Origin of the sequence: Variovorax sp. OK212, assembly GCF_900112425.1 — a bacterium.
In the GTDB taxonomy this organism is placed as follows: Bacteria; Pseudomonadota; Gammaproteobacteria; order Burkholderiales; family Burkholderiaceae_C; genus Variovorax.
The window spans coordinates 279,863-337,533 of sequence record NZ_FOLP01000002.1; the positions used below are offsets into that span (position 1 = coordinate 279,863).

The window sequence follows — 57,671 nt, forward strand, 5'->3', positions numbered from 1 at the left end:
AAGCGCTGATGCTTGTGCAGCACAAAGGTGGTGATGTGTTCTTCCTCGACTAGCGGCAGCGTCACAACACCGCTGTGCCGCAGCGTCTGTGTGTGCCCCTCATCACCAAGGCCCACGCCGGCGCCAGTGGCGATGCGAGTCACGTAACCCGACAAGGTGCAGGCCTCGCCTGCGAGCATGGTTCGTTTGGTGTACTTGCGTACGATCGCGCGCATCTGCGCAAGCAGGCCGGGCAAGCACTCCTCATTGCAGGAAAGCAACGGATACGCCAACAAGTCTGACAGAGCGATGGCCGGCCGGCTCGCCAGTTCGTGGTTGCAAGGTAGCACAGCCATGAGCCGGTAGCGCCAAGCGGGAGTCTGAGCGATGGCCTCGTCATCCAGCACACCGAACGAGAAGCCAGCATCGACCTCTTCGTTCCTTAGCGCCGCGACCAGCTCCCGAGCTCGCAACTCCACCAATTCCAGCGGCACCTCCGGCGCAACGATACGCCAGCAATTGAGATTTTCAGCGAGTTTGGACTGCGCGATACCATCGGCTATGCCGACGCGCAGCGGCGCCTGGTACAGGACATGAGTCTGACGGGCCGCGCGCTTAATTCGCTCGAACCGGATGAGGAGCCTGCGCGCATCTTTCAGCAATCGCAGCCCGGCCGGCGTCAGGTGAAGATTGCGCGGATGACGGACAAACAGGGACGCGTCCAACTGTTCTTCCAGATCGCGAATCGCCCGCGACAGCGCGGTCTGATCAATATGGACGCGTTCGGCAGCGCGGCGAAAGCTAAGGTCCTCTGCGACAGCAATGAAGTAGCGGAAGTGGCGCAGTTCGATCATCAACGCCCCGAGGGAACTGACCTAAGCAGTCCAGGATGACAGCGAGGCGCGAAGGTTTATCACGAGCCTAGTCCGCCCATCGCGTTGGAATGGTCTTGTGCATCAAACACGCCGTCCCTCGCAGGAATGCCGATTCCGTTTGCCAATCTGGTCGTAGTGCCCATGAATGGGTTTCGCACCGCCTTCTTGGAAGAGTTGCAACAGGCCGTCGGCGGCGCTGATTTGTCGGCGGCCGCTATCAGCACATGCGATGTAAGGAGCTTTCATAGCTACAAATTGACCAGCTGCGCTGCGTTGGAACTTGCGACCGTAAAGGCCGTCATATTTACAAGCCGGCGCACCGTAGTGCTGGGCGTTAGGATGTGCACAGGTTTGGCTGCGCCGAGCAGAACCGGGCCGATCGCGATGTTGCCGCCCGCCGCCGTCTTGAGCAGGTTGTACGAAATATTGGCCGCGTCGATGTTCGGAAACACCAACAGATTGGCGTCCTCGGTCACCGCCGCATACGGCATGATGATCGCGCGCTGCGCGCTGTCGAGGGCAACATCGCCGTGCATCTCGCCGTCCACCTCCAGCCAGGGCGCCTGTACACGCAGCAGGTTGAGCGTCTCGCGCATCTTGATGGCGCTGGGCTCGTTGCTCGTGCCGAAATTGGAGTGCGAGAGCAGCGCCGCCTTCGGCTTAATACCAAACCGCATCATCTCCTCGGCGGCCATGACCGTGATCTCGGCCAGTTCCTCCGGCGTGGGATCGTAGTTGACGTGCGTATCCACCAGAAACACCTGCCGGTCGGGCAATAGCAGGCCGTTCATGCAGGCATATACCGGCGCGTCGTACAAGTCGCGCGCATCCTGCCCATGCGTACGCTTGCCGATCACTTGGTCGATGTAGTTCAGATGGATCAGCGTGGTACCCCAGGTGCCACAGATCAGGCCATCGACCTCGTCCTTTTGCAACAGCATCGCACCGATCAGCGTCAGGCGGCGGCGCATTTCGATCTTGGCCATTTGCACCGTGATGCCCTTGCGTTCGGTCATCCGATGGTAGGTCTGCCAGAAATCGCGGTAGCGGTGGTCCTGCTCGATATTGACGATGTCGTAGTCGAGTTCTTCCTTGAGCCGCAGGCCGAACTTCTTGATGCGCTGGGCGATGACGGCCGGACGGCCGATCAGCGTGGGCCGCGCCAGGCCTTCGTCGACCACGATCTGGGCCGCGCGCAGCACGCGCTCTTCCTCGCCCTCGGCGTAGGCCACGCGCTTCTTGGTCGCGCGCTTGGCGGCGTCGAAGATCGGCTTCATCATTGTGCCGGAGGCGTAGACGAAGCTCTGCAACTTGTCACGGTAGGCGTCGAAGTCGCCGATGGGCCGCATGGCGACGCCGCTATCCTCGGCGGCCTTGGCCACGGCCGACGCGATCTTGATCATCAGCCGAGGGTCGAAGGGCTTGGGAATCAGATACTCCGGCCCGAAGCTCAGCTTCTCGCCAACATATGCCGCCGCCACGCGCTCGCTCTGCTCGGCCTGCGCCAAGTCGGCAATAGCATGCACCGCCGCGATCTCCATCTCGTCGGTGATCGTGGTGGCGCCCGAATCGAGCGCGCCGCGGAAGATGTACGGGAAGCACAGGACGTTGTTGACCTGGTTCGGGTAGTCGGTGCGGCCGGTCGCCATGATCACGTCGCCGCGCACCGCATGCGCATCCTCGGGCGAGATCTCGGGGTTGGGATTGGCCAGCGCGAAGATCACCGGGTGGGCGGCCATCTTGGCGACCATCGCCGGCTTGAGCACGCCGCCGGCCGACAGGCCGAGGAACACGTCCGCGCCCTCGATCACCTCGGTCAGCGTGCGCGCGGTGGTCTGCTGCATGTACTGGCGCTTGTCCTCGTCCATGAGCTCGGTGCGGCCTTCATAGACCACGCCGGCCAGATCGGTCACGAACACGTTCTCGCGCTTGAGGCCGACCTTGAGCAGCAGGTTCAGGCAGGCCAGCGCCGCGGCGCCCGCGCCCGAGGTGACCAGCTTGACCTCGGCGATGTTCTTGCCCGCGACCTTCAGCCCGTTGAGCAGTGCCGCCGCGACCGTGATGGCGGTGCCGTGCTGGTCGTCGTGGAACACCGGGATCTTCATGCGCTTGCGCAGTTCGCGCTCGATGTAGAAGCAGTCCGGGGCCTTGATGTCCTCGAGATTGATGGCGCCGAAGGTCGGCTCCAGCGACGCGATGATGTCGACCAGCTTGACGGGGTCCTTCTCGTCGATCTCGATGTCGAACACGTCGACGCCGGCGAACTTCTTGAACAGCACGCCCTTGCCTTCCATCACCGGCTTGGAGGCCAGCGGGCCGATGTTGCCCAGGCCCAGCACGGCGGTTCCGTTGGTGATGACGCCGACCAAGTTGCCCCGGCTGGTGTACTTGAAGGCGTTGTTCGGGTCCTTGACGATCTCCTCGCAGGGTGCCGCTACACCGGGCGAATAGGCCAGTGCCAGATCGCGCGGGTTGAGCATCTGCTTAGTGGCGGCGATCGAGATCTTTCCAGGAACTGGCAACTCGTGGTACTCGAGGGCGGCGCGCCGCAGTTGGAGATGCGCTTCATTTGTATGTGTCATTCAGCCCTCCATGGAAACTGATTTCTGCGTATCGATTCACACGCGTGATGTAGTTGGAAAGTCACGAACGATCAAACCGTCCAGCAGCCTCGCGACATGAACGGCTTCGCGTTGCGCACCGTCCATGATCTGGTGGCGACAGCTCGTCCCGTCCGCAACCAGGATCGCATTGCCCGCTGACCGAATGGCCGGAAGCAAACTGGCCTCGGCCATCTGCATGGAGACCTCGTAATGGCTGGCTTCGTAGCCAAAGCTACCCGCCATGCCGCAGCAGGAGCTCTCGATCAACCTGGGATTCGCTCCGGGGATCAGCTTCAAGACCTCCATGATCGGACTCACGGCGTCGAAGGCTTTCTGGTGGCAGTGGCCATGAAGCAGGATCTCGCGTTCCGTGGTATTCAGATCCAAGGCAAAGCGACCCTGCTTGACTTCGCGCGCGACGAACTCCTCGAACAGCAACGCCCTGCTCCCTACGGTCTCAGCCTTCTTGCCCAAACCCATGGAAAGCGCCTCATCCCGCAATGTCAGCAGACAGGACGGCTCCAGGCCAACGATAGCGATGCCCGCGTCTGCGAACGGCACGAGCGCATCGATCAAGGCGCCCACGCGGATCTTGGCCTCCGCGACCATGCCCACAGAAAGGAAGGTTCGGCCACAGCAATGGTGGCCGCCTGACTTGGTCACGGTATGCAGGGCGTACCCGGCCGCATGCAGAACCCGCGCCGCTGCCAGCGCATTCTCACTCTCGAACGTTCCGTTAAACGTATCCACGAACAGTACGGCAGCCCTGCCGCCATCGGCCACCACCCGCAGCACCTCCTCGCGCGTGGAGAACAGCCTGCTGTCCATCACCCGCCAGAACGTATCCTTGCGCCATTTGGGAAGCGTACGCTTGGCAGAGAAGTCCAACAGCTTCTCGCTCAGCCACGCGCCTCCCGGCAAGATGTCTCGCAGATTCATGAGCCACGGCACGCTGCTGGCAACGTGTGCATAGTCGGGCAGCCTCCCAACAATCAGGTCCTTGAGGGTGTGGCCGTGACGCCCTTTGTAGTGCGCCAGGAACTCCACCTTCATTTTCGCCATATCGACGCCAGTGGGGCAATCGCGCTTACAGCCTTTGCAGCCGACGCACAGGTCCATCGTTTCGTACATCGCCTCGCTGGTGAAGGCGTCGGGGCCGAGTTGGCCCGAGACGGCCAGGCGCAGCGTGTTGGCTCGGCCGCGCGTCAGGTGCTGCTCGTCGCGCGTGACGCGATAGCTCGGGCACATGGTGCCGGCATCAAAATTGCGGCAGTGCCCGTTGTTGTTGCACATCTCGACGGCTTTTGCGAAGCCCCCTGTCGTGTCGCCACCGGTGCCCGGCGCCGTCGTCTCTTCGGTCACCGGATCCGCATTGACATTCCACTTCGACCAATCGAGCACGGTGTTGATGGCGATGCGCTTGTATGGCCGTGGCGCCGAAGGCGGCGGAAAGCGCATCAGGGAGACGTCGTCCATCTTTGGCGGATCGATGATCTTCGAAGGGTTGAAGAGCCCCTCTGGATCGATCTCATTCTTGATCTTGCGCAATGCCTCGTTGATGCGGGGACCGAACTGCCACTGGATCCACTCGCCGCGACAAATTCCGTCACCGTGCTCGCCGCTGAAAGCGCCCTTGTACTTGCGAACTAGAAGTGATGCCTCTTCGGCAATGGCCCGCATGCGCTGCGCCCCATCCTTGCGCATGTCGAGGATCGGGCGTACGTGCAAGGTGCCGACCGAGGCGTGGGCATACCAGGTGCCGCGCGTTCCGTACTTCGCAAAAACCTCCGTCAAACCGTCCGTGTAGTCAGCCAGGCTTTCCAGCGGCACCGCGCAGTCCTCGATGAAGGACACCGGCTTGCCGTCGCCCTTAAGGCTCATCATGATGTTGAGGCCGGCCTTGCGCACTTCCCACAGATTTTTCTGCGGCGCTTCATCTGGCATCTCGACCACGCTGCCGGGCAGTCCGAGGTCGCCCATCAGCTCGACAAGTTGCCGCAGCTTCGGCAGCAGCAAGTTCTTTTCCGCACCGGAGAACTCCACTAGCAAGATGGCCGCGGGCATCCCGATCAACGCCTTTTCGATCGTCGGGCGGAAGGCCGGATTGGCCAGGCTCAACTCGATCATCGTGCGGTCGACCAGCTCCACCGCCGTGGGGCCGAGCTTCACGATGTACTGCGCTGAATCCATGGCTGCTCGGAAGGTCGGGAAGTTGATGACCCCCAGGACCTTGTGACGCGGCAGTTCCGAGAGTTGCAGCTTCAGCGAGCGCGAGTAGGCGAGCGTCCCTTCCGACCCGATGAGCAGATGCGCAAGGTTGACGCTGCCGTCGCGCGTGTAGGGTCGCTCGCTCTGATTGCGGAAGATGTCGAGGTTGTAGCCAGCCACGCGTCGCATGACCTTGGGCCAGCGCGCATCGATCTCGTCGGCGTGCTCCAGGGCGAGCGCCTCGACGAAGTTGCCGATCTGCGCCGCACGGCCGGTGAGTCCGGAGACAGGGCCGAAATCCACCGACTCGCCATCCGAAAGCCACGCGGTGACGCCCATGACGTTGTGGACCATGTTCCCGTAGGCAATGGAGCGCGATCCGCAGGAGTTGTTGCCCGCCATGCCGCCGATGGTCGCCTGCGCGCTTGTCGACACATCGACTGGGAACCACAGCCCGTGTGGCTTCAGATGCGCGTTCAGATGGTCGAGCACGATGCCTGGCTGCACGGTCGCCGTGCGGCCAGACACGTCGGTCTCGAGCACTCTGCGCTGGTACTTCGTGTTGTCCAGGACTAGCGCAGCACCCACGGTCTGCCCGCACTGGCTCGTTCCGCCGCCGCGGGGAAGCACGGGCACGTGGAGTTCCCGCGCGATCTGCAGCGCCGTCGCCACATCGTCGTCCGTGGACGGCACGAACACTCCCACGGGAGTGATCTGGTAGATCGATGCGTCGGTGGAGTACCTGCCACGGGTCGCGCCATCAAAATAGACCTCGCCCTGGGTCTCTTTCTTCAGACGCCGCTGCAATGCTTCATGGACATCGTTGAGCGGCGGAAATATGCCCGTGGGCGGGCTGTCGTGGGGTTCTATGAACTTACGCATCGCAGTGGTCAACCCGCTGTGCTGATCTTGGCTGCTGGGTTGCCCGCGAAGTAGTCCATGGAGCCTTGAATCCCGCTCTTTGCAAGCTTGACACCGGCAAGCTTGAGCCCCATTTCCACACCCGACACCATGGCCAACAGGGTCAGGTCATTGCTGTCGCCCAGATGCCCCATGCGGAACATGCGGCCCTTGAGCTTGCCCAGCCCCGCGCCCAGCGAGAGATCGAAGCGCTCATAGATCAGGCGACGCACCGCATCGGCATCCACGCCCGTTGGCATGATGACGCCTGTGAGCACGGGCGAGTAGACGCTCGCATCAGCGCACTGAATCGGCAGGCCCCATGCATCGACTGCAGCGCGGACGCCGGCAGCCCAGCGCAAGTGCCGGGCAAACACACGGTCCAGCCCCTCCCCCAACAGCATGTCGATCGCCTCTGAGAGTGCATAGAGCAGATTGGTGTTGGGTGTATACGGCCAGTAGCCGTTCGCGTTCATTTCGATGATCTCGTCCCATGCAAAGAACGAGCGCGGCAGCTTCGCTGTCTTTGCCGCTTCGAGGGCCCGCGGGGACACTGCGTTGAAGCTAATCCCCGGCGGCAGCATGAGTCCCTTCTGGGATCCGCTGATCGTCACGTCCACGCCCCATTGATCGTGGCGATAGTCGACGCATGCAAGACCGGAGATGGTGTCGACCAACAGCAGCGCGGGATGTCCCGCGGCATCGATGGCCTTTCGCACAGCCGCGATGTCAGACGTCACGCCGGTGGAGGTCTCGTTGTGCACCACACACACGGCGCGGATCTTCTTTTCGACATCCTTGCGAAGACGGGCTTCGATCAGGTCGGCCTGAACCCCGCGGCGCCAGCTCGGCGCGTTCGGAATATGTTCGTCGGCGTCCTGGTAGGCCAGGAACTCAGGAACCAAGCCGAGCCGGATGGCCATCTTGTTCCACAGCGTGGCGAAGTGGCCGGTCTCGTACATCAGCACGTGATCCCCGGGGCTCAGAGTGTTGCTGAGCGCAGCTTCCCAGGCTCCTGTGCCGGTCGCCGGGAAAATGACCACGGGCTGCTCGGTCTTGAAGATCTTCTTGATCCCCTGGAGCACCTCCAGGCCAAGCGCGCCGAACTCGGGCCCGCGGTGATCGATCGTCGGCAAGCTCATGGCTCGCAACAGGCGGTCCGGCACCGGGCTCGGACCAGGAATTTGAAGAAAATGTCGGCCGGTAGGGTGAAAATCGAGGTTCAACATGGCTATCGCTCCTTGTTTGGTCAAACTGGGAAAGTGAATCGAGGACGTCGCAAAGGCAGGTCAATGCACGACCATGAGGGTGAACGGCCAGACGTAGGCCTGAAGCGTCACGTACAAGCCCACCAAGCAGGCCAGCGCGATCGAGTGGAAGAACACGTAGCGCAGGATGTCGCCTTCGTGGTTGAACCAGCGCGTGGCGGTGGAGGCGACCACGATCGACTGGGCGTCGATCATCTTGCCCATCACGCCACCAGAGCTGTTGGCCGCGCCCATCAGGTTGGGTGACAGGCCGAGCTGGTCGGCCGCGACCTTCTGCATACCGCCGAACAGCACGTTGGAGGCCGTGTCCGAGCCTGTGAGCGCCACCCCCATCCAGCCCATGAGCGTCCCGAAGAACGGATAGAGCACACCCGTGTTGGCGAAGGCTAGGCCCAGCGTGGTGTCGGTGCCCGAGTAGCGTGTGAGCGTACCCAGCGCCAGCATCAACACAATGGTCAGCAACGAGTACCTCACCAGCCACAGAGTCTTGAAGAAGGTCCGAACAATGGCGATCGGGTTGTACTTCATGACCAACGCACTGATGATCGCGGCGGCGAGGATGGCGGTACCGGTGGCCGAGAGCAGGCTCAATGTGTAGATGGCCGATTCGGGATGCGGCGTGGTCACGACCGGCGGCACCTTCATGATCATGTTGTGTAGGCCAGCCATCGGGAACTTCGGCGCGAAGATGCCGTTGAGCCACATCTTGACCGGCGGCAGGCCCCAGATGAACACAGACACTGACAGGATGGCCCATGGCGTCCACGCGGCGATCAGCGCCGCACGGCTGTGACGCACCACAGGTTGCGGCGGCTTGGCCTCCCGGGCGCTGAGGTCCTTGCCTCGCAGCGAGGGCGAGGTCCAAACGTTCTTGGGCTTCCAAACCTTCAGGAACCCGACCAGGCAGACCATGGAGACGATGGCGGCGATGATGTCCACCAGCTCGGGCCCGATGAAGTTGGACACCAGGAACTGCGGGATCGCGAAAGCCAGACCAGTCACCAGAATGGCTGGCCAGATTTCCATCATGCCCTTGCGCCCAGCGAAAGCCCAGACTAGCCAGAACGGAACCAGCAGTGAAAAGACCGGCAACTGGCGACCGATCATGGCCGAGACCTCATGCAGGTCGTAGCCGTGCACCTGGGCCAGCGTGATCACCGGCGTGCCCAGCGCGCCGAAGGCCACAGGCGCCGTGTTCGCAATCAGTGACAGTCCAGAGGCAGCCAGCGGTGAGAATCCCAGTCCAATCAGAATCGCGGCCGTCACCGCCACAGGGGTGCCGAAGCCGGCAGCACCCTCGAAGAACGCGCCGAAACAAAAGGCGATCAGCAGAAGCTGGATGCGCCGGTCCTCGGTGATGCCTGACAGCGAATCCTGGAGCACTTTGAAACTGCCGTTCTGCTCGGTCAGTTGGTGCAGGAAGATGATGTTCAGCACGATCCAGCCAATTGGCAGGAGGCCAGTGAAGCCGCCGAAGATCGCCGCGCGGCCGGCCATCTCAGCCGGCATCCCATAGGCGAACACCGCCACGAGAAGCGCGGCGAGGAGGCCCATGCCGGCGGCTATGTGCGCCTTGATGTGAAATATGCCGAGCGCGGCAAGCATGATGACCACCGGGATCGCCGCCAACGCGGTCGAGATGATCATGTTTCCGAAGGGATCGTAGATTTGTTGCCAGGTCATTATTTGTCTCCATCTATTTATTTCTTGATGCGTGGGCGTCATCTGTGGACGCGACCTTTTAGAACCGATACTTGTCTACGCACTCCTCTCGCCAATCCATGCCGTTGCCAGGTCGCTCGGGCGGCTGGACCACACCAGCCTCCACCCGCAGAGGGTCCTGCAGCAATGCGTCAACCATAGGGAAGTACTCGAGATAGTCCGCCGTGGGTGTCACGGCCAGCATGTGCACGCTGATCTCCTGAAAGAAGTGGTTCGAGACTGGCATCGAGGCCGCCGCGCAGATGGCCGCCGCGTCGATCCAGCCACTCACACCGCCGACTTTCATGAGGTCGGGCATCATGAAATCGGACGCTTGGTCGCGAATGCTGCGTGCCACTTGCCGCGCACCGAACAGGTTCTCTCCGAGTTGAAGGGGGGTTGCGATTTCCGAGGCGACATGCGCATGGCCGAGGTTGTCGTCGAAGGCAACCGGCTCCTCGATCCAGATCAGGTCCTCCTGCTCCAGCGCGCGACATCGACGGACTGCCTCGGGCACGCTCAACGCCTGGTTGTAGTCCACCATGAGGCGCGCCCGGTCGCCACCGGCCTTTCGAGCGGTCCGCACTGCAGCCAAATCCTCGGCCAGCGTGGGATAGCCAATCTTGATCTTGACGGCATGGAAGCCCGCGTCAACTGCCTTCCCGACGTCTGTCGCCGCTTGCTCGGAGCCGTCCATGCCGTAGCTGGCATACGCTTTCACGGTGGTGTCGGTTCGGCCGCCCAACACACGCACCAGCGGCTGGTCCAGGAAGCGTGCCCATGCGTCCCACACCGCCATGTCAAGGCCCGCAAGCACCATGTCGAGCAAGCCCGGCGTGCCGATCAGGCGGAAGCGAGCACGCAGCGCCGTCATGATCTCGCGCGGTGCCAGTTGCTGACCCAAAGTGAGCGCACCAACGTCTTCAGCCAGTCGGCGCGCCGCTGCCAGTGCCGTCGGCGTGTAGGTGAAGATATAGCCACGGCCTACTGCTCGATCGGATGTTGTGACATCGAAGAGAAGAATCGGCGCGACGGCCATGGTTCCACTGGCTGTTCGCAAAGGCGTCTGCAGAGGAACAGCGACGGCGCGCACCGTGATCGCGGTGATCGTGGGCAGGTCGCGAATGGGAATGTTCTGTTCGTTCATAGATCGACAGGTCGAAGGTGTGGGGCCACGCAACTACGAGCGTCAGGCGTCGATGTCCGAAGACTCGGCGAAGGGCAATCCACTCCAGCCGGGCTCGCCATATTCGGCGGTGGAAGCCTGTTCGTCGTGGAACCTGGCAGGCGCATGTGCATGACGATTGATCCGCACGCTGAAGACGTCGAACCGGTTGTAGTACCCCACAACATCCTGGAACTGCTTCGGCACCACGCATTTGGCGAGGTCGATCTCTGCGTATGCGATGCCCTCGCCATCCCGGATCACCTCGCTGATCGGCATGCCGCTGGGGCCAAGAATCATGGAGACGCTCTTCGAGGCTTCCTCCATGAGCTGCCGTGCGCGCAGGTTGTCGCGAGCGACCATGTCGATCGCCGCAGGCGGAAGAAAGCCAGAGGCGACGATGTTGAAAAGCTTGCCTTCGAAGGCATGGGCGCCGGCGCGCAGCTTGATCGAAGCTTCCAGGTCATAGGCCGCCTCGCCTGGCGGATGCGTAGGCCAACGGGGGGAGAACGACGAGATGTGGACGTTCTCTCCTTGAGCCAGCAGCGAATAGCGCGCAAGCGCGTTTGTGTTCTCGCCGCACACGAGCGCGCCGATCCGGCCGATGCGGGTGTCCACCACTCGCAGTCCGCTGCCGTCACCGGATGCCCACGCCATCTTTTCCCAGTAGGTGGGGACCAGCTTGCGGTGACGGTTGAGGATGCTGCCGTCATCGCCGATCAACACGTTCGTGTCGTACACGCAGGCGAGGCTCGCCGAGGTTACTTCGTTGATCCCGATCGATACGAAGACGCCGTGCTTCTTGGCCGTCTCGCGCAGGCGTGCGATCTCCGGGCCATTGACCTGGATCGCTGAGGCCGCGAACTTCTCGAAGAATTCGTGGGTGTCCACTGGCGCCCAGACGCCACACCAAATGGGGAACGACGAGATGAAGGATTCCGGAAACGCCACCAGCTGCGCGCCATTTGCGGCAGCCTCTGCGATCAGCGCGCAGGCCTTGTCCGTGGTAGCAGGAGTGTCGAAGTAGATGGGGGCCGCATGGCAGGCAGCCGCTTTGAACTTGGGATAGGTTCTCATGATTCGCTTGTCTCTTTCTGAGGTGGATGGGCGCCGCAGCCGCGATGTCCGAGGGCGGTCAGCGAAACAAATGTTAGAACGATGCAGCGAGACTTTGTTATAAGATTCACGTCAAATAATTTCCTGTGGGTTAACAAAGTGACCGACCGTCCCCTGCAAATGGAAATCCGGCATCTGCGATGCTTCGCGGCAGTTGCAACCCAACTGCACTTCACGAGGGCCGCCGAGAATCTGGGTATTTCCACACCGGCGATTTCCAAGCAGATTCAGGAGATCGAACAGACGTTGGGAACCCGCCTGTTCGAGCGCACGAAGCGATCAGTGAAGCTCACTTCGGCCGGCCACCTCTACCTCGCAGAGGTCAAGCAGACGCTCGTTCAGTTTGCTCGCGCGAATGAGACCGCTCGGCGTGCGGGGCGCGGCGAAGTCGGGAGGATCGAGATCGGCTATGTCGCGTCCGCAGCCTTCTCGGGAATCCTGCAGCGCAACCTCTCACACTTTCGCCGTGAAAGGCCTGAGGTGCAGATCAACTCTTGGGAAGTCTCCATGGAGCGACTTCCCAAGCTTCTGGAGGAAGGCGACTTGGATATCGCCTTTCTTCGGCCGCCAATGGCATACCCTTCCAGCATCGAGGAGTTGACGCTGCACCGAGAACGTTTCGTGCTAGCGGTGCCGGCCGATTCGCAGTGGGCTGCCGGAAAGACAATTTCCGCCTCGCAGCTTCGCGTCCATTCGTTCGTGGTTCCAGAGCAGGAGTCGGGAACGATGGAAGTCGCTCGCAGAGGGAAGTTCTCTCCGAAGGTTGCCGGCCGGCCCGGGAGCCTCGTCGCGGTGCTCGCATCCGTCGCCATGGGACAAGGCGTCGCCGTTGTGCCTTTGACGGCGAGCGAGCACATCGACGTTCCGGGCGTGCGCTATTGCGAGCTTGCAGGAGATCCCGTGCTGTCGTCAATCGCCATGGCCTACCGCCAACATGAGCGCGCTCCGGCCGTCAAGGCCTTCCTGGACCAAGTGCGCGAGCAAACGCTAGTGTCGGGGGCGGCGAAGCGTCGCTGACCCAACGCGGGACTTCGACTGTCGTCCCACGCCATGCGCACGGGTCCCGACCATTGACCCCGCCTTCCCACGTTTGCGGATTGGCATTCGACAGACCATCACATCGATAGTCGCGCGCGGACCTCGCGTGCCGCCAGCCCGAGGCTGCACCGCGGTTGGGCGGGATCTGACCGCGCTTGCGTGTAGCCACGAAACAGTCGAGACAGGTCGGGTGCGCGTTCTCGGCAGGTCGTGCACGATCCGAAACAGATCGCTTCCCTCGATCTTGACTCAGCGGAGTCGTCCACGCACTCGCTTCCCATCAAGCTCGCCTGGATCAGGAACACCGGCGGGAGTGACTTCACGAACTCCGAGGACATGGTTCCCTGGAAGGGGCGCTTCGTCGCCAGCAAGCAGGTCGCCGACGTCCTTATGCCACCAGTTCTCCGTGAAGCGGCCCTTGAGCCACCCCACGAGTTCCTGCACCTTCGCAGGAACCATGCGCGGAGAGGGATACACCGCGTGAACCTCCTGCGCCGGAAGCGTCCAGGCGCTCAGAATGGGCACGATCTCGCCGCTGCGCAGCCCGTCGCTCGCCACATAGTGCGGCAGCACGGCTACACCAAACCCGTCTCTCGCCGCGGACAGCAGAACAGTCAGATTGTTCGAACGGAGGCGGCCGTTGACAGGCACGGCCGTCGAGTTCTTGCCGGACCCGGTGAAGTGCCAGATGGCATCGCCCTGCGCGGTGCTGTACACCAAAGCGTGGTGGGCAGGAAGGTCGTCTGGCTTCGCGGGCACACCATGCCTTTGCAAGTAGGCCGGAGAGGCCACGGCGACCCAGGGGCTGACGCCAAGATAAGTTGCACCCAGCGTCGAGTCCGCGAGCCGTCCCATGCGAATGGCGACGTCGACGCCTTGTTCGACCAAATTCACATAGCGATCTTCGAAGCTTAGGTCGATTAGCAATCGAGGATGCGTTCGCAAGAACTCCAGCACCATCGGTGCCAGCACTCTTCGCCCGAATGCGATTGATGCACTAATACGCAAAACACCTTGAACCTGGGATTGCATAAGCGTAGCGACCGACCGCGCTTCCTCATCGTGATGAACGATGAGCTTGCACTTCTCATAGTAGAGATTGCCCACCTCCGTGGGAGTCACGCCATGTGTCGAGCGGTGCAATAGCCGAGCCCCAAGTTCCCCTTCCATTCTGGCCACCTGCTTGGTCGCAGAAGGCTGGCCGATGCCCAGCTCAGCGGCCGCTCGGCTAAACGAGCCAAGGTCCACGACACGCGTGAACAGGCGAAGCGATTGAATGCGATCCATGGTGCATTAAAGAGGCATTGAGTGCTAAGTAGGTATTCCACCCCGGAATAAGCAATATGCAGAGCACCTGCCTTCCAAGACTAGAGCGAAGTGGGGACTATCGAGTCGATTCTCGAACACTTAATTAGAAGGAGATGGATATGGCAAAGATGAGAGCGGCTTTGGCCGCCGTTTTGGTTCTCGAAAAAGAAGGCGTCACGCAGGCGTTCGGCGTGCCCGGCGCCGCAATCAACCCGTTCTATGCGGCACTGCGCGAGCGCCAGTCGATCGCCCATGTGCTCGCGCGCCACGTCGAAGGCGCGTCGCATATGGCCGAGGGCTACACGCGCGCCAAGGCCGGCAACATCGGCGTGTGCATCGGCACGAGCGGTCCGGCGGGCACGGACATGATCACCGGCCTGTACTCGGCCGGTGCCGACAGCATCCCCATCCTGTGCATCACCGGCCAGGCGCCGCGCGCACGTCTCTACAAGGAAGACTTTCAGGCAGTGGACATCGAATCCATCGCCAAGCCCGTGACCAAGTGGGCCGTGACGGTGCGCGAACCCGCGTTGGTACCTCGCGCCTTCCAGCAGGCCTTTCATCTGATGCGGTCGGGCCGCCCCGGCCCGGTCTTGATCGACCTGCCGTTCGATGTGCAGATGGCCGAGATCGAGTTCGACATCGATACCTACGAGCCGCTGCCTGCGTACAAGCCGGCGGCCACGCGTAAGCAGGTCGAGAAGGCACTCGACATGCTGGCAGAGTCGTCCAAGCCCCTGATCGTGGCCGGCGGCGGGATCATCAATGCCGATGCCGCGCCGCTGCTGGTCGAGTTGGCCGAGTTGACCGGCGTGCCGGTGATCCCGACACTAATGGGCTGGGGCACGATCCCCGACGATCACCCGCTGATGGCCGGCATGTGCGGCCTGCAGACCAGCCACCGCTATGGCAATGCCACGCTGCTCGCCAGCGACTTCGTGCTGGGCATCGGCAACCGCTGGGCGAACCGTCACACCGGCTCCGTGGAGACCTACACGAAGGGCCGCAAGTTCGTGCACGTCGACATCGAGCCGACCCAGATCGGACGCGTCTTCAACCCCGACCTGGGCATCGTGTCCGACGCCAAGGCAGCGCTGGAGCTGTTCGTCGAAGTCGCCCGCGAGCGCAAGGCTGCCGGGCAGCTCAAGGAGTATGGCGAGTGGGCCAGCCGCTGCGCCGAGCGCAAGAAACTGATGCAGCGCAAGAGCTCGTTTGACAATGTGCCGATCAAGCCGCAGCGCGTGTACGAGGAAATGAACCGGGCCTTTGGCCGCGACGCTATCTATGTCTCGACCATCGGCTTGTCGCAGATCGCCGGTGCGCAGTTCCTGCATGTCTACGAGCCGCGCCACTGGATCAACTGCGGCCAGGCCGGCCCGCTCGGCTGGACCGTCCCGGCAGCCCTGGGCGTGGCAGCCGCCGATCCGAGCAAGACGGTTGTGGGCCTGTCGGGCGACTACGACTTCCAGTTCATGATCGAGGAGTTGGCTGTGGGCGCGCAGTTCAACCTGCCCTACGTGCAGGTCGTGGTCAACAACAGCTATCTCGGTCTGATCCGCCAAGCGCAGCGCGGCTTCGAGATGGACTACTGCGTGCAGTTGGCGTTCGAGAACCAGAACGTCACCGATCCGGCGCTGCAGGGTTATGGCGTCGACCATGTACAGGTCGTCCTTGGGCTGGGCTGCAGGGCGATCCGGGTGACGGACCCCGCCAAGCTGCAGGACGCGCTGCGCGGCGCGCAGGCGCAGGCGCGCCAGTACCGGGTACCGGTCGTTGTGGAAGTGATCCTGGAGCGGATCACCAACATCGCCATGGGCACCGAGATCGACAACGTCATCGAGTTCGAGGAGATCGACTGCCGTCACCCCGAAGGCGTCAAGGGTCTCGCGGAAGCCGGCCTGCTCAAGTGAGCCTGCTATTCGACGGCAGTTCCACCGCGGCCGTAGCGGCCGTGGCGGAACCTCGCCTCTGATTCATACAAACAAGGAGTCCCTACCATGCCTCGTTTCGCGGCGAACCTCACCATGCTCTTCACGGAGGTTCCTTTCCTCGATCGCTTTTTCTTCGCAGCCAAGGCTGGCTTCGACGCTGTCGAGTTCCTTTTTCCGTATGCCTGGCCAGCCCAGGAGATCCGCAACCGGCTCGATGCCAACGGCCTTGAGCTGGTCTTGCACAACCTGCCCGCGGGCGACTGGGAGGCCGGCGAGCGCGGCATCGCCTGCTTGCCCGACCGGGTCAACGAGTTCCGAACTGGCGTCGCACGCGCCATCGAATATGCAGGCGTTCTCGGCGTGAAGCAGATCAACTGCCTTGCAGGCAAGGCCCCCGCCGGGGTGCCGGAAGATGTGCTGCGCCAGACCTTTGTCGAGAACCTGCGCTTTGCCGCGCGGGAGCTCAAGAAGGCCGACCTGAACTTGTTGATCGAGCCGGTCAACACGTTCGACATTCCGGGCTTCTACCTGCACCACACGGCGCAAGCGGCCAGCATCCTGGCCGAAGTAGACGAGGACAACGCGTTCCTGCAATACGACATCTACCACGCCCAGCGCATGGAGGGCGAGCTGGCTGCCACGCTGCAGAAGTACTTTCCGCTCATCCGCCACGTGCAGCTCGCCGACAACCCCGGGCGCAACGAGCCCGGCACCGGCGAGATCAACTACCCCTTCCTCTTCGCCCTGCTGGACCGCCTGGGTTACACCGGCTGCATCGGCTGCGAATACAAGCCGGCGACCACGACCGAAGGCGGTCTGGATTGGCGCCAGCAACTCGCGCAGTAAGCGACCTCAATCAACACCAAGGAGATATTCATGACTTCCACTTCCACCAAGCTCAAGATCGGCTTTGTCGGCCTCGGCATCATGGGCGCGCCCATGGCAGGCCATCTCATCAAGGCGGGCCATCAGCTGTTCGTCTACACACTGGGAAAGATGCCCCAGGAGATCGGCGACTCCGGCGCGACGCAATGCCTGAACGGGCGCGGCGTCGCTGAGCGCGCCGACATCATCTTCACGATGGTGCCGGACACGCCCGACGTCGAGGCGGCCCTGTTCTCGGAGAACGGTATCGCCGCCGGCCTGACCAAAGGCAAGACGGTGGTCGACATGAGCTCGATCTCGCCGATCGCGACCAAGACCTTCGCCGAGAAGATCAAAACGCTGGGCTGCGACTACCTCGATGCCCCGGTCTCCGGCGGCGAGGTCGGCGCCAAGAACGCGACGCTGTCCATCATGGTCGGCGGCGACGAGGCCGTGTTCGGGCGCATCAAGCCCCTGTTCGACCTCATGGGCAAGAACATCACGCTCGTGGGCGGCAACGGCGACGGTCAGACCGCCAAGGTGGCGAACCAGATCATCGTCGCGCTGAACATCGAGGCGGTGGGCGAGGCGCTGCTGTTCGCCGCGCGCGCAGGTGCCGACCCGGCGCGCGTGCGCCAGGCGCTGATGGGCGGTTTCGCCTCCAGCAAGATCCTCGAAGTGCACGGCGAGCGCATGATCAACCGCACTTTCGACCCGGGCTTCCGCATCGAGCTGCACCAGAAGGACTTGAACCTGGCGCTGGCGAGCGCCCGTGCGCTTGGCGTCTCGCTGCCCAACACGGCCATGGCGCAGGAGCTCTTCAATTCCTGCGCCGCGCACGGCGGCAAGGCCTGGGACCACTCGGCCATGGTGCGTGCGCTGGAGAAGCTCGCGAACTTCGAGATCGGCCAAAAAGCATGACGCCACATGCGCCCGCAGCCTTGCTGCGCCGCATGTTCGATGCGGCGGTCGCCTCCGCCCAGCCGGCGCTGTGCGTACCACCGCATCTGCCTAAACCCGAGGAGTTACCCCGGGGCGGCCGTTTGGTCGTGATCGGCGCCGGCAAGGCCTCGGCCGCGATGGCCCAAGCGGTCGAAGCCCATTGGAGCGGGCCCCTCTCCGGTCTAGTGGTCACGCGCTACGGCTACGGCGCGCCTTGCTCCCGCATCGAGATCGTCGAGGCGGCCCATCCGGTGCCCGACGCCGCTGGGCTGCGCGCCGCGCAGCGCATGCTCGAGCTGGTGGAGGGCCTGCGGCCCGAGGACATCGTGCTGTGCCTGATCTCGGGCGGCGGGTCGGCGCTGTTGCCCCTGCCCATCGACGGTCTGACGCTCGAAGACAAGCAAGCCGTGAACCGCGCGCTGCTGGTCAGCGGCGCGACCATCAGCGAGATGAATTGCGTGCGCCGACACCTGTCTGCGATCAAGGGCGGCAGGCTGGCCGCAGCCTGCCATCCAGCACGTGTCATCGCCCTGCTGCTTTCGGACGTCCCAGGCGACCGTCCGATGGACATCGCCTCGGGACCGACAGCGGCCGATCCCACCACCTGTGCGGATGCGCTCGCCATCGTGCGGCGCTACGGCATCGCCCTGCCCACCGCTGCGCAGGCCGCCCTGGAAAGCGGTCGCGCCGAATCGGTCAAGCCGGGCGACCCGCGCCTGACGCGCAGCGAGATCCGAATGGTGGCCACGCCGCAGCTGGCGCTGGAAGCCGCCGCCTCGGTGGGCCGGGAGGCCGGTCTTAAAGTCTTCATACTCGGCGACGCCCTGGAAGGTGAAGCGCGCGACGTGGGCAAGGTGCTCGCAGGGATCGCGCTGCACACGGCCGAGCGCGCGCAGCCCTTCAGCCCGCCCTGCGTGCTGCTGTCCGGCGGCGAGACGACTGTCACTTTGCGCGGCAAGGGCCGGGGTGGACGCAATGTGGAGTGCCTGCTGTCGCTAGCCATCGCGCTTGACGGCCATCCCCGCATCCACGCCCTGATGGGCGACACCGACGGCGTCGACGGCTCCGAAGACATCGCCGGCGCACAGGTCGGACCTCAAACGCTGCAGCGCGCATGGGATCTGGGCCTCAAGCCGGTCGACGCCCTGGCCGACAACGACGGGCACGGCTTCTTCCAGGCGCTGGACGCCTCGGTGCTCACCGGGCCCACGCACACCAACGTGAACGACTTCCGCGCGATCTTCATCGGTGCCGGGACGAGTTCACAGCACTCAGCCGGCGCCGATGCGACGCGCTGACCACCAAGAGAGCTCCTAATGCCGATACACCGCAACCGCCGCGCCAAGATCGTCGCTACGCTGGGCCCCGCCAGCAGCGACCGCGAGACCATCCGCAACCTGTTCCACGCCGGCGTGGACGTCTTTCGGCTCAACTTCAGTCACGGGCTCGCCGCGGACCACGCGGCGCGCATGGTGATCCTCAGGGAACTCGAGACAGAGACGGGGCGCCCCATCGGCGTGCTGGCCGACCTGCAGGGACCCAAGCTGCGGGTCGGTACGTTCACCGACGGGCCGGTCCAATTGGCGGAGGGTCAGTCCTTCCGCCTGGACCTCGATCCCCAACCCGGTACCGCCGAGCGCGTCAACCTGCCCCACCCCGAGATCTTCGCGGCGCTCGTGCCTGGTGCCGAGTTGCTGCTGGACGATGGGCGCATGCGTCTGAAGGTGGAACAGTGCGATCGGGAAAGCGCGGTCACTCGCGTGATCGTGGGCGGCCGCCTGTCCGAGCGCAAGGGCGTCAACGTTCCCGGCGTGGTGCTGCCGATCTCGGCGCTGACGCCCAAGGACCTGCGGGACCTGCAGACCGCACTCGATCTTGGCGCGGACTGGATCGCGTTGTCCTTCGTCCAGCGGCCCGAAGACGTCACCGAGGCACGGGCACTGATCGGCGACCGGGCGCGCATCATGGTCAAGCTCGAGAAGCCGTCTGCCATCGACTGCCTGGACGAGATCATCGCGCAGACCGACGCCGTGATGGTGGCCCGAGGTGACCTCGGCGTGGAACTGCCGGCCGAGCAGGTCCCCGCCATCCAGAAGCGCGTGGTGCGGGCATGCCGCGCCGCCGGCAAACCGGTGATCGTGGCCACACAGATGCTGGAGTCCATGATCGAAAGCCCGGTCCCCACGCGGGCGGAAGCCTCGGACGTCGCCACCGCGATCTACGACGGGGCGGACGCGGTCATGCTGTCGGCGGAATCGGCCGCCGGTAAGTACCCCGTCCCCGCGGTCGCCATGATGAACCGCATCATCGAGGGCACGGAAGCCGATCCGCTGTACCGGCAACTGATCGATGCCTCGCACACGCCCGCCGTGCCTGGGAAGTCGGACACCGCGCAGGCAGTGTGCTGCGCGATGCGGCACGCCGCTTCGCTGCTCAAGGCCGCCGCCATCGTCTGCTTCACCAGCTCCGGTCCGACCAGCCTGCGCGCGGCACGCGAGCGCCCCGAGGCGCCGGTGCTCAGCCTCACGCCCAGCGTGGCGGCAGCACGCCAGCTGACCCTGGTCTGGGGCGTGCACTCGGTGCACATCGCGGATGTGGCAGATGTTGCGCAGTCGACCAGCACCGCCTGCGCGGTTGCCCAGCAGGAGCAGTTCGCCAGTCCCGGCCAGACGCTCGTCATCATCGCCGGCATGCCTTTCGGCAAGGCCGGTACCACCAACCTGTTGCGCATCGCCACCGTTTGACGCTGGGTGCGCAAGCGACAAGGCTTTTAAATGGCTGAGACCATCATCGAAGACATTCGCGCGCTGGAAGTCCTGGACTCCCGCGGCAATCCCACCGTCGCCGCGGAGGTGCAACTGAGCGGCGGCGCTATTGGCTACGCGGCCGTGCCCTCCGGTGCATCGACCGGCTCACGGGAAGCGGTCGAGCTGCGCGACGGGGACCCTTCGCGATACGGCGGCAAGGGCGTCCGACAGGCCGTGGCCAACGTCAACGGCCAAATCGGCATGGCGCTGCGCGGCACGGACGCGGCCGATCAGGCCGGGCTCGATCGCCAGCTGATCGCACTGGACTGCACCTCGAACAAGGCCCGCCTCGGCGCCAACGCGCTGCTGGCCGTGTCCCTGGCCGCCGCACGCGCGGCTTCGGTCGCCCGGGGGCTGCCGCTCTACAATTGCTTCGGATCGGATCTTGCGCCGGTGCTTCCGGTGCCGATGATGAACATCCTGAACGGCGGCGCGCACGCCGACAACAACGTCGACGTGCAGGAGTTCATGGTGCTGCCCGTGGGCGCCCCGAGCTTCAGTGAGGCGCTACGCTGGGGAACCGAGATCTTCCATGCGCTCAAAGGCTTGCTGAAGGCGCGCGGGCTCAGCACGGCCGTCGGCGACGAGGGCGGCTTCGCACCGGACCTCCCATCGAACGCGGCAGCCCTGGACTTGGTGATGAATGCCGTGCAGGCGGCGGGGTTCCGCCCTGGCCAGGACGTCTGGCTCGGACTCGACGTCGCCAGTTCGGAATTCTTCTCCAACGGGCGCTACACGCTGGCATCCGAGAACAGGGCCCTGGACCGCGCACAGTTCGCCGAATGGCTGGTCAGCCTGGTGGATCAGTTTCCGATCCTGTCGATCGAGGACGGCATGGCAGAAGACGACTGGGACGGTTGGCGTCTGCTGACGGACAGGCTCGGTGATCGCGTGCAACTGGTGGGCGACGATGTCTTCGTCACCAACGTCGAGATCCTTGGCCAGGGCATCCAGGCCAAGGTGGCCAACTCCATTCTCATCAAGCCCAACCAGATCGGCACACTCACCGAAACCCTGGCGGCCATCGACCTCGCCGTCAAGAGCGGCTACACCGCAGTCGTTTCCCACCGCTCCGGCGAAACGGAAGACACCACCATCGCCGACATCGCAGTCGGCACGGCGGCCACGCAGATCAAGACCGGCTCGCTGAGCCGGTCCGACCGCACGGCCAAGTACAACCGCCTGCTCAAGATCGAGAGCGAGCTCGGCGCGCACGCGAAGTACGCAGGCGCATCGGCGTTCGCGGCACGCCTGCTGTCGGGGAGCAACCGCTAGGCGCAGGTCTCGAAAAAAATCCCACCATGGCCTCGACGGGTGCCGGCAAATTCGGCTTCGATCCTGCCCGTTGGCGTGCGATGTGCTCCACGACGGCGGTGCAGGCCAGACAAGACCTGGCTCGGCAGATTCTATTCAGCTTTACGCTCTTAGAAGAAGGAACAATCCATGTCAGCCAGACGCCTTGAAGGCAAGATTGCATTCATTACTGGAGCAGCACGCGGGATCGGACGTGCCACCGCCATCGCTTTCGCCCGCGAGGGCGCAGCCGTAGTGGGCATTGATATCGCGGGATCGGTCAGCACGACGCTGAAAATAGAGCCCGCCACGCGCGATGAGTTGGATGAAACAGGGCGACTCGTAGCGGCAGCAGGCGGCAGTTGGGTGGCGCGGCAGCTCGACCAGCGTGACCTGCCCGCCTTGCGGGAAGCCGCAGCGTGGGCAGCGGAAACGTTCGGCAAAATCGACATCCTCTTCGCCAATGCGGGCATCCAGGCGTTCAAGCCGATCCTGGAAATGGACGATGCGGACTGGCAAGACCAAATCGACGTCAACCTCACCGGCACCTGCAATGCGATCCGCGCCATCGCTCCCTATCTCATCAAGAATAGGAGTGGGCGCATCATCGTGACGTCTTCGACGCAAGGACGGCACGGCACAAAGTATGGTGCTGCCTACTCGGCCTCCAAATGGGGGATCATCGGCTTGATGAAGTCGGCCGCGCTGGAGCTGGGGCAGTATGGCGTCACGGTCAACGCCGTCATTCCCGGGTTGATCGATACGCCTCTCACGCGGCACAGGCAGCGATACGCTCAGGCCCTCGACGATTTGACCAATGCCGAACCGCTGCACAAGCTCGAAGCTGAAGTGAGACAGAAGCTCAGTGACAAGTCTCCGCTGGGCGTTCCCTGGCTCCCGCCAGAAGCGATTGCTCCCGTGGTTGTTTTTCTCGCCAGTGACGACGCGTATATGGTTTCGGGCGCGACCTATGACGTGACCGGGGGCGACAGCGCCAACAATTCCGCATGAAGTAAACACCCCGGAAAAACCGGGGTTGGTAGCTAGGCGCTGCGCCGCGGTCGGGCGATCTGCGTCTCGACAGGCCCCCCTCGCCGCTCCGATCCCAATAGGCCGGCTTGCCCAAATCGGCCCCGGAAGAAATCGAGGAAAGCCGTAACCTTCGGCGACACGACCTTCTTGGCGGATAGATGCCCCAGATGGCCCATTCGGCGCCCGCCGCGACGAATCAGTCCCACTCCGGCAACAACTGCATCAGGGTGCCGTCTCGCAACTCTTCCCAAACCTGCCAGATCGACAGCAAGGCGATGCCATGCCTGCGACGGCCGCGCCGTGGAGCGCGTCCGAGTCATTGGCCCGCAGGTGTCCGGCGACTGCCACGCCTCGGGCGCGCTCTCGAGCAATGCGTGCGGGCGGCAGTACCAGGTTCCGGAGGGCTGCAGCGCGAAGGCGAGGCAGGCATGCGAGACCAGGTCTGCCGGCGGCAAGGACATGGACTGCAATGCAAGAAGTAGCTCGGGCCGGCCACGAGCACGCGGCGCTGCGGTGCCAACCTCCGTCGCGATCAAGCCGGCAATCCGAGAGCGCCCAGATCCGCACAGCCACATCGGTACCGGTCTCAATGAGGTCCGCCTACAGGTCGGTGAGCGTCACGTCCAGCTTGGCCCTATCTAGAAATCGGTGCCCGCCGCAGGCACGGGCCTAGGCACGGTGAGCCGCATCTGTTCGATGAGGTGTTGCACTGTCGGCGACTTCTCGTGTCGGCGAAACACGGCGGCCACCTCGGACGCGATGCGCAGGCCGGCGATTTCCAGGAAGATGACGTTCGGAAAGCCGGCGAACTGCATGAGCACGCTCGGCACAATGGCAATGCCCACGCCTAGCGATACATGCGTGAGCACAGCGAGCAGCCCACCCGGCGCGGAGCTCACTTGTGGGTTGAACCGGCCCCGGCGCGCGACCTCCAGGAGGCCCCAGTCCTGCTCGGGCACCACGAAGGTCTCGTGCGCCATCGCCTTCGCGGGCAAGGGATTCATTGCCCGAGCCAGCGGATGATCGGCGGGTAAGGCCACACAGAAGCGGTCACGCACCAGCACGTGGCTGGCCAGCGATGGCGATAATACGACGGGCATCCGCACGAAAGCCATGTCGATGCGCCCATCTTCCAACAACGCCGGCAAATCGTCCATGGGCAGTTCCTTCACTTTCACCATGACGTCTGGCCGCGCAGCTCGATAGGCGCGCACCTGATCCTGCAGCAATGCCGAGAATACGGCCGAGCCGACGTAGCCGATTTCGATGCGGCCGATTTCGCCGCGCCCGGCCCGCCGGCCGACGTTGAGCGTACGGTCCGCCTGCGCCAGCAGGGCGCGGCTTTCGACAAGGAAGGCTTCGCCCGCCGACGTCAGTGCAACGGAGCGATTCGTTCGGCTGAACAGGCGCGCTTGCAAGTTCTCCTCCAGTTCCTTGATTTGCACCGTCAAGGTCGGCGGCGATATGCCCAGTGCCTCGGCCGCGCGCGAAAAGTGCAACTGTTCGGCAACAGCGACGAAATAGCGGATGTGCCTCAGTTCCATGTGCGGTCCTTCGTTTCAATATTTGAGTATTAGTCTTTGCCTAATAATATGCTCGCTCCTCTCCATTGACTTCAATTGTTCGGCACCGCCCAATCGGACGCATAAACCACTCGTCCCGAAGGAATCCCAACATGACACTCGTGCACCGTATCGCTATCGTGGCCGCCCTCGCATCGGGTCTTTCGACCGGCACGATCTCCTCCGCCGCGGAGTTGCCCACCCAGCCGGTGCTGACGCTTGCCGCAGCTCGGCAGGTAGCCAATGCCGCGGAAGCCAAGGCGAAGGCTGCGGGCTGGCCTTGCGTGATCTCTGTGGTAGATAGTGCAGGCCTGCCGCTCTTGCTTGTGCGCATGGATAACGCAGCCGTGCCCGCGGGCGTCGAGTTGGCGCCCGGCAAGGCCAGGACCGCCGCGCTGTTCCGCCGCCCCAGTGGCGTACTCGAAGACGCCATCAACGGCAACCGACCCGCCGCGGCGACTGCGCGCGGCTTCGTCCTGATGCGCGGGGGCTTGCCCATCGTGGCCGACGGGCAGATCGTCGGGGCCATCGGCGTGTCGGCGGACACCCCTCAGCACGACGAAGAGATCGCGCAAGCTGGCGTGGCTGGACTCAAGTAAGAGGTCTGCAAGTCAATCACCACGAGCACATCTCCCCTGCCTCATGCAAGTGCGTGGCCACGCAGCTAGTTGGCACACCCGAGTCCGCTACGACAACGGTGGACAGACCCGTGGTTGCCATCGTGTTGCAAGCCGTGGCGCGCGACATTCAAACCTCGTTCGCCGGCTTCCAGTGGTCCGGCTGAGGCACACGACGCTGCATTCAAAATGGCGCTGTAGCTTGCGAACTTCGAGAAACAGTAAACGTGATCTCCTGTTTATCGCTTAACAGGGCGAGGCGCGGCGAGACTAGCGCCTCCCTTCAAGAGCGCAAGCGCACGCGGACAGATCTTGCTACAGCGCTAAGCTAATCTCATGTCCGCGATCTCAACCCGCCTTCCTCCGATTCATTGCCTGCTGGCGTTCGAGGCTCGGGCCCGGCTCAAGAGTGGTGTGCTGGTGGCCAAGGAACTGAATATCACACCCAGCGCCGTCACCCATCGCATTCGCCAGCTGGAAGGGTTCACCAGTTTGACACTGTTCACCAAGGTTGGCGGCAATGTCGTTCTGACACCAGACGGGCAGTCCTACCTGGAGACCGTGCGTGGGGCGCTCTACGCCTTGAGCTATTTCTCCGCGCGCGCGCGGCCGGAAAAGCTCAGATTACGTCTGAGCTCACCGCCCACGTTTGCCGCACGCATCCTGATTCCGCGGCTGGAAAAGATCCGCATCCAGTTTCCGGCGCTCCAGATCGATATCCAGCTGTCGGTCCCTCTCATTGGGGCGAAGGCCGAGCCTGCTGATATCGACTTCCGATTTGGCGACGGCAACTACCCGGGGCGCACGGTGATTAAGGTGCTGGACGAGAAGGTGGTCGCGGTCTGCCATCCGGAGTTCGCACAGAAGCACGGCCCGTTCAAGAGGTCCTCGGATCTGCGCAGCGAACACCTGCTGCGGTGCTCGATCGATCCGTGGCGACCCTGGTTTCTGGCGGCAGGGTTGGACTGGTCCGAGCCTGATAGCACCTTTGCCTTCTCAGATGTCGGCCTCTTCGCCGATGCCGCTGCTCATCAAGCTGGAATCGGCTTGGTGCGCCCAAGCCTGGTCCAGGAGTACTTCGACAGCGGTCGGCTGTGCGTACTGCTTCCCAGCATCATGGCAGCACCTTACTACGCGTACTACGCCACTTGTACCCCCGAGTCCCACCAGCGACCCGATGTCGAGCAGTTCATCCAGTGGCTGGCGCAGGACCTCTATGACCCAGGCAGTCGCTACCGCATGCCGAAGAAGCCTCTGCGCAAGGCCTCTGTCGGGTAAATGTTCTCGAAGCCCGCGAGGCCGAAGGTATTGAGGTACTCCATCCCGTTTCGAGCGCGCCTCGCGCAACGGCAGCTTCTCTGTAAGCGTCCGGCGATCCCATCTTGAATTCGTGGTAGGAGCAAAGGATGCTCGTATCCACTAACTCTTGTTGGATACGTGCACACTACAACGCGACCATCGCGAAGGGCGTGACGGCTGCCAATTGCATGGCTCACGCGCGCCGTAAATTCCACGAGCTGTGGGCCAACCATGACAGCAAGGTCGGCGAAAGGCGCTGCGGTACTTCCAGTTGCTGTTCAAGATCGAGGCGAAGCTCGGCCAACTTCCGCCAGACGAGCGGCGACGAATTCGCAAGCGCAAGTCGCGTCGAGTGGCCGCGTTGCTCTACAAATGGCTTCTCCTGCAGAGGGCAGCAGGTTCCGCCAGGTTTGGCCACGATCAAGGCGATCGACTACAGCCTGAAGCGCTGGCCAGCATTGACGCGGTACATCGAGGACGGTCACGTGCCGATCTCGAACAATTGGGTTGAGAGCCAGCCCCGACCTATCGCTCTGGCGAGGGGCAACTGGTTGTTCTCCGGTAGCCTGCGAGCGGGCAAGCGCGCAGCGGCGGTCATGAGCCTAGTCCACTCGGCACGCATCAACGGGCATGATCCCTATGCGTACCTGAAGGATGTCCTCGAGCGACTGCCGACCCACTCGGCAAGCCGGATCGATGACTTGCTGCCACATCGCTGGCAGACCGCATCCACCACTCACTGACCTCTGTGCCCGTCGTCAAGACGGGATCACCGAACGCTTACGCTTCTCTTGCAACTCGGGCGCGAGCATCACGTTCTGCAGCACGGTGCGCCACGGAAAAGCATGTCGAGCCGGGGTCGCTTGTGCTTTGCGCCATGGTGTCCTGCAGTGTCGGCAGGGTCTGTTGGGACCGCGCTGGCGGCAGCAGTATCGAGTAAAGAGAAGAAGAGTCCTGATAAATGGCCAATGTTGTGTCGCTTATTCGACTCACTGCGGCAGTCTTCTCAGGCCGTGCAGACGACGGTTGCAGGCCAGCTACGCCAACCTGTGCAGGTCGTCGGTCGCTCGTATGAAGGCCAGAGCCGGCGTTGAAGAGTGGAACGGCCAGCTCTTGGCAAACCGTGGGACGCTGGCCAGCACCGTCGACGCATTGCTCGGGCGCGAGCTTTACAACACATTCGAAGCCTGAAAGAGCGTGACGCGGCCAGCGCCTGAAAACCCCGAGCTCTTAGCGGCCCCAGCAAAGGGCCTTTACACTTGAAAACAACTAGGCTAGACGACGATCTTTCGGATAGGTTGCGAACCATCCCAGTCTCTTGCCGCGGCTCGAATCTGCTTGAACCTGTCGCCTTTGGCTCCAGAGGTCTCGGAAATTTCGATAACCGTTCCCGGGAAGACGCGATTTATATAGTGGGCGAATCGGCCCTGGCTACCGATGCGCCCCGCATGACCTTCCTCAAACCCTTCGCTGACCAACTGCGCCTTCCATTCATCGAACTTGTCCTCCGTCCAATACGCGAGGTGCTGAATGCCCTGTGCGCCTGTTTGCAGGAAGTCCCTATATAAGGATGGGGCGTCGTTTAGCGGCTGAATCAATTCGAGTTGCATATCACCCGAATTGGCCAGGGCGATTGACATTCTTGGCAAATCAGACTTCGCACCGTAGTACGAAAACTCGGTGACTGGACTCTCCTGTTCGCGCCGAAGTAGAACTGAGCCACCGGGGGTGCGGCGGATTTCTTGGACTGGTTATGCCATGAGCCCAAGGCTCTTGCGATATTCAACAGGGCTGAGAGCGCCCAGAGAGATCTTGATCCGTTTCTCGTTGTACCAGCGGATGTATGCGTCCAGGGACTGGGTGAACTGCTCGATGCTCACGGCTTTCCAGTCCCGAGGGTAGAACATTTCCGTCTTCAGCCTGCCGAAGAAGCCCTCGCAGGCGGCGTTGTCAGGCGAGCACCCTTTGCGTGACATCGAACGAATCAGTTTGGCATCAGCGATTCGCGAGAGCCAGCCCGGCCAGCGATAGTGGGCGCCGCGATCGGAGTGAACCACAGGCCGCTGGGTGTTGTCGGGAATCGACTCGATGGCGGCATCGAGCATCGTGTTCACCAGTTCAGCGTCCGGCCTCGTGCCGATCGACCAACTGACGACTTGACCGTCGAAGCAGTCGATCATGGGCGACAGGTACACCTTGCCGGCGGCAATCTGGAACTCCGAGATGTCGGTGAGCCATTTCTCATTGGGGGCGGCAGCCGTGAAGTCACGCTCGAGGAGGTTTTCCGGCGCCGGACTGATCTCCCCCAGGTAGGAGCCGTACCGGCGGCGCTTGGGTTTGGCCACGACCAGTCCCTCCTGCTTCATCAGGCGCCTGACCACCTTCTCCGACAGGCGCAGGCACTGCCTGCTCAGCGCCGCGCGCATCCGGCGGTACCCATAGCAGCCGTGATTGCACTCGAAGATCTCTGCCATGGCATGCCGCACCTTGACGTATTTCTCCGCGCCCTGCAGTTGCGCTCGCTGGTAGAAGTAGGAACTTCTTGCCAAGTCCAGCGCTACGAGCAACTCCGGCAAGGGGTATTGCTGTCTCAGGGCATCAACCAGCATCGTCTTTTCCCGATTGCTCAGGACTTGCCGGTCGATGCCCGTGTCTTTTTTTATGAGTTCATTCGCCTTCTTCAACAGGTCGTGCTCAAGCTGTAGACGGTGGACGTCGCGTCGAAGAGATTCGAGCTGGCGCTCCAGTTCCTCTCGCTCAGGTGACGTTGGGGGTTTGTGCCGGCGTTTCATGGATGAGGGCTTCTCGGAACCGAGCAGTTGATTCTTCCAGTGGTACAGGGTCGGCCTGCACACCCCGAGCTCTTGCGCCACGGCTTGGGCGCTGTCCTGGCGCATGCACAGTGCGATGACCGCAGCCTTCTTCAACGCCGGTGGCCGCGCTGATCCGGCCGATCGATTGACGGCACGTGCGTGCAATTCGGGGCGGGATTCGCGGATCCAGGTCCGCAGCGAATCCCGGCCCGGATAGCCCATCGCCTTGATGGTGAAGGCAATGCAGCGCCCGTGCTCGAGGTAGTGTTCGACGGCCCGTTCCTTCTGGGCATGAGAGTACTTCGGCTTGGAGCGCACGTAGCCGCGCGACAGATCGTGGCTTCGCTCGTACTCCTCATGCCAGTTCTTCAAGGAATTCTTCGTCGGGTAGCCCAACTGGCGAATGGTCGCCCCAGGACGCTTGCCCAACTTGATGTACAGCTGCACTGCGCGAACTCGATCTTCGTATGAATACATGAACTACCTCCAACGGTAGTCCAAGAAATCCGCCGCACCCCCAGTGGCTCAGTTTCCGGTCGGCGTCAACACTCTCCTCACGATAGAACCAAGGACCGACGCCAATGGCGATCCACTTCCTCATCGCGGCTTCTATGTCTTGCACGATGTACCCGACCTGTCGAACGTCACCCAAGATCAGACTCATGGTTTTACTCCCCCCAATTTAGCTTGAAAGCGATCAGCGCCGAGTGAAGCCTGCCGCCCCGCTGGGCCGGATGTAGCGAGGTGGCGGCAGGCCCATCTTCTTGACACCTCGAGGATCTCATCGAGTGCTAGTCGGCGTAGCCGGGCATGACGCGATCCAGGACCCGCATCATGGCCGCGAAGTACAGGCGCTCCCGTTCGGCGGGGGAATGACTGGTCTGAGGATTCGGCTCACTGACGTCCTCGACCATTGTGTCGGCCAGGAGCTTGATCGGTTGGCCTGTCGACATGGCCAGAACCTGTGCCTTGCAGACCTTCTCCAGCTTGTACAGGAGACGATATGCCTGAGCGACGGTGTCGCCAACTACCACCACGCCGTGGTTTCTCATGAAGAGAACCTTCTTGCCGCCAAGGATCGATGCCAAGCGTTCGCCTTCGCTCAGGGCGCGGGCCGGACCGCTATAGCCGTTATCGTAGGCAATGTTGCGCGAGAAGTGAAAGGCAGCGGTTTGGGACGCTGCCAACAGCCGGTTGTCTTCCAACATGTTCAACGCGAGAGCCCAAGTCTGGTGGGTGTGCAGTACTACCTTAGCACCGGTCAGCCGGTGCATCGGTGCGTGGATGCAGAAGGCGCTCAATTCAAGGTCGCCCACGCCTTGCAGGACTTGACCTGACTCATCGAAGACGATCATGTCGTTTGCCCGCGCTTCTGACCAGTGTCGTCCGAAGGGCAGTACAAAATATCGGTCCGAGTGGCCGGGGACCATCATGGTGAAGTGATTGTCAATGCCATCTTCGAGTCCGTCATGCACGGCCAGGCGATTCGCCGCCGCCAGATGGACACGGGCAAGCCAAGCTTCTTCGGTTCTGTCGCTCGCATCCGAGGGAGCTGACTTAGGCGACGCGGCGTTGCTTAGTGGCTGGTTCATATCAATGCTTTCGGTAAGTAAAACTTTAGGGAGCCCCCGACAAGGATGGTCGACACAGCAAGGGTTGAGTAGCTGGCGTCGGCCTCCGCCAGGGCGATGTGCGAGGCAAGTGAGCAGATTCCAGGAGCGTAGTAGAGCTTGAGCAAGAGGGAGATCCTATTTACTGAAGACCGCGAGCCCTCTGACGGAGCCCGTAGCCAATGTTGAGATTCACTCGATGTCAGCGATGCTCTCGCCGCCTGCATCCGAGACCTCAAAACTCTAGATCTCAGATTTCTCTGTTCAACGCATGCCACGACATGGCGACGGTGAATCGCAAGGCCCGACGCAGTTCATCCTCGCGAACCACGCCCGGTTGGTCGTCGGCCGACAAGATGTGCCGAACCCTTGACTCCGGCCGCTCGAAGCCAGCCACCAGTCGCAAGGCCGGAATGCCGTGGTGGGCAAAGCTCGCGTGGTCGGAATTCGGCATGAGTGGCAGATGGCAGTCGACTGGCACACCGGAATAGGCACTGGCCTCGGCAATGAGGGCGGCTAGCTCGGGATAGTCGCTGATCAGGGCCGTTAAGCGATCGTCACCGGCAACGGTATCCAAGTTGATGTTCAGGGCCAGCGTTGCCCGCTCCGAAGGATCCATGCCTCCCAGGTATCGAGCCGAGCCAGCCAGCGCCCATTCTTCAGCCGAAAATAGGCAGACACGCAGGCCGTGATCGGCCTGTGAGATTCTTGGCGTCAACGCGCGCGCGGCCGCCAGAACTACAGCGACACCGCTCGCATTGTCGAGAGCGCTGGCGCCTAGGTCGTGGCCGTCGAGGTGCGCACTGAGCACAACGCGTTGACCGCTACGGCCTGGGATATCCAGGACCGTTATCGCGGCGCGGCTATCGAGCCGCTCTTCGCCTTTGATTCGAATGCGCACGTGCACCGGGCCGTATGCACCGGCTTGGGCAATCGCGTTGCGGTCTGCGTCTCCGATGTACGCGGCGGGTATGCCAAAGCCGTTGACCGGTCGCCCGGAAGAACCCGACAACGGGCCGCCCCCCGGTAGCGGATTGGCAATGAGAAAGCCTATGGCTCCCGCCTGCACAGCCATGTCGTATTTGCGACGGCGATGCAGGTGGCCTGAAGAGAAGGGATACTCATGGCGGACCAAGGCGATGCGCCCGTGCAGCCGCTCGCCGGCACGGGCAAAGTCCTCACTCCGACCCTCGCCGAGATCCAGTACCTCTCCCTCGAGTCCCCCGTCAGGGCTGTTCGCGGAACGCAGCAGGGCCTGACATCGCAAGACGGCGGAAACTTGGCCCGACCCGTCCAGCAGTTCGAGCGCGCTGAGCTCGCAGCTCCACCCGTCGTACGGGACTTCGACGCGCGTCGCTCGTCCGTCCGTGGCGCGCATGCGCTCTAGGGCCCAGTCCTGAGCCCTGGCTTCGGCGGGTGTACCTGCAAGACGACCACCAAAGCCGCATATTGCTTGAAAGTCCTCCATGAGTGTTGGATCAGCTTCTGCGTGGGACAGCCAGGTTTGCAGATCGCTTGGCGATTCAATCATGATCAATCCAACTTGATGTCGGCGCGGCGGATTACCTCTCGCCAGCGTGCCGAGTCGGCCTCAATGACCTTTTGCAGGGTAGCAGGGCCCCCGTTCGCTGGCGCGCTCACCCCGACCCCGGCCATGCGAGCCTTCATCGTGGGGTCCTGCATCACCTTGCTCACTGCACCGATGAGCGTGTCGCGCACTTGCTGATTCACCCCCGCTGGAGCTAACAGACCCCACCAACTGTCGGCCTCCATGTTGGAGATACCTTGCTCCTTGAACGTTGGTACGCTGGGAGTGTCCGTGTTGCGCTGAGCACTGCCTAGCGCGATGGGAACGATCTTGTCGGTTTTGGACAGCGAGTACGCAGTGGCCATGGATGTGAAGCTCGCGTTGATTTGACCGGCTGCAAGGTCAGCTAACGCGCCTGCCCCACCCTTGTAGGGAACGTGGACCACCTTGGTGCCCGTGTTGATCATGAAAAGCTCAGCCATCAAATGGGTCAACGAACCATTGCCCCCCGATCCGACGGTGATCGTCCCAGGAGCCGCCTTTGCGTGACGCGCGAGATCGGAAGCGCTCTTCGCCGGGAACGATGAATTAACGAACAAGTAAATGGGCGCCACACCCAAGAGCGAGATGGGCGCAAAATCGCGCACGATGTCGTAGTGCGCGCGGTCTCGGTAAATCGCCGGAACGATGGTGAACGGGACGTCGGCCAGTAGCAAGGTATAGCCGTCTGCCGCCGCGCTTGCCACGAACTGGGTGCCTACCATCGAACCTGCACCAGGGCGGTTATCAACGACGACTGGCTGGCCAAGAGTCTTGCTCAATCCATCCCCGATCGCTCGTGCGATCACGTCAGAGCTGCCACCGGGGGTGTAGGGCACGATGATCCGGATCGGCTTGCTGGGATAGTGCTCCTGTGCCCATGAGGATCCCAGCGAGCAAAACAGCAGCAAAGCCGACGCCCAAATATTCTTCCAAGAATTCACAAGGTTCACCTCAACAAAGTTGCACTGTGGCTGATTCTCGAAGTTGCTCTCGATCAGAGGAAGCGACGTATGGGCATACGGTATTCCGTTCCAGAATGGTGAACAGCTCAAGCAGGCGGCCTGAAACGCACCGCCACCGTTTCCAGCCAAGCGCAAAGCAACTCCAAGATCGGGGCCGCCATGATTCGGACGTGGCAGCATCAGGTGATAGGCATATCGTCCGCTCACGAACTCACCGAACGGACGTCTCAGCGTGCCACGCTCCAGTTGCATCTAGGCCAAGCCGAAGCGCGACTACCAGGATCTGAAGCAGGACTTTGGTCTAGGCCACTATGAGGAACGAGGTTGGCGGGGATTCAACCACCATGCCGCCTTGAGCATCGCGGCCTACGGGTTCCTCATGGCTGAACGCCTCGTCGCCGACAAGCCTGTCGGCGGAAAAAAAACTTCATCGAACGCCCAGTGCCCGCTCTTCCCGAGGATTACGTCCCCCGCGGCAGTCCTGCGTGCGCAGCACCACGTGGCAACATCGATCACGACACTGCGCTATCGATTGAGCTACCAGCTGATTGCTCGTCTCCGCCATTGCCCCTGCTGCGGAAGGGAAGACTGAAAGCTACTCGTGCGACACAGCAAGACTAGACGCTTGGTGGAATCCGCAATCCGGCCGCCATGTCGATAAGCCAATTGCAAAATTCCTCAAGCTGCGGGCCGCTTTGGCTCGGGCGCGGCTGCATAAGGTAGTAGGCGTAGCGACCCTCCACCACTTCGCCCAAAGGTCGCCGCAGCGCACCGCTGGACAGTTGCAATTTCACAAGGCACAGCGGCACGATGGCCACGCCCAGGCCGTGCAACACGGAGGGCAGAAGGAGGGAGAAACCCTCATATTCCGGAGCATGCGCCCCAGGCGGCGGGTGGCCCGGCGCGACCTCGGCAAGCCATTCGTCCCAACTGTAGCCGCGCTGGGCGCGCTTAAGCATGCGCACGCTGTCAAGATCTTCCACCCGATTTACGCGGTGCCGCCTGAGCAAACTAGGTGCAGCGACCAAGCCCATTTCGCGCCCGCAGAGATACTGTGCCGTCATGCCTGCGGCGTGGCCGGTGTTGAGCTGGATCTCCGCGTCGAAGCGCTCGGAGCGGTCGCGTCCGGTTACCAAGCGCGGGCGGACGTTGATGCGGATTCCCGGATGCTGGTCCAGAAACTCCGGCAGCCTGGGGATCAGACAATACTGTGCAAAGGAAGGCGATACTGCAATATTGAGGTTGACACGGGCATCTGGGTGGGCCACTAGCGCGTCGGCCTCGTCGATCAGTCGTAGGGCTGCCGTGATCTTCTCCATGTACAGCGCGCCGGCATATGTAGTCCGCAGGCCGGTAGGTGTCCGCTTAAACAGCACAATGCCCAGGCGCTCCTCGATCCCCTGCACCTGCTTGCTCACAGCGCTTTGCGTCATGTGTAGTTCCTCAGCCGTGCGGCTGAAGTTCAGCGTGCGGCCGGCCCCCAGCAGCACGCGAAGCGATGACAAAGAGTTGCGTGAGCCCTTCATACTGGAATTGTGTTTCGAATGATTGCGTCGATGCTCGGGCTACCCGGGCCAAAATTCTAATTTTAGCGAGGAGGTTCGCGTCGATCGATTCACGGATGGATCGCCCGAGCGAAGCTGGTGGGGACGTGTCGTCTACCCCTGAACCCGGCGACGAAAGTGCGGGAGCATGAGGGCTCACCTGCATCTGCGTGCGCCCCCGATCACAGTAGATACGCCGCCCGTCTGCCCCTTTCGGAAGTCGCGTGTTGGTTTGCGTGTTCGAGCATCGATCTTGAGCAGTCAATAAGCAATGCCCTTGCGCTTGGTGCCGGAATCGATGTGCGCGGGGCGGTCTAGAGTCCGCCGAGATTGATATTCAGGGGCAGCAGAGCCTCGTAGGCGTCAACGGTCTGCGTCAGAGGCACCTCCTTGAACAGCGCGACGAGGTAGCGGTAGGGTTCGATGTTGTTCGCCTTGACCGTCTCGATGAACGAATAAAGATTGGCGCTGTCATTCCCGCCCCCGGCAGTGTCGGCGAACAACCAGCTGGGCCTTCCCACAAATAACGGCCGGATCGCGTTCTCCACCGGGTTGGAGTTCAGCGGCCAAGGCCGCTTTCCAAGAACCGCACGAGCTTGAGCCACTGCCCGCGCAGGTAGTGCAGTGCGTCGCCCAGCAGGCTCGGCGGCGCAATGGTGTGCAGGTGAGGGTGTGGCCGCGGCGCGCCTTGTAATGTGCAAAGAACTCGACCTTCATCTTCGCCATATCGATTCCGGTCGGACAGTCGCGCTTGCAACCTCTGCGTCCGACGCAAAGATCCATCGCTTCGTACACCTCCTTACCGGTGAAGGCATCACGGCCCAGTTGTCCCGAAACCGCGAGCTGCAGCGTGTTGGCGCGTCAGCAAGTGAGGTGCTTCTCATCCCGCATGGCTCGGTAGCTAGGTGGCTCAATTCCCTCTCGGGTGTCAGCTTTCCCTTCGCGCGCAATGCTGAGCCAGCACTCCGCGCACCATTAGCTGCATCTGGTGGAACAACATCACCGGCGGCAGGATCGCTCCCACTGCACTTGCGGAGAACAGCACGTTGGCCCTGGGCGCGCCACCTGCCACACTTGGGGCATGCCAATCTTCCGGGGCTCCGCGGGCATGTCTGACCTTGTCTTCGAAGAGACATGATGGCTCATGGCTTTTCACCCAGTGCCGCACGGATGTAGCGGCGCGAGACGATCTTGTCGTAGGCGGGCATGGCATTGAGGTTACCCAGTTCGACCTGCGTTGCCATCGAGTTCTCGAAGGCCTGCGCCGAGATGTCGACCGAGGTCGAGTAGATACGCTCCTGCACCATGCGCTTGACCGCCGCTTCCACCACGGTGGGCTCCAGCGACGGGAACTCTTGCTTTGCGATCGCGATGGTGCCGGGCAAGTCGCGTTGCATGAAAGCGAGCGCGTTCTGCAAGCCCTTCACGAAGCGGGTCGCGGTGTCGGGGTCCACGTTCGGCCGCGTGCTGATTGCGGCCACCGTGTAGGCGTCGGCCATGCTGGAGAAGCCGTAGACCACCTTCATGCCGCGCGCGGCGACCTGGTCGAGTCCGGGCTGATACAGCACGGCAAACTTGGCCTGGCCGGCGAGCAGCGGACCGGGCTCGGCACCGATCTGGACCTGCGTGACCTTCACGTCGCTGCCCGGCGTGAGTCCGTTCTGCTTGAGCAGCTTCAGGAACATGGAGGTACTGGTGGTAGGCATCATGCCCGTCACCACGGTTTGGCCCTTGAGGTCGGTGATGGACTCGAACTTGGCCTCCGGCGCTGCGGCGATCCAGAAAGACGGGCGGCTAACGACGCTCGCGATGACCTGCACGGCCGCGCCCTTCTCGGCGGCGATGGCGCTCCATTCCGGGCCGTGCAGCGAGAAGTCCGCCGTGCCAGACAGCAGCGCCGACAACGCCGCGTTGGCCGAGCCCGCGGTCTGCTTGGAGACCTCGAGCCCTTCTTTCTCGAAGAAGCCGCCGTCGATGGCGACGTACACCGGCAGCAATTGGATGGATTGGAAAAGCTGGGACAACACCACCTTCTTGCCTTGGGCCATGGCGGCCTGGGCACTGGTGGCGATCAGCAGGATGGATGCCCACCGGTAAAGGTGGCGCAGCAACAGGGATTTCATTGGAGGGGTCCTCTCATCAAAGGGTAAAAAAAGATGTGCGCGCCCTCCACGCCTAACGGGCGTGTGCGATCGCCAGGGCGGCCCCGGCGGCTTGGCCCTGCACTCAGACGCGGGGAATGCGGAAGCGGAAAGGATCAGCCGGCGGCTTCGAGCTCGGGGACGCCCTTCCACTGCGGCTCACCGTATTCCTGCTCGACCGGGCCGTTGCTGAAGGTGGCCGGAGCGTGGGTGTTGCGGTTCACGCTCAGCGAGAAGACATCGAAGCGGTTGTAGTAACCCACGACGTCCTGGAACTGCTTGGGCACGACGCACTTGGCGATGTCGATCGTCGCGTAGGCGATGCCCTCCTCGTCGCGGATCACCTCGCTGATGGGCGCGCCGTCCGGCCCCAGGATCATCGACACGCTGCGCGAGGCCTCGTCGATGTTGCGGTGCACCTGCGGGTTGCCGCGCGCGATCATGTCGATCACGGCGGGCTGCAGGTAGCTCGACGAGACGATGTTGAAGAGCTTGCCCTCGAAGGCGTGCGCGCCGGCGCGCAGGCGGATCGAGGCCTCAAGGTCATAGGAGGGCGTGCCCGCCGGGTGGGTCGGGAAGCGCGGCGAGAAGCTGGAGATGTGCACATTCTCGCCTTGAGACATCAAGGCGAAGCGCGCCAGCGCGTTGGTGTTCTCGCCGCAGATCAAGGCGCCGATCCGACCCAGGCGGGTATCGACCACGCGCAGGCCGCTGCCGTCGCCCATGGCCCAAACCAGCTTCTCGAAGTGCGTAGGCATGAGCTTGCGGTGGCGGTTGAGGATGCTGCCGTCATCGCCGATCAGCACGTTCGTGTCCCACACGCAGCCCACGCTGTTGGGGGTGGCTTCGTTGATGCCTATCGACACGAAGATGCCATGCTTCTTGGCCGCGCGGCGGATGCGCGACATCTCCGGGCCGTCAATGGTGACGGCGGAGGCCGCGAATCTGGCGAAGAACTCGTGCGTGTCGACCGGGGCCCACACGCCGGCCCAGACCGGGAAGGCAGAAATGAAGGCTTCGGGAAACACGATCAGTTCTGCGCCGTTGCGCGCGGCTTCGGCGATCCATTCGCAGGCCTTGTCGGTGCAGGCGTCCTGATCGAAGAAGACGGATGAGATGTGGCAGGCAGCGGCCTTGAACGAAGGATAGTTTTTCATGAAATTCTTACTTTGGACAGGGGAAGGGAATGAGGTGTCATGCTTCGTCGCAGTGGTCCGGCCGTGTCAACGTGCGGCCGCGCGGACGAGGGACCGGTCAATGATCGGCTTGGCAATGAGCTGCTCGTAGACCGGTTGGCTCTTGAGGTTGCCTAGCGCGATCTGCGTTTCCATGGCCACGCGCAGGGCATCTGGCGAAATCGCGACCGAGGTGGCATAGACCTTCTCGTCGAGCATGCGCTTGACCGCCGCCTCGACCACCTGGGGCTCGACGGAGGGGAACTCCTTCTTGGCGATAGCCACGGTTTCCGAGGGATGCGTCTGCATGAATCGCATGGACTGCTCCAGCGCGGCGACGAAGCGCTCGGCGGTATCGGGGTCAACGGACTTGCGCGCGGAGATACCCGAGAGCAGGTAGGGGCCGTACTGCTGCGGGAAGCTATGGATGACCTTGAAGCCCCTGGCGACGGCCTGTTCGAGTGCGGGCTGGTAGAAGACGCCCACACTCGCCTGGCCCGCCAGCAGCGGTCCCAGCTCCGCACCAGCCTGTACCTGCTTGATGCTGATCTTCGTGGTGGCCGGGTCGATCTTGCTGTCACTGAGCAGCTTGTTCAATAGCGAGGTGCTGGCGATCGGCATCATGCCGGTGGAGACGGTCTGTCCTGCGAAGTCCGCTGGACCGCTGTACTTGAGATCGGGAGCTGCGGCGATCCAGACCGCGGCGCGGTTGACGATGCCCGCGACCACCTGCACGTCCGCACCCTTGGAGGCCGCGATTGCGGTCCATTCCGGCCCGTGCAGCGAGAAGTCGGCGCTGCCGGAAATGACAGCCGACAGCGCCGCATTCGGCGAACCCGCGGTCTGCTTCGTGACGACGAGGCCCTGCTTGTCGAACAGACCCTGGTCCATTGCCACGTACAGCGGCAGGAACATCACGGACTGGAACAGCTGGGAGATCACCACCTTCTTAGGGGCCTGCGCGGTGGCGGGAACGGCCAGGGCCAGCGCCATGGCGCAACCCAGGGCGACGCTAATTTGCTTGAGGGAGAGTTTCATGAGTGCACCTTGATGAAAAAAGGGACGGAGAGTGATCAGACGTTCAGGTTGCTGTGGTGCGTGTCTTCCTTCCACGGCAGCAGCTTGCGTTCCGCGTAGTCGACGACGAAGTAGAGGCTGAAGCCGATGACCATCAGCATGAATAGCCCCGCCCACACGGTGTTGAGGTCGTACAGGCCGGAGGCGGTGAAGATCATGTGACCCAGGCCGTGCTCGGAGGAGATGAACTCGCCGACCACGGCGCCCACCAGGCCGAAGCCGATGTTGATGTGGAAGGTCGCGATGATGGCCGGCAGCGAGGACGGAACGATCACCTTGAAGAAGATCTCCCGCTTGCCCGCGCCCAGAGTGACCAGCAGCGTCTGGAAGTCCAGGTCGGCATTCTTGGCCGCCTGGTAGGCTGCGATCAGCGCGACGATCGAGGTCAACGACACGGCCAGCGCCACCTTGGAGATCAGGCCGGTGCCGAACCACAGGATCACGATCGGGCCGAAGGCGATCTTCGGAATACTGTTGATGGCGATGATGAAGGGCTCGGTCAGCCGCGCGATGAAAGGCGAGTACCACAGCGCCAGCCCGAGCACCGAACCCATCACGGTCCCGATGGCGAAGCCCAAAATGGCTTCGAGCACGGTGTAGCCGCTGTCGGTCCAGAGCTGGCCGCTCGTGGCGCCGCGCAACAGGGACTTCCAGATCTCCGCGGGAGATCCGACCATGAAGGACGAGATCCAGCCCGCATCGACGCCCAATTGCCAGGCCCACAGGACGACGCTCGCGGCCAGGAGCTGCAGCAGCGAGCGTCCCCAGGGGTTGTCGAAGCGGTTGCGGACTTTGGTGTTTTTGCGGGGCGCGGCGGTGGCGGCGGGCGGCATTGTGCTGGTCATGACGTGGCTCATGGTGAGTTCCTGGATTGCTTGTGATCAGTGCTTGCGCGTCTGGATGTCCAGCTCCGCGCAAAGTTGGTGGAAGTAGCCCGAGAAGTTGGCGTGACTGCGCGCGCCGATGGGCGACTTCTCACCGATGTCGATGTCGTAGACCTGTTTGACGTGCGAGGGTTTGCCGGCCAGCACCACCACGCGCTTGGACAGGGCGACGGCCTCGTCGATGTCATGGGTGACCAGGATCACTGTCTTCTTGAAGGTATCGACCGCGTCGAGCAGCACGCCTTCCAGGTACAAGCGGGTCTGGTAGTCAAGCGCCGAGAAGGGCTCGTCCAGCAGCAGCACGTCAGGGTCAGAGATCAGCGTGCGGATGAGTGCCACGCGCTGGCGCATGCCACCCGACAGGGTCTTGGGGTACGCGTTCTCGAAGCCTGCGAGGCCGAAGGTGTTGAGGTACTCCATCGCGTTGGCGCGCGCCTCGCGCAACGGCAGCTTCTGCAACTCGGGCGCCAGCATCACGTTCTGAAGCACGGTGCGCCAGGGGAACAGCAGGTCGCGCTGCATCATGTAGCCGACCTTTCCGCGCAGACCGGTCACCTGTTGACCGCGGTAGGTGATTTCGCCCGTGTCGGGATCGGTCAGCCCGGCGATGATGTTGAAGACCGTGGTTTTGCCACAGCCGCTGGGGCCGATGATGCTGACGAAGTCCTGTTCGTTGACGTCGAAGGTCAGGCCGCCGAGCACGTCGACGGATCCGCCCTTGGTCTGGAAGGATTTCTTGATGCCCTTGAGGCTGAGAAGCTTGTTCATGGAGGGTCCCTTTCGTGGACGGAATGCGCCTTGGGCGACCGGGGATGTCGGATGGCGATGTCGTCATGATTGCGAAGACATGGCTTGATGAAAATTGAAAGAGATGAGCGTCCGAATTGAATTTCATTCAATCCCAAGGCGTGGAGTTGAAATTGCATCAATTTGGTGAGCCATAGATGCGCTATTTCGACCGCGTGATGGTGCCGTGAAAGGGCGACGCCAACGCACGGTGCCGCTTTGGGCGGTGAAGGGTGGTCGCGATGTACTGGCGCTGAGGCGACGCAGAGGCGACGCACAAAAAAGCGACCGACGAGCCGCTTTATTTGCACTATTCCGGTGCGTGCAAGGAGGTCAAAATAGGAGGTTTCGTTGACGCCTCAGAACCGTCCATTGACTTTGCAGCCGCACTACGGTACCGCGGAGTTCGTTGTCATGTTCGATCGGAACACACAGCATCAGCTCTGCGAAAAGCCAGCCGGTATCTCAGGACTGAGTTTCTCGGGAGGGTCGGGCCGCGAGAAGGCTCGCACCCAAGATCATGCGCCCTCCTCCATGCGCGAGTAGCTGACGGTTTCGTGTTGCCTAGTTTAGGTAATCGATGGTCCGCGCTGACGCCCTAGTTCCCACGACACGCGGATACCTCGCACCGTTGCAGCCAACTGTCGGCCCAACTGTGACTCAATCACAGGTCTCCACGGCACAAGGCTGAATCCCAGGCCGTCGTCGAGCATCGCAAAGCGACCACTGGCGAGTTGGACGCTGCGCCTATAGGTCCCGACTAAGCGCTGGCCATCAGATACAGGCCGATGCACCAGACCGGTTTCGACGGCAATGCCTTGGGCTGCCACTACGATTTCACGCGCGCGCAGTGTGGATAAAAGGTTGCGCGCCAAGATCACACGCTGACCGCGCCGCTCGGCCAGCCCCTGTTCGGCGAGGAAGTCGGCCCGCTGCCGTAGCGCGCCTTTTACCTGATTGCCGAAGCCCAAATCACCCAGTCCCTTGCCACCGCCGATCAACTGCAGGTCGAGCCACGTTGCCCCGATGACCCGAGCCTGCCGCTCGATGGACAGATGCGATTTCAACTCCACCGCCACACCACCGCCTAGGCGCCGCGCGTCATACTGGCGGCCCTGCTCTGCCAAGTCGCAGGGTACGTGCCAGACACCTCCGGCCACGCGCTCCACAATGCCGGCACGACGAAGGGCTTCTAGCCGGCGCACATGGGCGGCTACCGCCTCGCGCGGGTCGCGGTCAGGCGCACCCTGACCCTGCGCGACAGCCAAGTGATGATCAGTGCGATACACGCCATCAACGGCGAGCGCGGCGATATTGCGGTCGGTGGCGCGCACGTCGACGGAGCCCTTCACTTCCACCACCGCGCCGGCGGGATACTGCTCCAGTTCCGGCCGCGGCGGCAACGCGACGTAATACGCCTTGCCGTCGATTCCGTCGATGATTAGATAGCCCTTGTCGTAGAGTTCGTCGGTCAGCCCCTTGCCGACGACAACTCCCACGATAGCGCGGCCGTCCTCGCCGGGCTGGAACACGGCCAACTCGCGTTGCCGGCCGCTCATGGCGCGCTGCATGGTGCGGATGATGTCGTCACGCTCACCCATTGCCCGGAGCGTGGACTCGGCGTCAGCGTGGATGGCCCATGTGCCGGGCTTCTGTTCGCTCGCCAGGCCCATGCGCTGCAAGCGTTGCAGGCGTCCGATCAGCATTTGCCGTTGACGTTGCAGCCTGGGCTCAGCCAGCATCTCCGGCCGCACCAGACTGTCCACGGCCTCGCGCTGCAAGGTGCGATCCAGGCCCGTCCATCGGTCTTGATCGACTTCGCGCAACATCGCGCGCTGGATCTCCAGCTCGGTACGCGGCCCCAGCCATTCGGTCGCCAATTCCGATGCCCGGTGACGCATCCCCTCGCCGATGTAGTCGCGGGCGATGATGAGGTCCTTGCCGATGTCGTCCTTGCCGCGCAGGACTACGTGCGTGTGCGGGTTGTCGGTGTTCCAGTGATCGACCGCCACCCACTCCAGTCGCGTGCCGAGGTCGCCCTCCATCCTCGCCATCAAGTGCCGGGTATAGGAGCGCAGGTCGTCTAGCTGTTCGGCGTCTTCGGGCGAGACGATGAAGCGGAACTGGTGCCGATCCACAGCGCTGCCTTCCTTGAACGCATCAAGGTCGGCGGCATCGGCCATGGGGCCGTAAGCATTGCCCGGACCGCCATGGCGATCGACACCCTCGCGCTCGATGTAGCGCAGGTGCGTGGCGGTCGAGCGAGGCCCAGCCCGTGCCAGATTGACGAGGTTTGCCTTGATCGTCACACGCCGCGCATTCGCTCCCAACCCTTGGCCAGCGAAACGGGCTGCGGCATGCCCTCGCCCCAGGCGGGCACCCGGCTGCGAACCCGCTTTCGCCATGACCCTGCCCGCCTTCCCACCGGCCTGACCAGCATGGCTGGTCTGGCGCAGCACCTTGTTGATGAACGCGTCGCCGCGCTGCCGGGGCGCGCCAGGGCGAACTCGGAAACGGTCGTCGTCGCGACTACTCACCGTGCGGCTCCATCCAAGGGGAGCGCAGCCGGGCGTGCGAAGCACCAAGTTTCGCCAATGTTGGTGCGTCCTTGCGCACCTTCGCGGCACGCCGCACCTTTTGGCGTGTGCCGCGCCACCCCCACGTGCAGACTGGCCTTGCGCGGACCGAAGTGCCGCGACCTTTTATCTTGCCCTCCGTCTTTGCCGATCGCTGGCGCGACCGGCCCCGACGGTCGGGCCAGCGATCGTCTGCACGGACGAAGCGCGATGACCGCAGGCGGCGCGGCGCAGCGCGCGCATGCCGCCTGCACGTGGATCGGCAGCGCCGATGCACGGCGGACGGCACTCATCGCGCGCCCCATGCCCACATCGGCTGCGCGCGGCCGAGCACGGCCACCGCGTCGACGGGACCGAAATAACGGCTGTCGAACGACGCCGGATTCGTCGCGCTGAGCAGGAACAGCTCGCCGGCGCGCAGCGCGCGGCAATGCGACCACAACGGCAGGCCGCGGCCCTGGCCGTCGGCGCTGCGCCAGAGGGCCACCGGCACGTCATCGACGTAGACGGTGCGCCGGACCATGCACACCCGTTGCGGCGCCATCGCCCCGATGCGCTTGAGCAGCGGGATGCGCTCGGGCAGGTAGCCGCGCTGCGCAGCGAGCGCGGCGGCCTCGGCAGGCAGGCGGGCCAGCACGATGTCGCCAACGTTCAGCGCATCGCGCGATGGCTCGAACGGCTCGATGCGATACCAGCCGCGCGGCACGCTGTCGCTCGGGTTGTAGACCCAGCGGGCTGCTGGTACGTGCAGCGCCGGCGCTACGAGCGCAGCGATGCCGACGCCCGCGCACAGCGCGAGCAGGAGGCGAGGCGCGCGCGGGCTCACCGCAGTTCCTCCCCGCACAGCCAGGCCGCATGCCGCTCGGCGCCGTAGGCCGGCAGCGGCTGGCGTGCAGCGAGGCGGTTGCCGAGCGTGCGCCAGTACGCGGGCGCAGTCTGCGACGGGTCGATGCCGAGTGCTTCGATCGCGTCGATCCGCTGCAGCACGGCCTGCACTGCGTTTTCGCCTTCGGCGCGCAACAGCAGCTGCGCGCCGGGACGAACGCCGGCGATGCGCTGCATGCGCTCGCCCGGTGTGCAGGCCTGCAGCACCATGAGCTGCCAGCGCGTCGTGCCGTAGTCGTTGGACTCCCAGCGCACACGGCAGAAGACCGCGCCAGGCGCGAAGCTCGCGCAGCGCCGCCAGCGGTCCAAGCGCAGCTCGCGCAGCGGCCGACCGAAGCGCAGGTAGAGGTTGATGCGGCGCTCGACGTAGGCGAACGAGACGCGCGTGAGCGGCGGATCGCCCGGCTTGGCGGCCGGTGCCACCGATAGGTGCGGCGGCGGGTGCATCGACGTGTCCGAAGACACGTCCGATGGCACGAACGCCGACGAGGCATCGGCCGGTCGAATGGTCGATGGCGACGCGTTCATGGCCGTTGCTCCGAGAACTCGCGCTCCAACAGCGCGCGCAGCATGTCGGCTACCGTGATGCCGCACGTGAACGCCGCGACCTTGATGCGACCTCGCAGCGCAGGCGTCACGTCCAGCGTCAGGCGCGCCGTGTAGACCTCGCCACGCACCAGCGCTGCGAGGTCGTCGCCGTTGCGCACCCAGACCTCTGCCTGCGGATCGGCCGGTGGACGGGCGCCGATGGGCACACGCTTGCCGTTCTTCATGGCGAGCCACTCCGCAGCACTTCGGCGGCCAGCGCCGCGATCTCGCGCGCTGCTAGACCGTCCTCGTCCAGTTCGCGCACGAGCCGTCCAGCGGCCACGCTGTCCGCGAAGGCGATGCGCTGGCGTACCTCGGACGACAGCGCCGGCAACGGCTGGTCGGCCAGCGCGCCGCGCGCTTCTCGGCCGATCACCGTCGTGCTGACACGCCGGTTGATGACGAAGACCGCGCGCAGCGCAGGCCGGAATACCTGCGCCTCGCGGATCAATGCGACCATCTCCGCGCTGGCCCAGACATCGTAGGGGCTGGGCTGTACGGGAATCAGCACGAGGTCGGCGGCGAGCAACGCGGAGCGCGCGAGCGCCGCGATGCGCGGCGGCCCATCGATGACGACATGATCGGCGCGGCGCGCGAGTTCGGGCGCCTCCTGGTGCAGCGTCTCGCGCGCCAGGCCGACGGCGCCGAACAGGCGCGGCAGGCCGCTCTGGCTGCGCCGCTGCGTCCAATCCAGTGTCGAGCCCTGCGGGTCGGCATCGAGCAGCAGCACGTTCTTGCCATGCAAGGCCAATTCGCCCGCAAGGTGCGTGGCGAGCGTCGTCTTGCCGACGCCGCCTTTCTGGTTGAGCAGCGCGATGATCATGGCGCGCTCCCGGCAGACCTGTCTTCTGCGTTCCTCTTGGCGAGCCTCGCGTTTTCCTTCGCGCCGTGCGTGCCGGATGCGTGCCGTGCGCCGCCGCGGCTTATCCACAGCGCGCCGCCCTCTCCTATCGTTAGGTTTTTATGAAATACGTTAGGGATTAAGTTACGGCGTGCGCAAGCTACTGTTGCGCATGGGTTTTCTGGCAATCGGCACGCCTGATAGCACGAGCGCTGCACGCCCGATAGCACGAGTGCAGGCACGCCTGATAGCACGAGCCCGTTCACCGACTGTCCACAGGCCACGCACCGTCGCCGAAGCTGCCGCCGGGGCGCAGGGGTGCCGTGGACGGCACGGGACGGAAGGCCAGCACTTCCGGGCCACGCCGCGAGCGCAGGATCGCAAGCGCATAGCCCGGCAGGGGCTGGCGCGCGACGATGCGCCGCAGGTCGCAGGCGAAGTCCGCGAAGCGGGCCAGACTGCCGGACTTGCGGTGCAGGTGCATGAAGTCGAAGCGCCAGCCCTCCTGCTGCCAGCCCGCGTGCTTGCGCACCAGGCGATACAGCCAGCGCTCGATGCCGCCAGTGAGGCGGAAGTAGTTCGCGTCGATAGTGAGCACCAGGTTGTCGTCCATCACGCCCGCGTAGAACCAGTCGGGCAGGATCAGCTCCACGCCCAGCGGCCGCCCCTGCCCGTCGGCGCGCTCCTTCCACTCGTTGATCCACGAGAAGCGGTGCAGGCGCCGCGCGTTGGGCTGGCGGATGGAGGTGGCAACACTGGTGGACTGCAGGCGGTCGAGCGCAGCCTTCAGGCGCTGGTAGTCGCGCAGCGACGTACCGCGACCCACGAAGCGGAGGATCTCGTGCGGCGTCGCGGCCATCAGCCGCGAGCTGCGCAGGCCTGCGTCGCGGGCCTCGACGATCTGGCTGGCGGCCCAGATCAGGATGTCGGCATCCCAGATCGTCGCGATGCCGTGCTCGGCCGTGCCCTCCACACGTACCGCCACCAGCCCCGCGCGGAAGTCGATCGGCACCGTGCGCCGGCTCTTGGCCAGCGAGAAGAACGGATAGGCCATCAGGTCCTGCACGTCGCGCGCGGGCATCTCGCCCGGCATGGCATGGAACAGTTCGAGCTGCTCGCGCTGCGGATCGCGCCCGACTGCCATTGGCTGCGGTTTCCATGCGTTCAACGCCCGCCGTCGCGGCGGGCGGCGCGGGATTCCATACGATGTTGCGCGTACTCGGGATCACAGGTCGCCTCAAAGCTGCGCGCATCGGCCCAGGCATCGAGGTCTGCCATCGCGTACATCACGCGCCGGCCGAACTTGCGAAACCGCGGGCCGCCCCCGATGACGCGGTGTTTTTCCAGCGTGCGCGGCGACAGCCGCAGCAACGCGGCGGCCTCGTCGTTGGTGAGGTAGCGCGGCTGCGCTGAGGCGGTCGCGGCGGTTGCGTTGGGCGACGCCGGCTGTGGCGTCGATGAAGGTGCGGCCTGCGGCCGCAACGAAACGGGTCTCATGGAATGGGCCTCCGTCGGTGCTGGTCGCCGACGGGCCAAGCGCCGCCGGATGGAGGCAGTCTCAGGAAAGCCCAGCGTCCTGAGGACGGACGTTCGAGCGTCAGCCCGAACGTCCGTCCCCGGCCGCCTCGGATTGGAGTAAGCGCCAGTAGCCGCCATCCACGAAGGCTTGGCCGCGACGAGCGAGCCGCCGCACCTGGGCGCGCATTTCGCCCAGATCGTGCCAGCGCTCGGCCACCACAGCAGCGCCGAACAGCGCCTGCGCGATCTCGCGCTGCGTGGCGCCGGCGGCAAGGCCATCCAGCGTCTGCAGGCTGCGCATGTGCAGCAGCGCGATGCGGTCGGGCCGCCCATGCGCGTGTGCATGGGCACCCGGCAACGCGACCTCGCGGCCGTCGTAGCCGTCAAAGCGCTCCATCGTGACGGTCGCAGCGCGCCAACGCTCGCGCAGCCGAGCGCCGGCCGCCAGGCCGTAAGCGTAGGCCATGCCGTGCTCGAGCGCAGGCGAGACCGCCGCGCGCAGCGCGCCCTCCGGGCGGTACGCGGTCAGCAGCAGGCGCTGGCCATCATGCGCGAGTTGCTTGCGACCCGGCATGCGCCACAGCGCGAAGACCGGCGCATCAGGTGCAGCGGCCGCGTCAGGGTGCAGCTGCGGAAGACCGTCCGGATCGGGCAGCCAAGCAGGCTGCGCCTGGCGCGCATCGCGCGCGGGGTCTTCGAGCAGGCGCAGGCCCCATCGCGCCGCTTGGCCGGCTTCGTCATCGCTGCCGCCCGCGAGCAGGCCGTAATTGGCGCGGTAGTCCGGATTGCGCCGCAGGTATTCCCAGGCCAGTGCCGGCCCGTCCAGCATCAGGACGTAGAGATATGCGGCCGACGGATGCCATTCTTTCGCGCGTGCGCCCATGACGAAACCTCCTTGCTTGCAGGTGGCGCCACGGGCAGCGGTCCGGCGATGCCACAACGGCTTCGCGGGAAAGGTCCATCAATACGGCAGTGTCGTTGCCTCGATGTTAGATGTTGGAGAGGGATGGCAGGCGATGCCGCGTGCGGCCGCCCTTGCGCCGCTGCATCAATGATACGGGGAGCAGACCTGTAGCGGCCGGCGGCCATGCAGACGCTGGGGCCGCCAGCTTCAATCGTTGATCGAGCCGTCGGCCTCGGCGCGGCGCACGTATTCGGACAGCGGACGCTGCGGCACGAAATGCGTGTCGCGCAGCACCGGCAGGTTGCGCGGCCCGCGGATGCTCTGCAGGTCGGACAGGCGCACGTGGTCCAGCCGCGGCGCTCCCATCCCGAGGTCGCACAGGCCGTAGGCCGTGTCCTCGTCGCGCGGATCGAGCTGCACCAGCAGCCAGGTGGCATGCGCATCAGGCGTGAACAGCTTGACCACCGGCCAGGGATCGGCCTGCGTTCCGCAGGCCGCTGCGTTGGCGTTGTCGAGCAGCTGGCGGCGCTGCTCCTCGGTGACAAGCGCGGTCACCGACACCCTCTCCGGGCGGAACGCGCGCCCGGAAGCGGCGCAACGGCGGCTGGTCGCTGCGTGCGTGCAGCCGTTGCCGGACGGGGTCTGGTCGGAACCATCATGTGCTGGATTCAAGGGGCAGCATAAAGCGGGCCAGCGGGATTGCAAGAGGGCCAACCCGCGAAAATGAGCCCTATAGATTGTAGCCCTATAGGTGTCCATGCGATGTCATCTTGGACTTGTCCCAAGTCCATTGATGATTCCGAAGAACTCATTTCCAACTGCTCTCCGATCCCTCCGAAAGTCCCGCGGCCTGAGCCAGGAAGCATTTTCGGACGTATCGAGCCGCACGTACATGAGTTCGCTCGAACGAGGCCTCAAGAACCCGACGCTCAGCAAGGTGGACGAACTGTGCGAGGTTATGCAGGTGCATCCGCTGACCTTGCTGGCCTTGGCCTATGGGCTCGACGCCAAAGGCGCGGACAAACTGCTCACGCGCGTGCAGCGCGAGCTTGCCGCCGTGCAGGACGGCCAGGACGCCTGATCCAAGCCAAGGCGGGCACCGCCAACGGCGGCGCCCGCAGCGCCTGCTAAGTCACGATCCGCCCAGCCAAGCGCGCTTCGCGCGCGTAGGCACTCAGCCGCTTGTCGGCACGGAAGTACAGGTCGCGCTCGACCGGCAGCCCCAGCCGGCCACGCACCGCCGCCAGCTCGGCCAAGCTCAGCCGGCCCAGCTCCGGGCAGCCCAGGCCCAAGTCGCACAGGCCGAACGCATGGTCTGGCTCGTCGGGGTCGATCTCGGTCAAGAGCCAGGTGGCGCCGGCATCCGGCGTGAACAACTTGATCACCGGAGCCGGGTCGAAGCCCTCCTCTTCGAGGGATTGCCGGCCGTTGGCCAGCAGCACGGTGCGTTGGTCGTCGGTGATTAGTGCGGTCATGGTCTTCTCCTTGGAAGGAATGCCGGGCGGGATTGCCCGGGACCGCGGAGAAGCACGGCGCAGCGCAGCCGTCAGGGTTCAGCAGACGGCCGCAGGCCGCCAGCGTGCGCAGCACGCGCAGACCTTGACGGCGAGACCGGCGTGATACGGTGGGCGGACCTGCAAGCCAGCCCTATCGCGGCCCCCGCCCCGCCCTGGCGTTTCTCGCGCGCAGCGCGAGCGCGTCAGCGATGGAAGCCGAAGGGGCGAGACGCCCGCAGCGCAGCGAGGTCGACTCGATGCGCAGCACGATAGCGCGACCCGGCCCCGCCGGGGGACGCCCGGCTTTGCGGTTCCGCACAGAAGCTCGAAGGCTCGAAGCCACATCCGTTGAAAGACACGAAGGCTCGAATTCGCCTTCTCACGAAGTCACGCACGCACAAAGACAGCTTTGCGCCTCGCATCGCATGCGCAGAACCACAAATGAACGAAGGCGGCTTCCCGCACAACATCGAAGCCACGAAGCCGCTTTTACGGAAAGCCGCCGAGACGATGGCGTCGCGGCTGAAGGCCCTGCGCTGGCAGACATGCCAACGCCCCGCCAGTGGGCGGGGCGCCGGGGGTGGACGCCGGTCAGTCGCCCTTGCTGCGCGACCAGATCAGGTTGTGCGTACCGTCCTCGGCCTCGACCAGGCGGGCGTAGATGGTCGCCGGAAACGACGGGTCATCGAGCGTCACCGACAGGTAGGGCCGGTCCGCCTTGCTGATCTTCTTCCACGCCGCGCCGATCTCGAAGTTGCCGGCGACGATGCGGTAGTCGGGAGCGTGCTCGCTCTCCTTGTCGTTCGGGACCAGCTTGACCTTGACGTTGAGCGTCAGGGTGCGGACGGTGCCGGTGAAGCCGTTGTTCTGTGCGGTGAAGGTGCCGATGTTGGCCATGATGAAACTCCTTACGGTGGTTGACTGGTCGCGCCCATCGCGGCCTTGTCGGTGATCCGAAGGGCGAGGCACGGGCGGGCTGCACCCCGCAGTGCAGCGCAGCGGAGCGAAGGGGCCGCAACAGCGTGGAGGACCGGGAGTGCCCGAAGAAATTTGTCCCGCGAGGAAGCCGCCGAACGCAGTGACAAAGGCGGGGAAATTTGTTCGGGCCGGACGGTTGCTGCCATGAAGCCCGAGGCGCAGCCGGTGCATCGCCAGGATTCACGACAAGCCAAGGCCGCCCTGGGCGCGACTGCCACCGCAAGGGGTCATGGCCGACGCACCGCCCCCACGAACACCACCGGCACCGCCTGGACCCTGTCGCCGTCAAGGTCGGCCCCGTCGACGCGAGCGAGCCGCTCCCGAGCATCGGCGCCGGCAGATTCGGCGGGGGGTGGAAAGGCAAGGCGGACCGGCCCGGCGCGAGAACCACGCCTCGGCATCATCGAACGCCGCAGGTGTTGGGACGGGGATTGCCGCACCCCTCTCTGGGCGCGCAGCGCACTGCACGCAACGCACCGCGACCTACGCCAGCCGGCAGGGGTCATGGGCTCAGTTCACGCATCGCGGTGACCTTGGCCGTGATGCGCGACTCGATGTTCTGGCGCGAAGTCGCCACGAGCGTGACGACGGCTTCGCAGACAACTTCATGCGCATCCTGCGCATGCACGCGAAAGGTGACGCTGCGGTCGCCCAGGCGTTCGACCCATCCGCGCAGCCGCAACGGTGAGCCCGGAGGGATCGGCCCCAGGTGGTCGATGCGGATGGAACGACCGACTACCACTTCCAGATCGACGTCCGTCAGCCGCTGCACCTCGCGGATGCACACGGACTCGATGACCGCGACCAGGTAGCCGGTGGCCAGACATTCGATCAGTTGCTCTGCGTAGTCCCTGCCGTGAGGCAGGCGCGAGAAAAGAGACCGTGCCGTCTGGTCGGCCGGGACGATATAGGACTCTTCGAAGAAGATCCCACTGACAGCTTGATGGTTCATGAGCGCGGTGACCGTGAGAGTGGCGAGTGCCCCATGGATGCTCGTTCGCGCGGGCGCAGTTGCACACTCGCTCCGGCGTGCCCTGGCGAACTGCGGCGGGTCTGGATGTGAAAACGCGCGCGGCACACCTGCCGCGCGCGTCGCGCTGTCGGAAAAAGCCCCGGCCCGCAGGCCGGGGCATGCCGTGTCAGACGGCCTCGGCCAATGCCTGCGCCTCTTCGGCACTCTCTTCATCGGCCACATCCGCAGGCTCTTGTGCTTCGTCCTGCGTTGCAGCGGCTTCCGTCACGGCCTCTGACGCACGGAACATCGCAGGCAGCCAGCCGCTGCCTGCGGCCAGGCGCTCGGCCTCGGCGGCGATCTGCGCCTTCTTGAGCTTGGCGAGCCGGTGCACTTCGCCAGGGGCGAACACCTGCACCGCTTCCAGCGCCTTGGCCTTGGACACGTGCTCGAAGTAGCCCGCAGCGGTCGGCGTCCACCACTGGCCCATGTCCAGACCCACTGCTTGCGCCAGCAGCGCGGCGGGCCGGTCGCCTTCGCGCGACGTGATCGCGCTGACGGTGAAACCCACGCACACCGCCAGCAGAGACAGCAGTTCGGATTGCGGCATCGCCAGCAACTCGGCGAACAGCGCCTCCGAGTCCTCGGGCAGGCGCTGGCCCCAGGCCTCCCGCACCTTGCGCATGCCCACGGCGGCCGGAGCCTCGGCCACGTCCGGCGCGTGCTGCTCCAGCCGGTCCTGCGGGTCGGCACTGATGTTCAGCGGCGAGCCGTGGTAACCGTCCAGCACGATGCGCTGCGCGAGCCGGTGCACCACGGCCACCAGCGCGACGTGCGGATGGCGTGCCACCTCGGCCTGCAAGGCGGCGGTGCGGTGCGCCGACAGGCGGCGTGCCAGCTTCTCGGAGATCGTCAGCGCGGGCGGCTCGTCTTCGCGCCGCTCCTGCGCGTCCACATCGCGTGCGTCGTCCTCGGCCTGCGGGGCCTCCGCGCCGCGCTGCTGCGCGCGCAATGCCTTGGCCTCGTCCTCACGCAGCAGGCCGCGATGCACCACCACCGCACCTTCGGAATCGAGCGACACTACGGCCCCGGCCATCGGCACCACGCCCACGGGATAGACCAGCAGCTTGCGCTCGATGGCGTCCAGGTCGTTGCCGATCACATCCATCGCGTCCTGCAGGGCCTGCGCCTCGTCGTCGCTGATGGCCTCGTTATCGTCGTCCAGCCGCTCCTGCAGCTTGGCCTGCTCGGCTTCGAGCTTGGCGATGCGCTTGGCCTCGGCCTTGCCCGGTTCGCGGCGCGCCGCTCGCACGCGCTGGAAGCGGTGCAGGTCGGCGTAGGTGGCGCGCGGGGCCACGTCCACCCAGCCCCAGCCCTCGGCGCGCACCTCGTCGGCCACCGCCGCGAGCTTGTCGCGGGCCAGCGTGTCCAGCAGCGCAGCATCGGCAAGGAAAACCCCGCTGTGCTCGTCGGCGAACAGGTCGCGGCGCACGCCGCCGCCTGCCTGCGCGTAGGCATCCAGCCCGACGAAGCGCGCCACCGGGTCACCGCCCGCATCGATTTCCTCGCGGGTCAGGTGATCGCGCAGCGCATGGGGGCTGCGCTGCCACTGCGGCGAGTCGTAGAACGCGGCTTCCTGCGCCGCGTGATCGTCGGTGATGGAGAGCGCCATCAACTGCTCAAGCGTCACCGCATCGGCCCGATAGTCCGCCAGCAACCGGCGCGAGACGTTGGCGAGCTTGAGGCGGCGCTGCACCACCAGCGGGGTAACGCCGAAGTCGGCCGCGATGTCTTCGATGGGACGGCCTTCCTTGACCAGCGCGGCGAACGCCTCGAACTGGTCGGCCGGGTGCATCTGCTCGCGCAGCAGGTTCTCGGCAAGGCTGACGGTGCGGGCCGACGCGTCAGCCACCAGCAGGCACGGTACTTCGTGATCGGCAGCGATGCGCTTCCTCTTCGCCAACAGCTTCAAGGCGGTCAAGCGGCGGTCGCCGGCCACCACTTCGTAGTGCTCGCCGTCAGGCGCGACGATGACGATGAGGTTTTGCAGCAGGCCCAGGCGGGAAATGCTCGCGGCCAGTTCCGGGATGGATAGGCGCGGGGTCGTGCGCGCGTTGCGCTTGGAGCGGCGCGGCAGCAGCCGCGAGAGCGGGACCAAGATCAGGTTCCGGGTCGGGTCGGCCACTTCGAGCGCGACGGCGACGGCGCCAGCGATGGCAGTGGTTTCGTGAAGGGTAGCGGTATTCATGATGAAACTCCTATCAAGTGAGGAAACGGACAAGCCAACGGGAGGAAGAAACGGAAGGGCCGTGTTGGCATGAAACCCCTCCGCGTGGGGTTCAGGCCTTGAGGCGCTGCATGCCATCGGCAAGCAGCCACAGCGCGCGGTTCAGGCGCACGTTCTGGTCGATGCCCCGCACGGGCCGGGTGTGTTGGCGGCGGCCGTTGGCCGTGCGCGCAGGCAGGCCGCCCTGGGTCAGGTTCTCCTGCGTGCGGTTGAACACGCTCCACAGGTCGGGGCGATCGTCATCGAAGCGGCGCGGGGCCAGCACCTGCGCCTCAGTAATCGGCGCGGGCTTGTCGGGGTCGTCGTACTTGAGAGCCAGCGCGGCACGCGCAAAGACTTCGGCCTCGCCGCCGTCCAGCGTGATGGCCCGCATGGCATCGCGCGATGCCTGCGCCTGCCCGAAGCCTTCCAGCACCTCGTAAGCGCCCTCGATCACGTGGTCCGCCACGTCGCCCTTGTGCGGCACGCGCACGTCCGCCACGGTGTCGCCGCACACGAGGCCGTTCATGCAGACGAAGCGGAGCATCCCGGCCAGCATCTGGTAGCTGCTGGTGCCGTCGTGCGAGTTCAGCAGAATGATTTCGTTGGCCTCGCGGCCGTTGATCTGGCTGGCGTGGCGCAGCCGCAGCATGTGCTTGGTGAAGTCGCGCCGCCCCTCCTGGCGCACGCGGGACTGGCACACCATGAAGGGCTGGAAGCCTTCGCCGCGCAGCTTGTGCAGCACCGTGGCGGTGGGGATGTAGCTGTAGCGGTGCGAGCGGCTGCCGTGCGGAGCCTGCGCGAAGATGGACGGGGCCACCGTCCTGATCTGGTCATCCGACAAGGGATGTTCCGAACGCAGCACCGGCGAACGCGGTGCGAAACGGGATGCGAGTTGCATGTCTTTCTCCAATGAAGTTGGCTGTTGAAAAGCCTCACCGGATTCCTAGATTCAGAGCCCTCTTCGGGCTTCCGGTGGGTCGGCGCGAAGTCCCAGGTCGGCCTCGTTGCCACCGTCTTTCCTGAGTTCATCGCCCGCGACGAAAGGGAGCCCGCGGCCGAGTGCCGTCAAGGAAACAAGCGCCGGGTGTGGGGCGGCCCGCAGCGCAGCGAGGACACGGCCCGGCGCGCCTTGACGGCACTCGGCCGCGGGCTACAGTCGCGGACAAGGTGATGGGCTCAGGAAAGACGGCGACTGCGGCAACGGCCGCTCTCGGCGCCGGCACCACGCAAGCGAAGCGCGCAGCGCCGCTAGGCGCGAAGGCCGATCAGGCGCAGCCTGGTCGGCGGTCTTGCAGGGGCGCCAAGCCCAGCGCGGCGGGGATGGGCCGCATGGCCGATCCCCTGGAGGCAAGCGCAGCGCGCAGGCCCGCCAGCGCCGAAGCCTTCGACACAGACGCAGCAAAGAAAAAGCGCCGCGTCCGCAGCAAGCGGACGCGGCGCGTGACGCCTCAGTGCGCAATCAGCTCGCCGCCGGCGGCACCATTGCCTGCAGTTGCTCGATGACGCCCGGCTCGACGAAGACGCAAGGCTGATTCGCCTCGATCGGCACGTTGAACAGCTGCGTGAACACGGGGCGCTTGATGTGCACCAACCGGCCGGTGCGATAGGCCTGCTCGGGCTTCAGGCGGCCACCGGGCGAACCGCTGCGCTGCGGATCGCATTCGACTAACGCAATGAAGCCGTCATCGGCCAGCTTCTGGTGGTCGGCGCACAGGCCCCAGCCTGTCGTCGTGTGACGCTCCATGCTCGCGCGCAGGCGCTTGTCCAGCAGGATGGCGCCGGTGTCGAAAGCCACGCCACAGACCAGGCAGACGTGTTGCTCCATCGAAACATGCGATTTGTCGTTCATGACGATCTCCGGTTACTCGGGCGGAATTGCCCGAAACCGTCGCCAGCACGGCGCAGCGCAAGCGGTCAGGGGTCGCAGACGGCCATGGGCCGCAAGCGCCATCGGCGCGCAGCCCTTGACGGCGAGAACGCCGTGATACGGTGAAGGGAACAGCAAGACCGCTCACCGCCCTCCAACGAAGACAAGGACTGGCAAGCGCAGCGCGCAGGCCCTCAAGGGCCGGAGGCGTCAGGGATCAAAGCCGGATGGCCGTGATTCGGCACGAAGCACGGGGCGCAGTCCGCGAGCCCGACGGCGGTACGCCGGGACGCATAATTTGGAATCGGCACGGTTGCCATACCGTCCTCTGCCAATGCAAGGCCGCGCCGAATTTGACACTGAGAAGTGATGAACGAACACACCGCAAAGATATTCTGGTCCTGGCAAAGCGACTATTCACCCAAGACCTGCCGTCATTTCATCCGCGGTGCTTTGGTCGAAGCAATCACCCAGGTTGCCAACGAGATCGGTATCGATGATGCGGATCGGCCTGAGATTGACCACGACACCAAGGGTGAACGTGGCATGGCCGACATCGCCGCCACGATCCTCAACAAGATTGCGGATGCGGCAGTGTTCGTCGCCGACCTCACCCCCATCGCACAGTCTCCAGACGGAAAGTGGCTCCCGAACCCCAACGTGATGATCGAACTCGGATGGGCAATGCATCGGCCCGGGTGGGAGCGTGTCATTGGAATCCTGAACATGGCCGGTGGCGCGAAGGTGGAGGATCTTCCCTTCGATATTCGTCAACGGCGTGTCATCACGTTCGTGCTGAGCGAAACCGCCGACAAGCAAACCCACGCGGCGGTGCGATCAAAGCTCGTCAAGGAACTCAAGGAAGCGCTGCGGACCAATCTTGAGGAGCGAGCCGATGATCTCGCGGTCACAGCCAAGATTGCTGGCGCTGATCCGAAAGCAGACAACTACTCCATCTGGGCTTCGGCCGGCGACACGCTCACGCACAACGACGCCTTTGGAGGAGCAAGACGCGAGACGGTCGCGATGCCCGATGTGCCACGCGCCTTCATGCGGATCATCCCTGCCGGTTGGAAGAATGGCGCACCGTCGGTTTCGGACATCGCCAAGTTGAACCAATCCGAGAGCGTCGATGCGCCGGGCGACAGCGGAAGCAGCGGCAACTACGGGGCGACGGAAGAGGGATACGTTCGTTATTGGGTCACTGGCCAGCGTGAGCCGGGCGAGGCGTCGTCCACCAACATGACCATGTTCTTCACGGATACCGGTGAGTTCTGGATGTTGCATGGTAGTGTGATCGCCCCGCGCCAAGGTCAACTCTTGCTCAGGGACCACCCGATGCTCGGGCAGTGGTCACAGTTGCTGCGCAAGGCGATGGCGGTGATGGACCGTTTCCAGGCGCTAAAGACGCGCCGGGTCGAGGCGGGACTCTTCGGCGTCAAGGATCTTCAGTGGTTCTCTGAATGGCAAAGCCATCGGACGCCGTCCAGGCGAAACGACACCCGCGAAGTCAGGCAGAGCCAAGACTGGAGTCCGGAAGCGCAGCTGACTTTTCTCACCGACGCCTACAACCGCGTCAGGGATCTGTTCGCGCTGGAGCGAAGCACGGAGGCCGAGGTGACCCGGATATTGATGCATTTCGATCCGGAGCGATTTCGCGCAAGAGACTAGACAGGCAGCGCGGCGACGAGGCCGCCGTCAAAACGAGACCGTCCAAGCCTATGGCG

The 57,671-nt window shown here is 64.1% G+C and carries 50 protein-coding genes and 4 pseudogenes (2 of these 54 running past the window's edge); 14 read left to right on the top strand and 40 right to left on the bottom strand.

The features are described from left to right. The 7 genes from BM004_RS07915 to BM004_RS07945 all read right to left on the bottom strand — a co-directional run. Positions 1-833, bottom strand: the 5' portion of a protein-coding gene (locus tag BM004_RS07915; RefSeq protein WP_093212389.1) for a LysR family transcriptional regulator. It extends 55 nt beyond the left edge of the window; 833 of the gene's 888 nt are visible here — the first part of the coding sequence; the start codon lies at positions 831-833; its stop codon lies off the left edge, out of view. A 269-nt stretch (positions 834-1,102) separates the two neighbouring features. Next, the gene (locus BM004_RS07920) at positions 1,103-3,436 is read right to left on the bottom strand and encodes an NADP-dependent malic enzyme (RefSeq protein WP_093212391.1); all 2,334 of its coding nucleotides are present in this window, start codon (positions 3,434-3,436) and stop codon (positions 1,103-1,105) included. A gap of 36 nt (positions 3,437-3,472) precedes the next feature. Next, positions 3,473-6,547 (bottom strand): FAD-binding and (Fe-S)-binding domain-containing protein, encoded by a 3,075-nt coding sequence (locus BM004_RS07925; RefSeq protein ID WP_093213031.1) that lies wholly within the window; start codon positions 6,545-6,547, stop codon positions 3,473-3,475. Positions 6,548-6,555: 8 nt separating this feature from the next. Continuing rightward, positions 6,556-7,794, bottom strand: a complete 1,239-nt coding sequence (locus BM004_RS07930; RefSeq protein WP_093212393.1) for a pyridoxal-phosphate-dependent aminotransferase family protein — start codon at positions 7,792-7,794, stop codon at positions 6,556-6,558. A gap of 60 nt (positions 7,795-7,854) precedes the next feature. Continuing rightward, complete coding sequence (locus BM004_RS07935; protein WP_093212395.1) at positions 7,855-9,516, bottom strand: L-lactate permease; 1,662 nt, start codon at positions 9,514-9,516, stop codon at positions 7,855-7,857. Between the two features lie 58 nt (positions 9,517-9,574). Then, positions 9,575-10,681, bottom strand: coding sequence for an enolase C-terminal domain-like protein (locus BM004_RS07940; RefSeq protein WP_093212397.1), 1,107 nt, complete (start codon positions 10,679-10,681; stop codon positions 9,575-9,577). A 42-nt stretch (positions 10,682-10,723) separates the two neighbouring features. Then, complete coding sequence (locus BM004_RS07945) at positions 10,724-11,776, bottom strand: carbon-nitrogen hydrolase family protein (RefSeq protein ID WP_093212399.1); 1,053 nt, start codon at positions 11,774-11,776, stop codon at positions 10,724-10,726. Positions 11,777-11,857: 81 nt separating this feature from the next. Here BM004_RS07945 and BM004_RS07950 point away from each other — a divergent pair, with 81 nt between their 5' ends. Continuing rightward, on the top strand, positions 11,858-12,832 hold the full coding sequence (locus tag BM004_RS07950; protein ID WP_371287259.1) for a LysR family transcriptional regulator: 975 nt from the start codon (positions 11,858-11,860) through the stop codon (positions 12,830-12,832). Between the two features lie 270 nt (positions 12,833-13,102). On the opposite strand, the gene BM004_RS07955 is transcribed toward BM004_RS07950, so the two are convergent. Continuing rightward, entirely contained in the window at positions 13,103-14,140 is a 1,038-nt protein-coding gene (locus BM004_RS07955; protein ID WP_093212401.1) for a LysR family transcriptional regulator, read from the bottom strand. A gap of 140 nt (positions 14,141-14,280) precedes the next feature. Here BM004_RS07955 and gcl point away from each other — a divergent pair, with 140 nt between their 5' ends. The 7 genes from gcl (at position 14,281) to BM004_RS07990 (ending at position 23,009) form a co-directional block, all read left to right on the top strand. Then, positions 14,281-16,071: a glyoxylate carboligase gene (gene gcl, locus BM004_RS07960; protein WP_093212403.1), complete on the top strand. Its 1,791-nt coding sequence runs from the start codon at positions 14,281-14,283 to the stop codon at positions 16,069-16,071. 87 nt (positions 16,072-16,158) lie between these two features. Continuing rightward, complete coding sequence (gene hyi, locus BM004_RS07965; RefSeq protein WP_093212405.1) at positions 16,159-16,938, top strand: hydroxypyruvate isomerase; 780 nt, start codon at positions 16,159-16,161, stop codon at positions 16,936-16,938. 30 nt (positions 16,939-16,968) lie between these two features. Continuing rightward, positions 16,969-17,877: a 2-hydroxy-3-oxopropionate reductase gene (glxR, locus tag BM004_RS07970; protein ID WP_093212407.1), complete on the top strand. Its 909-nt coding sequence runs from the start codon at positions 16,969-16,971 to the stop codon at positions 17,875-17,877. Then, positions 17,874-19,196: a glycerate kinase type-2 family protein gene (locus BM004_RS07975; RefSeq protein ID WP_093212408.1), complete on the top strand. Its 1,323-nt coding sequence runs from the start codon at positions 17,874-17,876 to the stop codon at positions 19,194-19,196. The genes glxR and BM004_RS07975 overlap by 4 nt, the downstream gene beginning before the upstream one ends. A gap of 24 nt (positions 19,197-19,220) precedes the next feature. Next, positions 19,221-20,642, top strand: coding sequence for a pyruvate kinase (gene pyk, locus BM004_RS07980; protein ID WP_093213035.1), 1,422 nt, complete (start codon positions 19,221-19,223; stop codon positions 20,640-20,642). Between the two features lie 30 nt (positions 20,643-20,672). Then, positions 20,673-21,980, top strand: a complete 1,308-nt coding sequence (gene eno / locus BM004_RS07985; RefSeq protein ID WP_093212409.1) for a phosphopyruvate hydratase — start codon at positions 20,673-20,675, stop codon at positions 21,978-21,980. Positions 21,981-22,148: 168 nt separating this feature from the next. Then, positions 22,149-23,009, top strand: a complete 861-nt coding sequence (locus BM004_RS07990) for an SDR family NAD(P)-dependent oxidoreductase (protein ID WP_093212410.1) — start codon at positions 22,149-22,151, stop codon at positions 23,007-23,009. A 659-nt stretch (positions 23,010-23,668) separates the two neighbouring features. On the opposite strand, the gene BM004_RS07995 is transcribed toward BM004_RS07990, so the two are convergent. Continuing rightward, positions 23,669-24,574, bottom strand: a complete 906-nt coding sequence (locus BM004_RS07995) for a LysR substrate-binding domain-containing protein (RefSeq protein WP_093212411.1) — start codon at positions 24,572-24,574, stop codon at positions 23,669-23,671. 131 nt (positions 24,575-24,705) lie between these two features. Between BM004_RS07995 and BM004_RS08000 the strand changes: the two genes are divergently transcribed. The 3 genes from BM004_RS08000 (at position 24,706) to BM004_RS08010 (ending at position 27,251) form a co-directional block, all read left to right on the top strand. After that, positions 24,706-25,191, top strand: coding sequence for a GlcG/HbpS family heme-binding protein (locus BM004_RS08000; protein ID WP_093212412.1), 486 nt, complete (start codon positions 24,706-24,708; stop codon positions 25,189-25,191). Positions 25,192-25,545: 354 nt separating this feature from the next. Further along, positions 25,546-26,487, top strand: a complete 942-nt coding sequence (locus tag BM004_RS08005; protein ID WP_093212414.1) for a LysR substrate-binding domain-containing protein — start codon at positions 25,546-25,548, stop codon at positions 26,485-26,487. Between the two features lie 209 nt (positions 26,488-26,696). Continuing rightward, positions 26,697-27,251: an IS66 family transposase gene (locus BM004_RS08010; protein WP_371268892.1), complete on the top strand. Its 555-nt coding sequence runs from the start codon at positions 26,697-26,699 to the stop codon at positions 27,249-27,251. Between the two features lie 531 nt (positions 27,252-27,782). Here the strand turns inward: BM004_RS08010 and BM004_RS08015 are convergent. The 6 genes and pseudogenes from BM004_RS08015 to BM004_RS08035 all read right to left on the bottom strand — a co-directional run bounded on the left by BM004_RS08015 (position 27,783) and on the right by BM004_RS08035 (position 33,715). Further along, complete coding sequence (locus BM004_RS08015; RefSeq protein ID WP_093212418.1) at positions 27,783-28,148, bottom strand: VOC family protein; 366 nt, start codon at positions 28,146-28,148, stop codon at positions 27,783-27,785. A gap of 111 nt (positions 28,149-28,259) precedes the next feature. Next, positions 28,260-29,798, bottom strand: a complete 1,539-nt coding sequence (locus BM004_RS08020; RefSeq protein WP_093212420.1) for an IS3 family transposase — start codon at positions 29,796-29,798, stop codon at positions 28,260-28,262. An 82-nt stretch (positions 29,799-29,880) separates the two neighbouring features. Continuing rightward, positions 29,881-29,985: pseudogene (locus BM004_RS40600) on the bottom strand (VOC family protein); the annotation flags it as partial. A 127-nt stretch (positions 29,986-30,112) separates the two neighbouring features. Then, on the bottom strand, positions 30,113-30,913 hold the full coding sequence (locus BM004_RS08025; protein WP_093212422.1) for a class II aldolase/adducin family protein: 801 nt from the start codon (positions 30,911-30,913) through the stop codon (positions 30,113-30,115). A 268-nt stretch (positions 30,914-31,181) separates the two neighbouring features. After that, positions 31,182-32,462 (bottom strand): M28 family peptidase, encoded by a 1,281-nt coding sequence (locus BM004_RS08030; RefSeq protein ID WP_093212424.1) that lies wholly within the window; start codon positions 32,460-32,462, stop codon positions 31,182-31,184. 2 nt (positions 32,463-32,464) lie between these two features. Further along, a complete protein-coding gene (locus tag BM004_RS08035; RefSeq protein ID WP_093212426.1) occupies positions 32,465-33,715 on the bottom strand; it encodes a Bug family tripartite tricarboxylate transporter substrate binding protein in 1,251 nt (416 codons plus the stop codon). Positions 33,716-33,728: 13 nt separating this feature from the next. Here BM004_RS08035 and BM004_RS08040 point away from each other — a divergent pair. Continuing rightward, positions 33,729-34,084 (top strand): annotated as a pseudogene (locus tag BM004_RS08040) (IS701 family transposase); the annotation flags it as partial. Here BM004_RS08040 and BM004_RS08045 read toward each other — a convergent pair. The 18 genes and pseudogenes from BM004_RS08045 to BM004_RS08130 form a co-directional block, all read right to left on the bottom strand. After that, a complete protein-coding gene (locus tag BM004_RS08045; RefSeq protein WP_093212428.1) occupies positions 34,081-34,989 on the bottom strand; it encodes a LysR substrate-binding domain-containing protein in 909 nt (302 codons plus the stop codon). The pseudogene BM004_RS08040 and the gene BM004_RS08045 sit on opposite strands and share 4 nt — an antisense overlap. 332 nt (positions 34,990-35,321) lie before the next feature. Beyond that, positions 35,322-35,555, bottom strand: coding sequence for a transposase domain-containing protein (locus BM004_RS08050; RefSeq protein WP_371268897.1), 234 nt, complete (start codon positions 35,553-35,555; stop codon positions 35,322-35,324). A gap of 118 nt (positions 35,556-35,673) precedes the next feature. Beyond that, positions 35,674-35,913: pseudogene (locus BM004_RS42465) on the bottom strand (hypothetical protein); the annotation flags it as partial. Between the two features lie 22 nt (positions 35,914-35,935). Further along, positions 35,936-36,082 (bottom strand): annotated as a pseudogene (locus BM004_RS41920) (bile acid:sodium symporter); the annotation flags it as partial. A 67-nt stretch (positions 36,083-36,149) separates the two neighbouring features. Continuing rightward, positions 36,150-37,130, bottom strand: coding sequence for an ABC transporter substrate-binding protein (locus BM004_RS08060; RefSeq protein ID WP_093212430.1), 981 nt, complete (start codon positions 37,128-37,130; stop codon positions 36,150-36,152). 134 nt (positions 37,131-37,264) lie between these two features. Continuing rightward, positions 37,265-38,305, bottom strand: a complete 1,041-nt coding sequence (locus BM004_RS08065) for a carbon-nitrogen hydrolase family protein (RefSeq protein WP_093212432.1) — start codon at positions 38,303-38,305, stop codon at positions 37,265-37,267. Between the two features lie 66 nt (positions 38,306-38,371). Then, positions 38,372-39,361, bottom strand: a complete 990-nt coding sequence (locus BM004_RS08070; RefSeq protein ID WP_093212434.1) for an ABC transporter substrate-binding protein — start codon at positions 39,359-39,361, stop codon at positions 38,372-38,374. 35 nt (positions 39,362-39,396) lie between these two features. Continuing rightward, positions 39,397-40,245 carry an ABC transporter permease gene (locus BM004_RS08075; protein ID WP_256219825.1) on the bottom strand — a complete coding sequence of 283 codons (849 nt, stop codon included), beginning with the start codon at positions 40,243-40,245 and terminating at the stop codon, positions 39,397-39,399. Between the two features lie 36 nt (positions 40,246-40,281). Continuing rightward, positions 40,282-41,052, bottom strand: coding sequence for an ABC transporter ATP-binding protein (locus tag BM004_RS08080; protein ID WP_093212438.1), 771 nt, complete (start codon positions 41,050-41,052; stop codon positions 40,282-40,284). A 587-nt stretch (positions 41,053-41,639) separates the two neighbouring features. Continuing rightward, positions 41,640-43,607, bottom strand: coding sequence for a relaxase/mobilization nuclease and DUF3363 domain-containing protein (locus tag BM004_RS08085; RefSeq protein WP_093212440.1), 1,968 nt, complete (start codon positions 43,605-43,607; stop codon positions 41,640-41,642). A gap of 328 nt (positions 43,608-43,935) precedes the next feature. Continuing rightward, on the bottom strand, positions 43,936-44,472 hold the full coding sequence (locus tag BM004_RS08095) for a S26 family signal peptidase (protein ID WP_256219826.1): 537 nt from the start codon (positions 44,470-44,472) through the stop codon (positions 43,936-43,938). Then, positions 44,469-44,978 carry a DUF2840 domain-containing protein gene (locus BM004_RS08100; RefSeq protein ID WP_093213038.1) on the bottom strand — a complete coding sequence of 170 codons (510 nt, stop codon included), beginning with the start codon at positions 44,976-44,978 and terminating at the stop codon, positions 44,469-44,471. Before BM004_RS08100 ends, BM004_RS08095 begins: the two co-directional genes overlap by 4 nt. 77 nt (positions 44,979-45,055) lie before the next feature. Then, on the bottom strand, positions 45,056-45,304 hold the full coding sequence (locus BM004_RS08105) for a chromosome partitioning protein ParB (RefSeq protein WP_093212446.1): 249 nt from the start codon (positions 45,302-45,304) through the stop codon (positions 45,056-45,058). Further along, the gene (gene parA, locus BM004_RS08110; RefSeq protein WP_093212448.1) at positions 45,301-45,942 is read right to left on the bottom strand and encodes a ParA family partition ATPase; all 642 of its coding nucleotides are present in this window, start codon (positions 45,940-45,942) and stop codon (positions 45,301-45,303) included. Before parA ends, BM004_RS08105 begins: the two co-directional genes overlap by 4 nt. A gap of 280 nt (positions 45,943-46,222) precedes the next feature. Next, positions 46,223-47,104 (bottom strand): replication initiator protein A, encoded by an 882-nt coding sequence (locus BM004_RS08115; protein ID WP_093212450.1) that lies wholly within the window; start codon positions 47,102-47,104, stop codon positions 46,223-46,225. Between the two features lie 20 nt (positions 47,105-47,124). Further along, complete coding sequence (locus BM004_RS08120; protein WP_093212452.1) at positions 47,125-47,457, bottom strand: helix-turn-helix domain-containing protein; 333 nt, start codon at positions 47,455-47,457, stop codon at positions 47,125-47,127. Between the two features lie 100 nt (positions 47,458-47,557). After that, positions 47,558-48,361: a DUF2285 domain-containing protein gene (locus tag BM004_RS08125; RefSeq protein ID WP_093212454.1), complete on the bottom strand. Its 804-nt coding sequence runs from the start codon at positions 48,359-48,361 to the stop codon at positions 47,558-47,560. A 228-nt stretch (positions 48,362-48,589) separates the two neighbouring features. Next, entirely contained in the window at positions 48,590-48,937 is a 348-nt protein-coding gene (locus tag BM004_RS08130) for a DUF2958 domain-containing protein (RefSeq protein WP_093213040.1), read from the bottom strand. A gap of 238 nt (positions 48,938-49,175) precedes the next feature. Here BM004_RS08130 and BM004_RS08135 point away from each other — a divergent pair, with 238 nt between their 5' ends. Beyond that, entirely contained in the window at positions 49,176-49,463 is a 288-nt protein-coding gene (locus BM004_RS08135) for a helix-turn-helix domain-containing protein (RefSeq protein WP_093212456.1), read from the top strand. A gap of 46 nt (positions 49,464-49,509) precedes the next feature. On the opposite strand, the gene BM004_RS08140 is transcribed toward BM004_RS08135, so the two are convergent. The 6 genes from BM004_RS08140 to BM004_RS08170 all read right to left on the bottom strand — a co-directional run bounded on the left by BM004_RS08140 (position 49,510) and on the right by BM004_RS08170 (position 55,926). Continuing rightward, positions 49,510-49,857 (bottom strand): DUF2958 domain-containing protein, encoded by a 348-nt coding sequence (locus tag BM004_RS08140; RefSeq protein ID WP_093212458.1) that lies wholly within the window; start codon positions 49,855-49,857, stop codon positions 49,510-49,512. A gap of 612 nt (positions 49,858-50,469) precedes the next feature. Then, on the bottom strand, positions 50,470-50,775 hold the full coding sequence (locus BM004_RS08145) for a DUF736 domain-containing protein (protein WP_093212460.1): 306 nt from the start codon (positions 50,773-50,775) through the stop codon (positions 50,470-50,472). Between the two features lie 583 nt (positions 50,776-51,358). Beyond that, the gene (locus BM004_RS08150; protein ID WP_093212462.1) at positions 51,359-51,808 is read right to left on the bottom strand and encodes a thioesterase family protein; all 450 of its coding nucleotides are present in this window, start codon (positions 51,806-51,808) and stop codon (positions 51,359-51,361) included. A 187-nt stretch (positions 51,809-51,995) separates the two neighbouring features. Beyond that, positions 51,996-54,056, bottom strand: coding sequence for a ParB/RepB/Spo0J family partition protein (locus tag BM004_RS08155; RefSeq protein WP_093212464.1), 2,061 nt, complete (start codon positions 54,054-54,056; stop codon positions 51,996-51,998). 91 nt (positions 54,057-54,147) lie between these two features. Continuing rightward, a complete protein-coding gene (locus BM004_RS08160) occupies positions 54,148-54,975 on the bottom strand; it encodes a DUF932 domain-containing protein (RefSeq protein ID WP_093212466.1) in 828 nt (275 codons plus the stop codon). A gap of 561 nt (positions 54,976-55,536) precedes the next feature. Continuing rightward, positions 55,537-55,926 (bottom strand): ATPase, encoded by a 390-nt coding sequence (locus BM004_RS08170; protein ID WP_093212468.1) that lies wholly within the window; start codon positions 55,924-55,926, stop codon positions 55,537-55,539. A 387-nt stretch (positions 55,927-56,313) separates the two neighbouring features. Between BM004_RS08170 and BM004_RS08175 the strand changes: the two genes are divergently transcribed. Beyond that, entirely contained in the window at positions 56,314-57,615 is a 1,302-nt protein-coding gene (locus BM004_RS08175) for a hypothetical protein (RefSeq protein WP_143072414.1), read from the top strand. Between the two features lie 48 nt (positions 57,616-57,663). Here the strand turns inward: BM004_RS08175 and BM004_RS08180 are convergent, their stop codons facing one another. After that, positions 57,664-57,671: the end of a TIGR02391 family protein gene (locus BM004_RS08180; protein WP_093212472.1), read on the bottom strand. 811 nt of this gene lie beyond the right edge of the window; the window shows 8 of its 819 coding nt (coding positions 812-819); its start codon lies off the right edge, out of view; it ends in the stop codon at positions 57,664-57,666.

Bases quoted from the DNA above. Each gene is read 5' to 3' on its own strand.
- BM004_RS07920 (WP_093212391.1), bottom strand. From the start codon at position 3,436: ATGACACATACAAATGAAGCGCATCTCCAACTGCGGCGCGCCGCCCTC.
- BM004_RS07925 (WP_093213031.1), bottom strand. From the start codon at position 6,547: ATGCGTAAGTTCATAGAACCCCACGACAGCCCGCCCACGGGCATATTT.
- BM004_RS07930 (WP_093212393.1), bottom strand. From the start codon at position 7,794: ATGTTGAACCTCGATTTTCACCCTACCGGCCGACATTTTCTTCAAATT.
- BM004_RS07935 (WP_093212395.1), bottom strand. From the start codon at position 9,516: ATGACCTGGCAACAAATCTACGATCCCTTCGGAAACATGATCATCTCG.
- BM004_RS07940 (WP_093212397.1), bottom strand. From the start codon at position 10,681: ATGAACGAACAGAACATTCCCATTCGCGACCTGCCCACGATCACCGCG.
- BM004_RS07945 (WP_093212399.1), bottom strand. From the start codon at position 11,776: ATGAGAACCTATCCCAAGTTCAAAGCGGCTGCCTGCCATGCGGCCCCC.
- BM004_RS07950 (WP_371287259.1), top strand. From the start codon at position 11,858: ATGCAGCGAGACTTTGTTATAAGATTCACGTCAAATAATTTCCTGTGG.
- BM004_RS07955 (WP_093212401.1), bottom strand. From the start codon at position 14,140: ATGGATCGCATTCAATCGCTTCGCCTGTTCACGCGTGTCGTGGACCTT.
- gcl (WP_093212403.1), top strand. From the start codon at position 14,281: ATGGCAAAGATGAGAGCGGCTTTGGCCGCCGTTTTGGTTCTCGAAAAA.
- hyi (WP_093212405.1), top strand. From the start codon at position 16,159: ATGCCTCGTTTCGCGGCGAACCTCACCATGCTCTTCACGGAGGTTCCT.
- glxR (WP_093212407.1), top strand. From the start codon at position 16,969: ATGACTTCCACTTCCACCAAGCTCAAGATCGGCTTTGTCGGCCTCGGC.
- BM004_RS07975 (WP_093212408.1), top strand. From the start codon at position 17,874: ATGACGCCACATGCGCCCGCAGCCTTGCTGCGCCGCATGTTCGATGCG.
- eno (WP_093212409.1), top strand. From the start codon at position 20,673: ATGGCTGAGACCATCATCGAAGACATTCGCGCGCTGGAAGTCCTGGAC.
- BM004_RS07990 (WP_093212410.1), top strand. From the start codon at position 22,149: ATGTCAGCCAGACGCCTTGAAGGCAAGATTGCATTCATTACTGGAGCA.
- BM004_RS07995 (WP_093212411.1), bottom strand. From the start codon at position 24,574: ATGGAACTGAGGCACATCCGCTATTTCGTCGCTGTTGCCGAACAGTTG.
- BM004_RS08000 (WP_093212412.1), top strand. From the start codon at position 24,706: ATGACACTCGTGCACCGTATCGCTATCGTGGCCGCCCTCGCATCGGGT.
- BM004_RS08005 (WP_093212414.1), top strand. From the start codon at position 25,546: ATGTCCGCGATCTCAACCCGCCTTCCTCCGATTCATTGCCTGCTGGCG.
- BM004_RS08010 (WP_371268892.1), top strand. From the start codon at position 26,697: ATGGCTCACGCGCGCCGTAAATTCCACGAGCTGTGGGCCAACCATGAC.
- BM004_RS08015 (WP_093212418.1), bottom strand. From the start codon at position 28,148: ATGTCAATCGCCCTGGCCAATTCGGGTGATATGCAACTCGAATTGATT.
- BM004_RS08020 (WP_093212420.1), bottom strand. From the start codon at position 29,798: ATGTATTCATACGAAGATCGAGTTCGCGCAGTGCAGCTGTACATCAAG.
- BM004_RS08025 (WP_093212422.1), bottom strand. From the start codon at position 30,913: ATGAACCAGCCACTAAGCAACGCCGCGTCGCCTAAGTCAGCTCCCTCG.
- BM004_RS08030 (WP_093212424.1), bottom strand. From the start codon at position 32,462: ATGATTGAATCGCCAAGCGATCTGCAAACCTGGCTGTCCCACGCAGAA.
- BM004_RS08035 (WP_093212426.1), bottom strand. From the start codon at position 33,715: ATGCAACTGGAGCGTGGCACGCTGAGACGTCCGTTCGGTGAGTTCGTG.
- BM004_RS08045 (WP_093212428.1), bottom strand. From the start codon at position 34,989: ATGAAGGGCTCACGCAACTCTTTGTCATCGCTTCGCGTGCTGCTGGGG.
- BM004_RS08060 (WP_093212430.1), bottom strand. From the start codon at position 37,130: ATGAAATCCCTGTTGCTGCGCCACCTTTACCGGTGGGCATCCATCCTG.
- BM004_RS08065 (WP_093212432.1), bottom strand. From the start codon at position 38,305: ATGAAAAACTATCCTTCGTTCAAGGCCGCTGCCTGCCACATCTCATCC.
- BM004_RS08070 (WP_093212434.1), bottom strand. From the start codon at position 39,361: ATGAAACTCTCCCTCAAGCAAATTAGCGTCGCCCTGGGTTGCGCCATG.
- BM004_RS08075 (WP_256219825.1), bottom strand. From the start codon at position 40,245: ATGACCAGCACAATGCCGCCCGCCGCCACCGCCGCGCCCCGCAAAAAC.
- BM004_RS08080 (WP_093212438.1), bottom strand. From the start codon at position 41,052: ATGAACAAGCTTCTCAGCCTCAAGGGCATCAAGAAATCCTTCCAGACC.
- BM004_RS08100 (WP_093213038.1), bottom strand. From the start codon at position 44,978: ATGCACCCGCCGCCGCACCTATCGGTGGCACCGGCCGCCAAGCCGGGC.
- BM004_RS08105 (WP_093212446.1), bottom strand. From the start codon at position 45,304: ATGAAGAACGGCAAGCGTGTGCCCATCGGCGCCCGTCCACCGGCCGAT.
- parA (WP_093212448.1), bottom strand. From the start codon at position 45,942: ATGATCATCGCGCTGCTCAACCAGAAAGGCGGCGTCGGCAAGACGACG.
- BM004_RS08115 (WP_093212450.1), bottom strand. From the start codon at position 47,104: ATGGCAGTCGGGCGCGATCCGCAGCGCGAGCAGCTCGAACTGTTCCAT.
- BM004_RS08120 (WP_093212452.1), bottom strand. From the start codon at position 47,457: ATGAGACCCGTTTCGTTGCGGCCGCAGGCCGCACCTTCATCGACGCCA.
- BM004_RS08125 (WP_093212454.1), bottom strand. From the start codon at position 48,361: ATGGGCGCACGCGCGAAAGAATGGCATCCGTCGGCCGCATATCTCTAC.
- BM004_RS08135 (WP_093212456.1), top strand. From the start codon at position 49,176: ATGATTCCGAAGAACTCATTTCCAACTGCTCTCCGATCCCTCCGAAAG.
- BM004_RS08140 (WP_093212458.1), bottom strand. From the start codon at position 49,857: ATGACCGCACTAATCACCGACGACCAACGCACCGTGCTGCTGGCCAAC.
- BM004_RS08145 (WP_093212460.1), bottom strand. From the start codon at position 50,775: ATGGCCAACATCGGCACCTTCACCGCACAGAACAACGGCTTCACCGGC.
- BM004_RS08150 (WP_093212462.1), bottom strand. From the start codon at position 51,808: ATGAACCATCAAGCTGTCAGTGGGATCTTCTTCGAAGAGTCCTATATC.
- BM004_RS08155 (WP_093212464.1), bottom strand. From the start codon at position 54,056: ATGAATACCGCTACCCTTCACGAAACCACTGCCATCGCTGGCGCCGTC.
- BM004_RS08160 (WP_093212466.1), bottom strand. From the start codon at position 54,975: ATGCAACTCGCATCCCGTTTCGCACCGCGTTCGCCGGTGCTGCGTTCG.
- BM004_RS08170 (WP_093212468.1), bottom strand. From the start codon at position 55,926: ATGAACGACAAATCGCATGTTTCGATGGAGCAACACGTCTGCCTGGTC.
- BM004_RS08175 (WP_143072414.1), top strand. From the start codon at position 56,314: ATGAACGAACACACCGCAAAGATATTCTGGTCCTGGCAAAGCGACTAT.